Below are 56,099 nucleotides of genomic sequence, written 5' to 3' on the forward strand. Positions count from 1 at the left end.
ATGAAGTCGGTGGGCGAGGTGATGGCGATCGGGCGGACCTTCCAGGAGAGCGTGCAGAAGGCGCTGCGCGGGCTGGAGACCGGCTTGTCCGGCTTCGACGAAGTCGCCCTGCCGGAGGACGTCGACCCGAAGGACGCGCTCATCGAGATGCTGGGCCAACCGACCCCGGACCGGTTCCGTGTGGCGGCGCAGGCCCTGCGCGAAGGGATGAGTGTCGAGGAGATCCACCGGATCACCAAGTTCGACCCCTGGTTCCTGCGCCAGGTCGACGAACTCGTGCAGGCCGAGGCCGGTGTGAAGGCCGACGGGCTGCCGGCCGACCGCGAGGGCTTCCATGCGCTCAAGGCCATGGGCTTCTCCGACAAGCGGCTGGGCAGGCTCGCCGGACTGTCGGAGGACCAGGTTCGCGCCCGGCGGCATGAGCTGCGCGTCCATCCGGTGTTCAAGCGGATCGACACCTGTGCAGCCGAGTTCGAATCGCAGACGCCCTACATGTACTCGACCTACGAGATGCCGGCGTTCGGCGAGGACGAGGCCGAGGACGAGAGCCGGCCGTCCGACCGGACCAAGGTCATCATCCTGGGCGGCGGGCCGAACCGGATCGGCCAGGGCATCGAGTTCGACTATTGCTGCGTCCATGCCGCCTTCGGCCTGAAGGATGCCGGCTACGAGACGGTGATGGTCAACTGCAACCCCGAGACGGTCTCGACCGACCCGGACACCTCCGACCGCCTGTATTTCGAGCCGCTCACGGCCGAGGACGTGCTGGAGATCTGCCGCAAGGAAGCGAGCAACGGCCGGCTTCTCGGCTGCATCGTGCAGCTGGGTGGCCAGACCCCGCTCAAGCTCAGCCACCACCTGGAGAAAGCCGGCATCCCGATCCTGGGTACGCCGGTCGATTCGATCGACCTCGCCGAGGACCGCCAGCGCTTCCAGGGCCTGCTGCAGCGGCTCGGACTGAAGCAGCCGGAGAACGCCACGGCCAATGGTGCCGACGAGGCGGTGCTGAAGGCGAACGAACTCGGCTACCCCGTGATGCTCCGACCTTCCTACGTGCTGGGTGGGCGGGCGATGCGGATCGTCCATGACGAGACCGATGCCAAGGCGTTCGCCAAGGAAGCGGCCGCGGTGTCCGAGCAGGGGGCGGTGCTGATCGACCGCTATCTCTCCGATGCGATCGAGGTCGATGTCGACGTGCTCGCGGACGGCAGTACCAGCGTGGTCGTGGGCGTGATGGAGCATATCGAGGAGGCAGGGGTCCATTCGGGTGACAGTGCCTGCTCGCTGCCGCCCTACTCGCTCCCGCAGGACGTGATCGCCGAGATCGAGCGGCAGTCCAAGGCGCTGGCCAAGGCCCTGAACGTGCGTGGCCTGATGAACGTGCAGTTCGCGGTGAAGGACGGGGTGGTCTACATCCTGGAGGTCAACCCGCGCGCGTCGCGTACCGTCCCGTTCGTCGCCAAGGCTATCGGCAAGCAGCTTGCCAAGATCGCGGCACGGGTCATGGCCGGCGAATCGCTGGCGGATTTCGACCTGAAGCTGGGCAAGCTGGATCACGTCGCCGTGAAGGAGGCGGTATTCCCGTTCGCCCGCTTCCCCGGCGTCGACCTGATCCTCGGGCCCGAGATGAAGTCGACCGGCGAGGTCATGGGCCTGGATCGCGACTTCGGGACAGCCTTCCTGAAGGGTCAGCTCGGCTCTGGTCAGGCCCTGCCGAGGAGCGGTGCCGTGTTCTTGTCGGTGCGCGACCAGGACAAGCCGACCGCCGTCGGGATCGGCCGGCGGCTGATCGAGCTCGGCTACGACGTGCTGGCCACCAGGGGTACGGCGGGCGTGCTGCGCGAGGCGGGCGTCCCGGTCGAGGAGGTCAACAAGGTCCATGAGGGCCGGCCGCACATCGTCGACCGGATCAAGGACCGTGGCGTCGTGCTGGTGATCAACACGACGGATGGCCGCCAGGCGATCAAGGACAGCTACTCCTTGCGCCGCGAGGCTCTCATGAACCGCGTGCCGTACACGACGACCATTTCGGGAGCCAAGGCGGTCGTTCTGGCATTGGGAGCGCTGGCATCCGGCGATCTTGCGGTGGTACCTCTACAAGCCTATTTTGACTTATCCCGAGCCGATGTTGTGGTGTCCCAAGGCGCGCGTGGAGCGTGAATCCTGTTTCCCGAGAGTTGACTGAATGCTGAACAAGATCCCGATGACTCCTGTGGGTCACACGCGCTTGGAGGCGGAACTCAAGCGCCTCAAGACGGTGGAGCGTCCCGCTGTCATCCGTGCGATCGCAGAGGCGCGTGAGCACGGGGACCTCTCCGAGAACGCCGAGTATCATGCGGCGCGGGAGCGGCAGGGCTTTATCGAAGGCCGGGTCATGGAGCTGGAGGACAAGCTCTCCCGCGCCGAGATCATCGACATCGCGACCCAGTCCGGCAGCAAGGTCATGTTCGGGGCCACCGTGAAGCTGGTGGACGAAGAGACCGACGAGGAAACCAAGTACCAGATCGTCGGGCCGGATGAGGCAGAGATCCAGCAGGGGCTCCTGTCGATCGCCTCGCCGCTGGCCCAGGCCCTTCTCGGCAAGGAGAGCGGCGACACCGTCGAGGTCTCGACCCCGCGCGGTACCCGCTATTTCGAGATCCTCGACGTACGGTTCGGCTAGGGAGCAATCCGTGCCGCGTGACCTCCCGGTCGTCTGGGGGCTGCTCGACGACCGGCCGGGTCACGCTACCCAGGTCCAGGGCATCGGCGACGCCTTGCCCTGGCCGATGATCGAGAAGCCGCTGACCTTCGGCTGGCTGTCCCGCTTGGACAATCGGATCCTGGGCGCCAGCGCGCTGGGCCTCTCGCGCGTTGCGCGGGCCGGCCTGGTGCCGCCCTGGCCCGACCTGCTGGTGACCTGCGGCCGGCGCTGCCTGCCAGTGGCGCGCTGGATCAAGCGGCAGGCAGGCGGACGCACCCGCATCGTGCACGTGATGCGGCCCTCGATCTCGACCGACATCGACCTCCTCGTCCTGCCCTACCACGACCGCCAGCTGACCAACGAGGAGGTGGAGGTCATCCGGGTCACCGGCGCGCCGCACCGCGTGAATGCCGCACGGCTGGCCGAAGGTGCGCAGACCTTTCTTCCGCGCTTTGCCCATCTTCCCGAGCCGCGGATCGCCGTGCTGGTGGGCGGGCCGGCCCATCATGTCCGCTACCGGCGCGACTGGGCCCGGGAATTGGGGCTGCGGGCGGTAGCTCTGGCCGAGAGCCTGGGCGGCTCCCTCATGGTCACTACGAGCCGGCGCACCGGCAGCCACGCGGCGGCCGAGCTCGCGATGACGCTCAAGATCCCGCACGTGATCTGGAAGCCGGGCGATCCCGAGCCGAACCCCTATCTCGGCATGCTGGCGCTGGCTGACGCGGTGGTGGTGAGCGTCGATTCGGTATCCATGGTGAGTGAGGCTTGCGCCACGGGAAAACCTGTCCACGTGTATGGCGGCGACCGGCTGGTCGGGCACAAGCTGAAGATGCTGGTGACGAGGTTGTTCAAGGAAGGGCGGATCGTGGCCTTGGGTGATCCGTTCGATCACGCGCCGCCACCGCCGCTGGATGCCGCAGGCGAGGTCGCCGCCGTAATCATGGATCGCGCGGAACAGTGGTTTACGCAGACGACCCGTGTTAATGCCGCGTTGTCGGAGGCAGGATGAACGAGCGTCACACGCAGGTATTGATCATCGGTGGCGGTCCGGCTGGCTATACAGCGGCGATCTATGCGGCGCGCGCCAATCTGAAGCCTGTTCTTCTGCAGGGCCTTCAGCCCGGCGGCCAACTTTCCATCACGACCGACGTCGAGAACTTTCCGGGCTTTGCCGAAGCTGTTCAGGGCCCCTGGCTGATGGAGCAGATGTCGGCGCAGGCCGAGCATTGCGGGGCCGAGTTCGTCTATGATCTCGCCACCGACGTCGACCTGTCGGTCCGGCCGTTCCGGCTGACGCTGGACGGCGGCACCATCTTCACCTGCGACGCCCTGATCGTCGCGACCGGCGCCCAGGCGCGTTGGCTCGGTATCGAGGCCGAACAGCAGTTCATGGGCCATGGCGTGTCCGCCTGCGCGACCTGCGACGGGTTCTTCTTCCGTGGCAAGCGGGTGATCGTGGTAGGCGGCGGCAACACGGCGGTCGAGGAGGCGCTCTATCTGGCGGGCCTCGCCTCCCATGTGACGCTGATCCACCGTCGCGACACGCTGCGCGCCGAGAAGATCCTGCAGGACCGCCTGTTCGCCCGGCCGAACGTCATGGTCGCCTGGAACTCGATGGTGGTCGACCTGAACGGCACGACCGAACCCAAGGGTGTCACCCACGCGGTGCTGGCTTCCACCCTGGACGGGACCCGCCGGGTCATCGAGGCCGACGGGATGTTCGTCGCCATCGGCCATGACCCTGCGACCAGCCTGTTCAAGGGCAAGCTGGCCATGGACGACGAAGGCTACCTGCTCACCGAGCGCGGGCATACCTTTACGTCGGTGGATGGCGTGTTCGCCGCGGGCGACGTGCAGGACAAGATCTATCGCCAGGCGGTCACCGCAGCCGCATCCGGCTGCATGGCCGCCCTGGATGCCGAGCGCTGGCTGACCGCGCGGGGGATGCACTGAGACGATGGTCGCGCGCCCAACGGTGGACAAGGATCTGTTCAAGAGCGAGGGGCCCGACTGGGACCGGATCAGGATCTTCCACTCGGTAGCCGAGGCTGGAAGCTTCACCAAGGCCGCGGACCGGTTGGGCCTGTCGCAATCCGCGATCAGCCGGCAGATCAGCGCTCTGGAAGAGGAGCTGGGTGCCGCGGTCTTCCACCGGCATGCCCGCGGTCTCGTCCTGACCGAGCAGGGCGAGATTCTGCTGGAAACGGCGCGCGAGATTGCGCGCAAGATGGCCATGACCGTGACAGCGCTGCAGGAGCGGCGCGACGAGCCGGCCGGCCATCTGCGGATCACGACGACGGTGGGCATCGGCACGGTCTGGCTGACCCACCACATGCCTGCCTTCCTCGACCTCTACCCGGAGATCACCGTCTCCTTGATGGTGACCGACGACGACCTAGACCTGGGCATGCGCAGGGCGGACGTGGCGCTGCGGCTGAACCGACCGACCCAAGGCGACCTGATCCAGCGCAAGCTGATGACGTCGCACACGCATCTTTATGCCGCCCCGGGCTATCTCACCCGGCACGGCCTGCCCGAGCGTCCGGAAGACCTGGATCGGCATCGGCTGATCGTCTACGGCGACGATGCACCCGTTCCGTCGCTCAACTGGATCCTGGTGGCCGGGCGCGACGACGACCCCAACATCACCCCGCGCAAGCCGACGCTCACGGTCAACCACGTCTATGGCATGCTGCGCACAGCCGAGGCCGGGCTGGGCCTTGCTTCCCTGCCGGATTATCTCGGAGCACCCAGCAAGAACCTCGTGCGCGTCTTGCCGGACCTCGAAGGGCCGGTATTCACCTGCTATTTCGTCTATCCGGAGGAACTCCGCGCCTCCAAGCGTGTCACCGTGTTCCGCGACTTCCTGCTGGAAAAGGTGGCGGAACAGTCGGTCTGGTAGGATCTGCCGACTTTTTGGTCACAGGTCGACGACCGCATGCAAACTATGCAGGCCACCTATCCTGATCGGGGGTAGCCAAGACGGTGAAACGATATTATCTTCCGCACTGCAACAACGTACCGTCTGGGATGCGTTGTTGGGTCGAGGATTGAGCTAGCTCTCCTTCGACCGGGCCCGGTTCTGCCGGGTTCGACGAACCTCGGTTCGTTTCCCAGGCATTTAGCCTCCCTGATCTACTCGGCCGGGTCGAAAGACCCGGCCACTTTTTTTGTTCTGAGCTGCAGGTAACGTCCGAGCTTATCGGCGGCATTTTGCTCCCCGTCAAGCATGGCGTTCCGACTCCGCAGACGGCAGCCCAACTTTTATCAGATCCCGCAGGAAATTGCTGCAGCGCAACTTGGAACAACCAGCCAATGGCGCCATATTTGCTGCACCGCAGCAAAGTACCGACTTGATCTGCGTCAATGTTCCTTCCAGGTACTTTTGTTCATTGCCCGAACGAACTCGCTTTTACATGAACAACTGCTCCCCTTCCATCCCGCTATAAAGACTAGCGACCTGCTCGGCATAGCCATTGAATAAGCGTGTCGGCACGGAACCAAAGTCGCCGAGAGGCCTTTCATAAGCTTGGCTCCATCGCGGATGCGGCACTTCCGGGTTTACGTTCGCCCAGAACCCGTACTCGCTCGGCCCCAACTCTTCCCAGTAGCTCACCGGACGCTGGTCGGTGAGTGTGATCTTCCGGATCGACTTGATCGACTTGAATCCGTACTTCCACGGCGTGACCAGTCGGATCGGCGCCCCGTTCTGCTTGAGCAGCGGCTTGCCGTACATGCCCGTCGCAATGAAGGCCAAGTCGTTGCCGGCCTCGGCGATCGAGAGACCTTCGATATAAGGCCACGGGTACCAGGACTGCTGCTGGGCAGGCGCCTCGTCCGGGTTCAGGAAGGTCTCGAACCGCACGTACTTGGCGCTGCCCTGCGGCCTGGCCAGGTCCAGCAGTACCTTGAGCGGAAAGCCGCTCCAGGGAACGTCCATCGACCATGCCTCGACGCAGCGGTGGCGATACAGCCGCTCCTCGATCGGCAGCCGGCGCACGATGTCCCCGACATCCATTTCCACCGTCTGTTCGACCATCCCGTCGATCGTGAGCGTCCAGGGCTTGATCGTCAGCGCCTGCGCAGCATCGACGATGTCCTTGCTCCCGCCGAACTCGTAGAAATTGTTGTAGGTCGTCGCCAGCTTCTCCTCAGTGAGCGGCCGATCCAGCGTGAAGGCCGGATTGCGCTCGCCTGGATAGAGTTCCGGCGCGATCAGGCTGCCGGCCTCCTGGGCATGCGCCCGTCCGATGAAGGACAGGCCGATGGTGCCCATTCCCATGCCGGCCAGCAGCTTTCGCCGGTTAGTGACGAGCGCCTCGTCGGTCGCCCGGTGGTCGATGACATCCCAGATCTTGCGCGTGCGCGTCAGCATGGCGGTCCCTTCCTGTTGTTGAGAGATTACGCCAGGAACGTCCGCACGGTCACCTGATCACGAACGTGTGAAGTCCAGATCCTTCGGGAAGCCCACCGGCGTCGCCCGTCCGGACTGCGAGCGCTCGCCGATCCAGGTCGTGGTGTCCTCCCGGCGCTGGCGGCTCCCGGTCTGCCAGACGAACCCGGCCTTCGGGTCGATCGTGGCGATATCGACCACGCTGGCCGAGTGCAGCTTCATCAGTTGCACGCCCTTGCCCCTGGAGAGCAGCTTCAGCTGGTCCAGGGGAAACACCAGCAGGCGCCGATGGCTGCCGAGCACAGCCAGATGGTCGCCCTTGACCGGCACGACCTTCACCAGCTGGTCGCCCTCGTCCAGGTCGACCACCTGCCTGCCCACCTTGGTCGAGGCCACGATGGCCGCCTCGTCCACGACAAAGCCCCGTCCGGCGCGGGTCGCTACGACCAGCTTCCCGCCCGGACGGTGCACGGCGGCGTCGATGATCGGCACCCCTTTGGCCATGTCCACGAACAGCGAGAGCGGCTCCCCTGTCCCCCGCCCGCTCGGCAGCCGGTCCACGGTCAGCGTGAACATCTTCCCGTCCGCCGCGAACACCAGGAGACGGTCGGTCGTCTGCGCTTCCAGGGCGAAGCGTGCGGCATCGCCCTCCTTGTAGCGCTGCTCGGCCAGGTCCAGCTGATGGCCGCGCGCCGTCCGGATCCAGTTGTGCTGGGACAAGAGGATCGTGACGGGGAAGCGCTCGACCTGCGCCTCGAACCGCTCGGGCTCGATCACCGGGGCGGTGCCGAAGGTGGTCCGCCTCGGATCGGCGAACGCCTTCCGCGACGCCTTCACCTCGTCGGCCAGCGCCTTGCGCCGCAGCTTCGGCTCGGCCAGGAGCCTGGTCAGCTTCGCCTTCTCCGCCTCCAGCTGGGCATGCTCCTTGCGGAGATCCATCTCCTCCAGCCGCCGCAGGTTGCGCAGCCGCAAGTTCAAGATCGCTTCGGCCTGGATCTCGCTCAGCTCGAACCGCTTCATCAGCGCCGGCTTCGGCTCGTCCTCCTCGCGGATGATCCGGATGACCTCGTCGATGTCCAGGTAGGCCCTGAGATAGCCTTCCAGGATGTGCAGCCGGTCATCGATCTTGCCGAGCCTGAAGCGCGAGCGACGCTCCAGCACGATCATCCGGTGATCCAGCCAGCACTGCAGGACCTCCGCCAGCCCCATCACCCTGGGCGTGCCGGTCGCATCCAGCACGTTCAGGTTCAAGGACAGCCGTACTTCCAGGTCGGTAGCCCGGAACAGCTGCTCCATCAGGAGCTCCGGCTCGACCGTGCGCGCCCGGGGCACCAGCACGATGCGGACCTGGTCGGTCGACTCGTCGCGAAGGTCGGCCAGCAGCGGCAGCTTCTTGGCCAGCAACTGCTCGGCGATGTCCTCGATCAGGCGGCTCTTCTGCACCTGGTAGGGAATCTGGTCGACGATGATCCGGTATTGCCCGAGCGGCAGCTGCTCGACCTGATAGCGCGCCCGCAGCCGGAACCCGCCACGGCCGGTGGCAACCGCCTGGGCGATGGTGGCCGGGGGGTCAATCAGGATCCCGCCGGTCGGCAGGTCCGGTCCCGGGACGAACCGCATGATCTCCGACGCCGTCGGTAGCGGTGCCTCAGCTGGCCGGTCCAGCATGAACAGAAGGGCATCGCAGAGCTCGCCCACATTGTGCGGCAGGATCGAGGTCGCCATGCCCACGGCGATGCCACTGGCGCCGTTGGCCAGCAGGTTCGGCACGGCTGCCGGCAGGATGACCGGCTCCTCCTCGCTGCCGTCATAGGTCGGCCGGAAATCGACGGTGTCGTCGTCGATGTTCTCCAGCAGCGCCATCGCGTACTTGGTGAGCCGGCTTTCCGTGTAGCGCATCGCGGCCGGGTTATCGCCGTCGATATTGCCGAAGTTCCCCTGCCCTTCCACCAGCGGGTAGCGCTGCGCGAAGTCCTGGGCGAGACGGACCAGCGCATCGTAGACCGACTGGTCGCCGTGCGGGTGGAACTTGCCGATGACGTCGCCGACGACGCGGGCGCATTTCTTGTACCCGCCGGCCGGGTCCAGGCGGAGCTGCAGCATGGCGTAGAGCAGCCGCCGCTGGACCGGCTTCAGCCCGTCGCGGACGTCCGGCAGCGAACGGGACGTGATCGTGGACAGCGCATAGGCCAGGTAGCGCTCGGAGAGCGCCTGGGCGAGCGGGACGGATTCGATGCGGTCGTGGTCGGCGGAGGATCGGTTCATGCTCGAAGACTTCAGGAGGAAAGGGCTCCGCTCTCGCGGATGTCGACGACGATGCGGCCGGTGACACGACCGGCCTCAAGCTAGGCCAGCGCCTCGTTCAGCCGGGAAAGGCCGACCACACGGTGGTCGATGGTGAGCGGCTTGCGTGCGTGGAGCTGCAGGAGCTCTCTCATGTCGAGCCGTGTGCCGACGCTGGTGCCGGTGAGGGTCACGCCGGTGACCGTCAGCCATTCCTGGTCGAGCGGCACCGGATCGGAGACCAAAGCTGCCGCGACGATGCGGCCGCGCGGGCGGATGACCTTCGTCATCGTAGCCCAGGTCGCGGTCGTGGGCGCAAAGTTGATGCAGGCATCGGCCCCGCCGGTCAGGTCGAGGATCGCCTCCGCGGCCCGTTCCGCCGGCACGGCATGGTCTGCCCCGGCCCGCCGCGCCGCATCCAGCTTGTCGGCGCCTACATCGACCGCGACCACGATCGCGCCGGTCCGGGCTGCAAGCTGGACGGCATAGAGCCCAAGCCCGCCACAGCCGAAGATCACGCAGACCGAACCCGGCACGAGCGCCGCCTTCTTCACCCCACCCAGTGCCGTCAGGCCGGCGCACATGAGCGGAGCGCCCGCGAATGCGTCCATGTCCTCACCCAGCACCGCCACGAAGCGCGCATCGGCCAGGACATACTCGGCAAAGGCACCATCGACATCAAAGCCGTGCGCCCGTTGCCCGGTGCAGAAGGATTCGAACCCGCTCAGGCATTCCCGGCAGTGGCCGCACGTATCATGGATCCAGGGCACGCCGACCCTCCTACCGAGCAGGGCTTCCGCCCCTGCCCCGGCCTCGACGATCCGTCCGATCCCCTCGTGGCCGGGGATCAGCGGCAGGCCGCGCCGCTGCGGTACCGTGTGGCCGGCGCAGACATGGACGTCGGTATGGCATAGGCCGCAGGCTTCGATCTGGACCAGGACCTGCCCCACCCTGGGCTCCGGCCTCGGCACGCCCTCGATCTGCAGTGGCGCACCGAACCCGCGCAGCACCGCAGCCCGCATCGTCGCGGCCATCAGCGTTGACCTGGCTGCAGTGGAACAGGACGAGCATGCATGTGAACGATCTTTCCGGCGGGCATCGGCTCGAAGGCGGGAGATGGTGGAAGATCCGCAGGTTCGTCAACCGGAAGGCTGCAGCAGGCCGACCAGGCGCTCGCGCGCCGGCGGGACCGGGCGGTCGACCGCCTCGAACAGACGCTGCTCCAGGAAGTGGCCGGCCAGGCGCAGACCATCCAGCACCTGGGCACGGTCGGGATGGCTGCCGTCCAGTAGGAAGCGCGGCAGCTTGAGGAGCCGGGGTGCCCAGTCCGCCGCCGCCTCGTACGAGACTGCGCTGCCGGTTCGCGGGGAGACGTAGTCCAGATCCTCCGTGACACCGGTCACGGCGCAGCGGTCGAGCGACAGGCCGAACCCGGTCTCCGCCAGCAGGACCAGCTCGAACCGGACATAGTGGCCAAGCCAGGCATCGTCATCGCAGAGTGCATCGGCGAGCTGGACGGTTGCGGCATAGAGGCCCGGATGCGGATCGCGCTCGGCCGTGCCCTGGTCGAGCAGCGCCATGGCCGAGGAAAGGCCGGCCAGCGCCAAGGGTGTGTCCAGCACGTCGGCAGCGTGGGTGCGGATCGCCTCGCCCTTCAGGTTGCCGAGCTGCTCGGCCATTCTGGCATGCCAATGGAGATCCAGCCGGTTGCCGGGCTGCCACAGATGGGCATTCGCCCGGGCGCCGCCACCCTGGACGAGACCGGCATGACGCCCGTGCTGGAAGGTGAAGGCGTGCACGACGAGGCCAGCCTCGCCATGGCGCCGCCTCGTCAGCACGAAGCCTTCGTCCTGCCATTCCAAGGGATCATCCCCGGCTGTCGAGCCCCATCTCCCGATAGCGCTCGGGATCGTCAGTCCATTCGCGGACCTTCACGAACAGGAACAGGTGGACACGGGCATCCAGCAGCTTTTCCAGGTCCTGGCGCGCTGCCTGGCCGATCGCCTTGATCCGGGTGCCGCCCTTGCCCAGCACGATCGCCTTCTGGCTGTCGCGCAGCACGTAGACCACCTGGTCGATACGGACTTCCTTGCCGTCCTCGCTTTCCAGGTACTGCTCGGTCTCGACCGTGATGCTGTAGGGCAGTTCGTCCTGCAGTTGCAGGAAGACCTTCTCCCGCGTGATCTCGGCGGCCAAAGCCCGGTCCGACAGGTCGGACAACTGGTCTTCCGGGTAGAGCCACACACCTTCCGGCAAAGCCTTGGCCACGGCCGCCAGCAGGTCGGCGCAACCGTCGCCCTTGAGCGCCGAGACGATGAAGGTCTCCTCGAACGGCACGACCTTGTTGGCTTCCGCGATCAGCGGCAGCGCCTTGTCCCGGCGCACCGCGTCGATCTTGTTGATCACCAGCCAGGCACGTCGCTGCCGGCCGGCCAGGCCCTCGAGCACCGCCCGCGCCTGGGCGTTCAGACCCTTGTCGGCATCCAGCACGAACAGGACGAGATCGGCATCGTCCACCCCGTCCCAGGCCGCCTGCACCATGGCGCGCTCCAGGGCACGCTTGGCCCCGGCGAAGATGCCTGGCGTGTCAACGAACAGGACCTGGGACTCGTCGACGGTCGTGATCCCGATCACCCGCCGCCTGGTCGTCTGCGCCTTCGGCGTGACGATCGAGACCTTGTGGCCGACCAGATGGTTCAGGAGCGTGGACTTGCCGGCGTTCGGTGCACCGGCGAGCGCCACGAAGCCGCAGCGGGTGGCCGATTCGGTGCTTGGATCGGTCATGATTGGGTACCGGCGAGTTGGTCGAGCATGAGCCGTGCCGCGGCCTGTTCGGCCGCCCGCTTGGAATGGCCGGACGCGGCGACGGCCGCCCTGTCCGTGACGCTGACGCTCACCACGAAGGTGGGAGCATGCGGCGGGCCTTCAGTGGAGATCACCGTATAGATCGGCCGATCCGCGGCCCTGGCCTGCGCCCATTCCTGCAGCGCGGTCTTCGGGTCGCGGCTGGGCAGGCCGGCGCTGGCCACGAGTGGCTGCCAGTGCCGCCGGACGAAGGCTTCGGCCGGGGACCAGCCGCCATCCAGGTAGATGGCGCCGATCAGTGCCTCCACCGTGTCGGCCAGGATCGCCGGGTTGTCCCGGCCACCACCGTCCTCCTCGCTCTTGGCGACCACCAGCCAGCGGCCCACGCCCAGCTTCTGCGCAATCGTGGCGAGCGTCTCGCGCCGCACCAGTCCGTCCTGGCGCAGGGCCAGCGTGCCCTCGGAATCGTTGCGGAAATGCTCGATCAGCATGTGCGCCGCGACCAGGCCCAGGACCCGGTCGCCCAGGAACTCCAGCCGCTCGTTCGAGCGGCGCTCGCGCCGACGGCCGGTCGGCCGGCGGACGGCGCTCGCATGGGTGAGGGCCTCGTGCAGGAGCTGGCGGTCGCGGAACCGGTGGCCGAGGATGGCTTCGATGTCGTCCGGCGCCGGCTCCACGACCGGCATCGCGGGCGCAATGTCGTCGGTCAACGGATCGTACTGAACAACCGATCGAACCGGGTCGAGAACGGCCATGCCCAAGGCTCCAGGATGCCGGCGGAACCGTCGGTGGAGAAGAACAGGATCTCGGCCCGGCCGACCAGGTTTTCGACGGGGACGTAGCCGAGGCTGGGATCCCGGCTGTCCTGCGAGTTGTCGCGGTTGTCGCCCATCATGAACACATGGTCCGGCGGGACCTCGAATTCACGGGTGTCGTCCATGGGCCCGTCGGGATAGCGGTCGAGGATCTCGTGCACCCGCCCGCCCGGCAGGGTTTCCCGGAACATCGGCACGCTGCCTTCGTTCAGGTCATTGAACGTCCCGGCCGGATCCTGTGGCACTTCCTCGCCGTTGATGTAGAGCCGGCCGCTGCGCATCTGGATGCGGTCACCCGGCAGCCCGATCACCCGCTTGATGTAGTCGACGTTCTCGCCAGGGCGCTTGAACACGGCCACGTCGCCGCGCTCGGGCAGGCTGCCGAACACCCGGCCCTGGATCGGGACGATGCCCCACGGGAACGACCAGCGGCTGTAGCCGTAGGCGTACTTGCTGACGAACAGATAGTCGCCGACCAGCAGCGTCGGCTTCATCGAGCCCGACGGAATGTTGAACGGCTCGAACAGGAAGGTGCGCACGACCACGGCGATCAGGATCGCGTAGACGAGCGTCTTGACGGTTTCCACCGCCGAGGAGGACTTGCGCTTATCCAGCGCGACGTGATCGGGCATCAGTGGATCGGGCTCGGGCCATGGAAGGAAGTGACAAGGTCGAGGATCCGGCCGTCCCAGCCGACAAACCACACCCTATCGAAACGTTGGTCTGGAAGACCTGACGCGCCTTCATAAAGCAAGGACTTTTGCCATGCCCGACGATCAACTTCCAGCGCTCAGGCGGCAGGCTCGGCGGAAATGAGCGCAATGGCCTGTGCCAGCGGCGGCTCGTCGGTCAGGGTGAGTTCCACATGGGGACGCATGCCGGGCGGCGTCATCTCGGCCAGGCGCTCGGCCGCACGGCCGGTCAGGCGCACCACCGGCTTGCCGCCGGGCAGGTTCTCCACCCCGATCTCCCGCCAGGACACGCCGCGCGCCAGGCCCGTCCCCAGTGCCTTGGCGACCGCCTCCTTGGCGGCATAGCGCTTGGCATAGGTCTCCGCGCGCCGCAGCCGCCGGTCCGCCTTGTTCCGCTCGGTCTCGGTGAAGCAGCGCTGGGTGAACCGGTCGCCGAAGCGGGCCAGCGTCTTCTCGATCCGCCGGATGTCGATCAGGTCGGTACCCATGCCCAGGATCATAGGGTCAGCCCGCGCGCCTCGTCCATCAGCCGGCGCATCTCGCCGATCGAGGCGTGCCAGCCACGGAACAACGCCTCGCCGACCAGGAAGTGGCCGATGTTCAGCTCGACCATCGCCGGCAGCCGCGCGATCGGCGCTACGGTCGCGTAGTCGAGCCCATGGCCGGCATGGCATTCCAGGCCGAGCTCGATCGTCAGCCTGGCCGCCGCCTCGATCCGCTCCAGCTCGCGCTGCCGCTCCGCTCCTTCCGCCTCGCAATAGGTGCCGGTATGCAGCTCGACGATGTCCGCGCCGACCTTGGAGGCAGCGAGGAGCTGCCTGGGATCGGGATCGACGAACAGCGACACGCGAATACCGGCATCCTTCAGCTTCGCGACGAACGGCGTCATCCGCTCTTCCTGCCCGGCTACCGCCAGCCCGTGCTCGGTCGTCCGCTCCTCGCGGCGCTCCGGCACCAGGCAGGCCGCATGCGGCAGGACGCGCAGCGCGATCCCCAGCATCTCCTCGGTGACGCCCATCTCCAGGTTCAGCGGCAGGTCGATCTCGCTCTTGAGCCGGTCGACATCGTGGTCGCGGATATGGCGACGGTCCTCGCGCAGATGGGCCGTGATCCCGTCGCCGCCGGCGTCGCGGATCATCGCGGCGGCGCGCAGCGGGTCCGGATGGGCGCCACCTCGCGCATTCCTGACCGTCGCCACGTGATCGACGTTCACCCCGAGCCGCAACCGCCGCGCCATGATCCGCTCCACCGCTTCATCGCGGCGTCGGTTTAGTCCCTGGCGGCGCCATCGGCGAGCATCTTTGCCGCCGTCAGCCGGGATAGTCCGGATCAGCGTTGAACGGATACGGACCCTCGGCCAGGTCGACATAGACGGTGTGGCTGACCAGACCGCTCCCGTCGATCCAGTGATGCAGCTGGAAGGCGGGCGGCTCCATCACGAAGCCCGCGGCCGATCCCGGCCGAAGATCGAGATCGACCTGATGGACCACCGATGGGGCGATGCTGGCGATGGTGCCGGCAAACCGCATGGTCATCGGACGGTGATGGTGGCCGCAGACCACGCGCTCGACCTGGGGGTGGCGGGCCACCACCGCGGCCAGCCGCTCGGGATGGCGCAGCCCGATCTCGTCCATGTGGCCGATGCCGGACGTGAAGGGCGGGTGATGCATCGCCAGGATCGTGGGCTTGCCCGGCTGCTCGGCCAGGCGCGCCTCCAGCCAGCCGAGGCTGGCAGCGTCCAGCTCGCCATGGCCGTGGCCCGGCACCACCGTGTCGAGCATGACGATCCGCACCGGAAAGTCCTCGACCACATGATGCAGCAGGGAACCGTCCAGCCGGCCCAGATGGCGCGGCAGGATCGCTTGCAGGTTTTCGCGCCGATCATGGTTGCCGGGCACCACGAGCACCGGCGGCGCCAGCCTTTCCAGCATCCCGGCCAGGAGGCGGTACTCCTCCTCGCGGCCGCAATCCGTGAGGTCGCCGGTGACGATGATCACGTCCGGCTGGGGCTGGAGCGAGGCGACGCGGTCAATGGCACGGGCGACCATGGAATTGGTCGCAACCCGCCCGTAGGCCAGCCGGCCGTTCGGGACCACGTGGAGATCGGTGAGCTGGCAGATCAGCAAGTCGAGGCTCCTGGTGCGCTCAGGACAGGTCGAAGCGTCGTCCGCTTAGGACCTGGTGCACGACAGGATGGTGACAGCCGGGCCGGGAGAAGACGAGAGCCTGCTCAGCTCCGCCGTGGTGCCGGCCGGCGGAACGCCAGCGCCTCGGCGATCTGCGCCTTGCGCACGATGTCGCTGCCGTCCAGGTCGGCGATCGTGCGGGCCACCCGTACGACCCGGTGCCAGCTGCGCGCGGTCAGGTGCAGGTGCTTGGCCGCCCGCTCCAGCAGCTGGCGGGCGGTCGGCTCCAATGGCGCGATCTCGTCCAGGATTTCGCCTTGCGCCTCGGCATTGGTCCGAAGCTCCGGCCGCCCGGCCCTTGCGAACCGCTCCGACTGGATCTCGCGTGCCGCCGCCACCCGGGCCGCCACCGTGGCGCTGTCGTCGGTGGGTGCGGGCAGCATCAGGTCGGACGGCTGCACCGCCGGCACCTCCACCACCAGGTCGATCCGGTCGAACAGCGGGCCGGAGATCCGGGACATGTAGTCGTCGGCGCAGCGCGGCGCCTTGGCACACTGCAGCTCGCGCGTGCCCAGATGGCCGCAGCGGCACGGGTTCATCGCCGCGACCAGCTGGAACCTTGCGGGGTAGGTCGCATGCGCCGCTGCCCGCGGTACGGTGATCTGCCCGGTCTCCAGCGGCTGGCGGAGCGCGTCCAGCACGTTGCGCTGGAACTCCGGCCTTAGGTAGCAAATGCACCTATAGCCGAAACGCTGGGAGTTCGGCTGTGGGCGTGTCCTGTTGGGCTACACATCGGAAGATTGCCGAGGCATGCTGCGATCATGCTGCGGCTGATTCTATCACGCGTCGTCCTTTACGGGATTTGGCTCCTCTCCGGCTGCTGGACGGTAGTCAGGATCGTGTTTGACATGATCGGCTACGCGACGGTGCCTGGAGATATCCCAGTTGCCCAAGACATGGCTGGGCAAATTATCCGCTGGTTCCTTACGGTGCCTTGGTGGGTGCCCGCCATTATGTTTGTGGCGATGACGGTTGCGGTCATTTGGATCGCAGTCCGCCAAACCTGGATGCTGACTGGCCGTGAGGCTGCCCAGAAACGGGCCGAGGAAAAGGAGCGTAAGCAAGCTATCGCTGAGTGTGTGTCTGACGAGAATTTTCAGGGCGAACTTGAGGAAGTTAGGCGCAGTGTCTCTGAAAGATTGGGCCTCTTCAGAGAAGAACTGCGTACGATGCGGGCTGATCTCTCGTCCGGCAAGATAGACCGACCTGCTGCTGGTGCAATAATAAATAGACTCACCGACGATGCAAAAGAGTATGGCGAGAACCTAATCGAAGGACCATTCGGTGATGCGTTGTTGTTCTCTCCATATGGAGAGGAGAAAGCGAGGCTACTTAGACATTATGAAGTAGGCGATTATCATGAGGGTTCTACGCACGTTTCATTTTTGGATGCTACGCTCGAAAACACTCTGAACAAGAGGGAAAAGTACGTTAACAAGACACTGGATGAAGCGATAGCCAACTATCAGAGAGAGCGCCAGAAGCTGTTGCAAGCATTCTATCTGTCCAGGCGTGATGGAAAGCTACTTGCTCGGCTCCGCAAGCTGACCGGTGGATCAGCTTAATCCAGATCTATCCGTGCTGCCCCCATCGCCTTGAGGCACTGTACGAAGAACACGGCCGAGAACCCACCACGGCTGATCTTGGTCCTCACGTTCTGCGAGTTCTCCGTTACGCCGATCTCGGCGAGCTTTGCTACTAGTTGGTCGTAGGTCATGTTGCGCCGCTTCATCTCGGCCTTGAGCATGCCCTTGACCAAATCAAGCCATTCTTGGTCGTGCATCGTTTTGCCTCGGTTGCGTTCACAAACGCATCGTATCCGTAACGAACAGCGTTGACAACGTAGGCTAGTGTAGCCATATTCGTAACGGAAGTTACGGATACGATGCAGATGGCCCAACACTTCCTCCTCTCCGCCGCAGCCCGCACCCTCTCGCTGGTGCGCGTGGCGCGGATGACCGACGAGGAAGCCTATGACGTGTTCCGCAAGCTTCGTTGGCAGGACACCAAGGGCGAGGCCGTCTGCCCGCGCTGCGAGTGCGTGGCGTGCTACGAGTTCAAGACGCGCCGCATCTTCAAGTGCAAGGCGTGCCTGCATCAGTTCACCGTCACGTCCTCCACCATCTTCGCCAGCCGCAAGCTGCCGATCCGTACCTACCTGCTCGCCATTGCGATCAGCGTGAACGCGGTGAAGGGCCTGAGCGCCTTGCAGCTCGGCCGTGACCTGGATGTGCAGTACAAGACGGCCTTCGTCATGGCGCACAAGATCCGCGAGAGCATGAGTGCGGACCAGGACCGCTACCGCCCGCAGGGTGAGGTCGAGATCGACGGCTGCTATGTCGGCGGTCACATCCGGCAGGCCAACAGGAAGGCGGATCGCAAGGACCGCCGTCTGGCCCAGCACCAGACCGGCAAGCGCCGCGTCGTGGTTGTCATGCGCGAACGCAACGGCCGGACGCTGCCGTTCGTGGTCCGCAGCGAGGAAGAGGCGGTGTCGACCATCGCCCGTCGCGTGCAGGCTGGCTCGACCGTGCATGCCGACGAAGCGGCGTCATGGGACGCGCTGCATGCTCGCTTTGCCATGAAGCGGATCAACCATCTGGTGGCGTTCTCGGATGAAGGCTCCTGCACCAATCAGGCCGAGAGCTTCTTCAGCCGCCTGCGCCGCGCCGAGTACGGCCAGCACCACCACATCAGCGGGCCGTACCTGCGCTTCTATGCTGGTGAGGCGGCGTGGAAGGAAGACATGCGCCGGGAGAGCAACGGCGTGCAGTTGGAGCGGGCTACGGTCGGTGCGCTGAGCCACGGCAAGAGCCGGAACTGGTGCGGGTACTGGCAGCGATCGGCCTGATCGTGACGTCTCAACTCCCGCGAGAATGTCTTAGTTGTCAATATACAGGTTGCCGAGACTCGCCCCCGCGCTTACGTTCCGATCACCTACGCAATCTCAGCGGGAGGAGGCGGCCATGGTTGATGTAGAAGAACGTGATCTGATCGAACAGCTTGGGGCCAGCCCACGGGAGATTGCTCGACAGATAGAGGAGTACAGGCAAGCGGCTTCTGTACTCTCGTCGAACCACCCGAGGCTGATCAATACGCACCCAATGCAGTGGATTGCCGTCTATCGCGGCAGAGTTGCCGCAAGCGCCACTGACATGAAATCGCTCATGACAAAGCTGAAAGAGGAAGATATACCGGCGTCGGAGGCGATAGTTCGCTTTATCGACACGGAAGAAAGAACATTAATCCTCTAGGTACAATAACGGGTCGGTTTGGCGACACAACAACCGCACCGTATATTGAGGCTTATGTGACGATCCCGGGCTCAGGGTCCGGGGACCAGTTTCTTTTTTAGTTGATACTGGCGCGGATGGCTCTGTGCTAATGCCGGCAGATGCTGCTCGCTTGTCTCTCGACTACAGCAAACTTACTCAAACTGCTATTTCTACTGGCATAGGTGGCCAAAGCAGTGATTTCGTAGCGCCTGCTATGATCGCGTTCAGCGCGCCAGGAACTCCTCTGTTCCTATATCAAGTATATTTGAGAATCATGAGGAAGACAGAGCACAACGAAGATATACCTTCTCTCCTCGGCCGTGATATCATCGGCAGGTGGAGGATTGTTTTTGACAAACCACACAATGTCGTAAGTGCGGATGTCATAAGTGCTGATGCATCCCTGTAGGCCCGTCCTGAAGAACTAGCCGATAACCCCGGTACAGGTTGCCGGTATTTAACGCCTCCACCGTCCCATTGTCTCTCATCTTGCCCAAGCAAGCGCCGATGCGCTTGCGAATCGTGGCGAAGGTAGCGTCATCCGTCCGTAGCTTGCGCGCCTCAAGCCACTGCTCCGTAAGCTCTCGCGTCGTTACCAGATCGCCCGACCTCAGCCGCTCCAGCACGAACCGCGTCACATGCCCTCGCTTCGCCCTGTGCTTGGTCGCATAGCGCTTGATGGCCGCTGGCGTGGTCTCTGGATCGAATAGGCGCACCGTAGCGTCTAGATGGTCGATATCGCACGTCACCTTGCGGAGATCGGCCTCAAGCTGCTTGCGGACGTTCACAAGCTGCTCACGCTTCTGGAGCAGGCCCGCAATCGTGTTCGGTCGTTCGCCCTTGGGCAGTTCGGCAAGGTCGCTCATGGTAGCCTCCACTGGTCAGTGATCCGCCAGCCAACCGCCATCGGCCCGTAGAACGTGCGCTCGACCAGCTCGCGCTTGGCATAGCTTCTCAGGGCTTCCTCAACCCGCACAGCCAGGCGCATCACAGCATCACGATCGAACGGGTTCAGCTTCAGCCGCAGCATCATGGCTCGCGTGACCTCGTGCGTGGTCATCGGCTGGTCGGCACAGCGCACGACCTCAAGCAGGCTACGGGCGAAGACGCGGCGCTTTATGCACACGTCGGGGTGGCGGTTGGCCATGGATGGAAGTGTAGCGGGGAAGCCACACAAACGGCATTCGGCACGAGGTGTGTTTGCTACCTAATACTGTGGAACTCCGGCAACTCGTCCAGGAACAAGACACCCTTGTGCGCCAGGCTGATCTCGCCCGGCCGCGCGTTGCTGCCGCCCCCCACCAGCGCCGCCATCGAGCTGCCGTGATGCGGGCTGCGGAACGGCCGCCGCCGGGTCAGCCTGCCGCCCTCCAGCCGCCCCGCGATCGACGCGATCATGCTGACCTCCAGCACTTCGGCCGGGTCGAGCGGCGGCATGATCCCGGGCAGCCGAGCCGCCAGCATCGACTTGCCCGAGCCGGGCGGCCCGCTCATCAGCAGGTGATGGTGCCCGGCCACCGCGACCTCGATCGCCCGCTTGGCGGTCTCCTGGCCCTTCACGTCCTTCAGGTCGGGATAGCCACCTTCCTCGCTCGCGAGCGCCGGCTCGGGCGGCGGCAGCCGGTGGACGCCGCGCAGGTGGTTGATCAGCGAGGAGAGCGACGGTGCCGCCACTACCTCGATCTCGCTGGCAAGCCATGCCGCCTCGCCGCCGCAGTCGCCCGGGCAGATCATCGCGAGCTTGCGCTCGCTGGCGGCCAGGGCTGCCGGCAGGACCCCTTGCACCGCGCGGATCGCCCCATCCAGCGCCAGTTCCCCCAGCACCAGGTGCCCCTCGATCGCCGCCGGCGGCAGCAGGCCCAGCACGACCATCAGCCCGAGCGCGATCGGCAGGTCGAAATGGCTGCCTTCCTTGGCAAGGTCGGCCGGTGCGAGGTTGATCACGATCCTCTTTGGCGGCAGCGAGATCCCGAGCGTCCCCAGCGCGCCCCTCACCCGCTCGCGGCTTTCCGCCAGCGCCTTGTCCGGCAGCCCCACCAGCGTGAAGGCCGGCATGCCGCTGGCCAGCTGCACCTCCACATCGACGTCCCGCACCTCCAGCCCCGCGAACGCCACGGTCCGCACCCGCGCCATGGTGGTGGTCGCCGCCATCGGGATCTCCTGCTCGGTGAGGAGGACGTAATGGCACAGGACGGGGACATATTTCTACCTTAAGTTGATCTAGCGAACCAGCTTGCGCCTTTCTCATCACTTGGTTTGGTCGGGCCGGACCCGGCCATGACAACAGGGTGGTAAGGCGGGAGGGTGGTGCGCCGGTGTCAGGCGTCCGGCTTGCCAGATGACTTGAGGCTTGCACCTATCCTCCTCTCTCCCGCCGCCTGAGCACCACCCAGGCCACCGCCCCGCCCACCGTCGCCACCACGAACAGCACGCCCAGCGCCGCGATCGCGGGGGAGAGCCCGAAGCGCATCCGCGAGCCGATCTCGGCCGGCAATGTGTAGTCGCCGCCGATGGCGAACACGGTCGTGTTGTAGTTCTCGAAGGACTGCAGGAACGCGATCCCGCCTGCCGCCAGCACGGTCGGCCACAGGAACGGCAGGGTGATCCGGCGGAACACGAAGGCAGGGTTGGCACCGAGGTCGAGGGCTGCCTCGTCCAGGGTCGGGTCGTAGCGGGCGAGACGCGCCAGGAACATCAGCATGCAGTAGGAGGTGATGAAGCTGGCTTGCGCGAGCGTGGCGAGTGTCAGGCCGGCGCCGATGCCGACCGGGCTCCAGAAGATCAGCGTGGACAGGCCCAGGATCAGGCCAGGTGTGAGGATCGGGCTCACCATGACGGCGTAGAGCAGGTTGGTGGCCTTGCCTTCCAGCCGGGACAGGATCGCCGCCCCTGCCAGGCCACAGGGGATCGCGATGGCGATGACGCCGGCTGCCACAAGGAAGGAATGCAGCACGCCCGTGCCGAGCCTGGCATCGGTGAACAGCGCGGCGAACCAGTGAAGCGTGAAGCCCTGCCAGCGGGTCACCGAGGGCTGCGGGTAGGCGTTGAAGGCGGCTGCCATCATCACGAGCAATGGTGCGGCCAGGTAGAGGAAGAACAGGACGAGATAGGCATCCAGCAGCGTGCGGCTGGCGCGTCCGGCGTTCATCGGGCGATCTCCCGCAAGGAGACGCGCATCACCTTCATGACGAGCAACACGAAGGCGAGGCAGGCGATCAACAGCGTGACGGCATAGGCGGCGCCGACATTCCACTGGTTGGCCTCATAGAACTGCCGGTAAACGAGCTGGGTGAACCAGTCGCCGCCGACGCCCCGGCTCATGATCCAGGGCACGGCATAGGAGCCGGCCGCCAGCATGAACACCATGATGCAGCCGATGGCGATGCCCGGCCGGCTGTGCGGGATCACCACGCGGCGGTGGATCTGCGGGATGCTCGCACCCAGGTCGCGCGCTGCCTCGACCTGGGACCGGTCCAGCGTTTCCATGGAGTTCAGCATCGGGAACACCATGAACAGCACGTAGGTGTAGACCATGGTGATGAAGACGCCGGAGCCCGTTTCGACGAAGGGCACGCCCGGCATGCCCAGGGCCTGGAGCAGCGTGTTCACCACCCCTTCCCGGTCGAGCAGGATCAGCCAGGCGAAGATGCGGAGCAGTTCGTTCACGGCATAGGGCACGATCAGGCCCATCAGCAGGATCGGCCCGCGCAGGCCGGGACCTGCCGTCGCCACCGCCCAGGCCACGGGATAGCAGACCACGAAGGCGATCAGCGTCACGGCCAGCGAGGCCGCCAGCGTCCAAAGGAAGATGCGCAGGTGCAGCCCGCTCATGCGCACGTAATTGGTCAGGCCCCAGGCGCGCACGGGTGCGGTGTCCAGTGTTTCCAGGCGCTGGATCTCGGCCTCGACGGCGGCAAGCTCCGTGTCACGCTCGGGCGACGGGTCCTCCAGCGACAATTCGGCCTGGCGGATCCAGGCCTGGTCGAGCTTCTGGACGGCATCCTGCGCGTCGGCCGGCTGCTCTTCCCACCAGAGCGAGCGCTCGATCATGGTGGCCTGGGGCAGGACGATCAGGCCCAGCACCCAGAAGGCGGCAAGAAAACAGGCGATCGTGGCCGGGACGATGCCCAGCTTCTGGAAGAGCTTGCGCATGAGGTATCCGGCGGCCATGCGGACAGGCCCGGACCATGCCGGGCCTGTCCGCCGAAGCGACGTCGATCAGGCGTTGGTGAACTTCTCGACGTACTCGGTGCGCAAGGCCGCGAAGAACGGCGTCTGCGGCGGCCACCACCACAGATTGTCGATCGCCGCCTGGTCCGGATAGGCCATGGCGAACGCCGCCTTGTTCTCCTCGCTCAGGTGCTGGTCGGCACCCACGGCGCAGGAATTGTAGCCGGTATTGTTGGAGAAGATGCCACCGGCCTCGGGGCTCAGCATGAAGTCGATGAAGGCATAGGCCTGCTCGACATTCTCCGCACCGGCCGGGATGCCGATCGTGTCGGTCCAGGCAAGGCCGCCCTCCTTCGGCATGGAGTAGCGCCACTTGGAGCCGTTGTTGCGGTTCAGGAGAATGCCGGTCGTGTCCCAGGTCTGGCCGATCGTGCAGCCGGCATCGGTGAACGCCGAGGTCGCCTCGGTGGCATTGTTCCAGTAGGCGCAGATGATCGGCTTGCGCGCGATCGCCCAGTCGGTGACCTCGCTGAACACGCGCCGGCTGTCCGCCTCGGACTTCACCAGGTCCATGCCCCGGTCCGACTTCACTTCGCCGGTGCTGTCGAGATAGAGGGCAAGGCCCACCAGCACCGACTTCTGGCGCATGGCGACCTGCTTGGTCAGCCCTTCCTTCCACATGTCGCCATAGGAAAGCTCGCCGTACTTCAGGTCCGGGTGCTTCTCCGAGTCCCAGGTGATCGCCTCGGTGCCCCAGTCGAACGGGATCAGGTGGCGCTTGCCGCGATGGGTGGCGCCCAGGCGGACGGAGCTCTTGTAGATCGAGGGGATGACCTGCTCGACCTTGAACTTGGTCTCGTCGATGGGGGCGAGCAGACCGTCCTTGTAATAGTTCGGCCCGGTGTCGACCGAGGGGAACACGATGTCGAAGCCCTTGCCGCCCGACGCCCGCAGCTTGTTCTCCAGCTCGTCGTTCGAGCCGTAGGTGGAGAGCTGGACCTGGATGCCGGTCTGGTCGGTGAACTTCTTGGCGAGGCCACCTTCGTTGAAGGTCTGCACGTAGTCGCCCCAGGCGAACACGTTGACCGTGCCGGAGCTGGCACGTGCCTTGCTCCCAGCGAATGGCGCAGCGACGAGCGCGGCACCGCCCGCGGCGGCGGCGCCGAGCAGCGTGCGGCGGCGGAACATGGCGGCGGCTTGGCCAGTCCTATTGGTCTCAGACATGCATGATCTTTCGGCTATGCCCCGGGTGGAGCCCGCGCTGCCGGTGCCACGGCGCAGCGTCAGCCGTATGGCAGAAGCGAGGCGGAACGGTGACGGCGCCTGGGGAAAACCCTTGACGACCACCATAGTGGATGACATCCATCATCCAGGAGCGCCTCAGTAGACCAGCAAGACGATGATCCAATGTTCACCGTCGTGGCTGGACTATCGGGCCATGCTCGCGCGCTTCCTCGAAGTCATGGCGGAACATGCAGCCTGCGGGCGCAAGTTCCGGCCAAGCATCTTCTGCTTCTGATTCTGGTCGATGGGAGTCGGAAAGGATGCAGCGTTCGCCGCTCGAACCTTCGCTCTGGTACGCGACGGCGCCACCGGCGCCGCCGACCGATCCCATCGACGGCGAAGTGACGGCCGATGTCTGCGTGGTCGGCGGCGGCTATACCGGCCTGTCGACGGCGCTGCATCTCGCCGAGAAGGGCGTGCGGGTCGTCCTCCTGGAAGCCAAGGAGATCGGCTTTGGCGGCTCCGGCCGCAATGCCGGCCACTGCACGCCGACCTTCCACTTCTATTCGATCCCGACCGTGCGCAAGATGCTGGGCCCGGTCTATGGCGAGCGCCTGGTGCAGCGGCAGACAAACGCCACCAATCTCGCCTTCGACATCATCCGCCGCTACGGCATCGACTGCGAGGGCGTGCAGAACGGCTACCTGATGGTCGCCCATGCACCCTCCAAGGTGAAGGTGCTTGAAGAAAAGCAGCGCACCTATGCGTCCGCGGGCAAGACCACGCATCTGCTGGACAAGGCCGAGACGGAGCGGCTGACCGGTTCGCCCCGCTACTACGGTGCCTGGCTGCATCCCGAAGGCGGCCATCTCAACCCCCTGGCCTATGCCCGCGGCCTGGCACGCGCGGTCATCTCGCAGGGCGGTGTCATCCACACCTACTCGCCCGTGAGGGGCATCGAGACTGCAGGCAAGCGCTGGCGCGTCGTGACGCCCACCGGGGCGGTCACGGCCGACAAGGTGGTGTGCGGCACCGGCGCCTATACTGACGGCTACTGGCCCGGCCTCGACAAGACCTTCACCATCCTCTCCGTCGCCATCCTCGCGACGCAGCCGCTCTCGGACAATGTCCGCAAGACAGTGGCGCCTGAGAACCACACGGTCGTCGAGACCCGCGACGACCCGATGATCTACAAGTACAACAAGGACGGCCGCTTGGTCACCTCGGTGTTTGTCGAGGGGCGACGCGGGGACGACCACGACTACACGAAGAAGCTGACGGCCGAGAAGCTGAAGTGGATCCTGCCGCAGCTGAGCGAGGTCGACTTCCAGTACTACTGGACCGGCGACCTCGACATGCAGCCCAAGACCTTCCCTCGCCTGTTCGAGCTGGCGCCTGGCATCGTGGCTTCGCTCGGCTACTCCGGCCGTGGCGTCCCCACGGGCACCATGATGGGCACCGTGCTGTCGGAATGGGCGATGGGGGTGCCCAAGGAGGACCTGGCGCTGCCGCTGGAGCCGCTGGAAGCGGCGCCGCTCTATATGAAGTTCGTCCCGCGCCTGTTCCTGTCCGTCACGCGTGCCCGCGATCAGTGGGTCGCCAGGCGTGAGGGCGTGAACCCTCCGCCCTACTGACCGGCCGGAGGAAGTCCCATGCCCGCCAGCGGCCGGATGGAGCCCAGGACCATCGACTACTCGGACGTCTCGTTCGACGTGCTGGGCGATCTGCTGAGCTTCTATGCACGCAGCATGAGCATCGCGCTCAACCGCGACTACGACCAGGCGATCAGCCAGGTCGAGCTGGCGCACGGCACCGGCAAGGTCTCGGTGCTGCTGATGGTGCATGCCAACCCCGGCATCCGCCCCTCGGTAATCGCCCACTTCATCCAGCGCGACCGCTCCGCGATGGCGCGGCTGCTCGAGCAGATGAAGGGCCATGGGCTGATCGAGCACAAGATCGACGCCGAGGAGCGCCGTGCCCACGAGCTCTATCTCACGCCCAAGGGCGAGAAGCTGGTGGACCAGGTGCGCCGGATCGCGCGCGAGCAGTCCGACCGCTTCTTCGGCGTCCTCGACAAGGGCGATCAGGCCCAGCTCCTGCGCATCCTGAAGCGGCTCTACGAGCACCATGTCTCGCCCCTGCCCAACCGACACGGCAACCCGTCGGAGGCCGCGGCTTGAAGGGAATGTCATGAGCAACGAGCGCGTCGTCCTGATTTCGGGCGGCAATCGCGGCATCGGTGCCGCCACCGCCCGGGAACTGGCGTCGAACGGCTGGAACGTCTCGATCGGCGTCCGCCGGCCGGACAGCGTGCCGGACGACCTGCGCGAGCGCTGCCACGTCCAGGCCTACGATGCTGCGGACAGGCAGAGCGAGGCTGCCTGGGTCGAGGCGGTGGCAGGACGCCATAGCCGGATCGATGCAGTGGTCGCCAATGCCGGGATCATGATCCCCAAGACCGTGATCGAGGCCGACGATTCGGATCTCGACGCCCTGCTCGACATCAACGTCAAGGCGCCGCTCCGCCTCGCCCGGGCTGCCTGGCCCTACCTCGTCGCATCCGGCCGCGGCCGCGTCGCGACGGTCGTGTCCCTTTCGGGCAAGCGGGTGAAGACCGCGCAGTCCGGCCTCTACTCGGTCAGCAAGTTCGCAGCGTTGGCCCTCTCCCATGCCATCCGCCAGGCCGGGTGGGACCACGGGATCCGCTCGGTCGCGATCTGCCCGGGTTTCGTGGCGACCGACATGGCCTTCAGCGTCACCGACAAGGCCGCGAACGAGATGACCGACCCAAAGGACATCGCGCGGATCGTGGCGTTTGCGCTCGACCTGCCGAACACGGCCAGCGTTTCGGAGATTCCCATCAACTCGTCCCTGGACGATTCCTACTGACCCTCAACACGCGGAAGAGCGAGTTCATTTCATGGGACCTGTAGTCGACCCCGTCGAACCCAACGACAAGCTGCCGGAACGGGTGGACGTCGTCGTCATCGGCGGCGGCATCATCGGCACCTCGACCGCCATGTACCTGGCCGAGCGCGGCGTCTCCGTCGCCTTGTGCGAGAAGGGGCACATCGCCGGCGAGCAGTCGAGCCGGAACTGGGGATGGGTACGCAAGCAGGGCCGCGACCCGCGCGAGATCCCGCTCATCATCGAATCCCTGAAACTCTGGTCGACGCTGAACGAGAAGATCGGTGCCGAGACCGGCTTTCGAACGACCGGCATCATGTACGGCGCTCGCAGCGATGCCGAGATGGCCAAGCACGAGGAATGGCTGCAGCATTCACAGCCCTACCAGCTGGACACTAAGGCCATCGGCAAGGCCGAGTTCGAGAAGCTGATGCCGGGTTCGGACGGCAAGTTCGTGGGTGCGCTCTACACGGCCTCGGACGGGCGGGCCGAGCCGCAGAAGGCCGCCCCGGCCATTGCGCGCTACGCCCAGCGCATGGGTGCCTACGTGCTCACCAACTGCGCGGTGCGCACGGTCGAGCAGGCGGGCGGCAAGGTGTCCGGCGTGATGACCGAAAAGGGCCTGATCCCCTGTTCTCACGTGGTGCTGGCCGGTGGCGCCTGGTCGAACCTGTTCGCCGGCAATCTCGGCATCCGCCTGCCGCAGCTCACCGTGATCAACTCGGTGATGCGCACCGCGCCTTTGGAGAACGTCCCGGAGCACGCGCTCTGGGTCGGCGACTACGCCTTCAGGAAGCGGCTGGACGGCGGCTACACGATCGCGGACGGCAGCACCAACGTGCACGAGCTGGTGCCCAACAGCTTCAAGTTCATGAAGGAGTTCACCCCGGCCATCAAGCTGGAGTGGCGCTCCTACCAGATCGCGATGAACGGCCGCTTCATGCAGGAAGCCCGCTGGCCCAAGCGCTGGACCGGCGACCAGACCACACCGTTCGAGCAGATCCGCGTGAACGACCCGGCACCGGTCGAGAAGGTCACGAGGCGCGCGCTCTCCAAGCTCACGGACAGCTTCCCGGCCTTCAAGGACGCCAAGATCGTCCAGCAATGGGCCGGCCGCATCGACGTCACGCCGGACATCGTGCCGGTGATCTCGCATGTCGACAGCATACCCGGCTTCACCATCGCGACCGGCTTCTCCGGCCACGGCTTTGGAATCGGGCCGGGTGCGGGAAAGCTCATCGCCGACATGGTGATGGGCAGGGATCCGGTGGTGGACCCGACGGCATTCCGTCTGTCACGTTTCATGGACGGCAGCCCGATCGTTCCGATGGGCCATGCCTGATCGTTTTCTGGCCGGTGCCGGCAACGACCGGCGTCGGCCTTGCATCCCAAGGGGAAAGCAGAGGGGGATTTTCACATGACGGATCGAATGGTGGACACGAGCAGCCTGACGCGGCCGAGCCGGCGCAAGCTGATGGCGATGGGCCTGGCCGGCGGTGCTGCCGTCTGGATGGGTCCCTCGATCGGCTGGGTCGGCCAGGCCCAGGCCGCCACCCCGCCGGAAAAGCCCACGGGCCAGGCGGTGATCGGCTTTTCCCAGGAGCCCACGGTCTTCAATCCGCTGATGCTGCACATCGAGGTGGACGAGGGCGTCTACTTCAACCTGTTCAGCCCGCTCTGGCGGCCGGGCCCCGACGGCAACCTGATCCCCGACCTGGTCACGGAGATCCCGACCGCAGAGAACGGCGGAATCTCGGCGGACGGCCTGACCTGGCGGCTGAAGCTCAAGGACAACGTCAAGTGGCATGACGGCACGCCGTTCACGGCCGAAGACGTCAAGTACACGATCGAGCTGATCAACAACCCGGACTTTCGCGCCGGGCGCCGTGCCGGCCACGAGCTGGTGCGCGACATCCAGGTGGTGAGCCCGACCGAGCTCACCTGGCGCATGGAGAAGCCCTACGCGCCCTACCCGGCGATCCTCTCCTGGACCTTCATCGTGCCCAAGCACATCCTGGAGAAGGAAGCCGACCCGAACACCGCCGCCTTCAACAACGCTCCGGTCGGCACCGGCGCCTTCAAGTGGGCCGAGCGCGTCCCAGGCGACCACATCACGCTGGAAGCCTTTGAGGACTATCACGGGGACGGTCCGTACCTGGAGCGGATCATCTTCAAGTACATCCCCGACATGACCGTGCTGTTCACCCAGTTCCAGACGGGTGACGTCGATTACACGGGCATCCAGGGCATCTCACCGGACAAGTACGAGACCGCCAAGTCGCTGGAAGGCCGGGTGGTCATGCCGGTGCCGCAGCCCTTCGTTGAAAACATCGCCTGCAATACCGGCTTGCCGGTGTTCAAGGACCCAAAGGTCCGCGAAGCGCTCTACTATGCCATGGACAAGCAGAGCATCATCGAGGCGATCTATTACGGCCTGCCGATTCCGACGGAATCGTTCCTGCCCAAGGAGTCCTGGGCGTTCAACCCGAACCTGCCCAAGCACGAGTACAATCCCGACAAGGCCAGGCAGATCCTGGACGAGGCCGGCTGGGTGCCTGGCAGTGACGGGATCCGCGAGAAGGACGGCGTGCGGCTGGAGTTCACGAACTCCACCACCGCCGGCAACCAGACCCGCGAGCAGGCGCAGCAGTTCCTCCAGCAGAACTGGCTGGAGGTCGGTGCGAAGATGAACATCTCCAACCTGCCGCCCGCCGTGATGTGGGGCGAATACTGGATGATGTCGAAGTTCGAGACCGCCATGGTCGGCATTGGCTTCGGCATCGGCCCCGATCCGGACGCCAACGACTTCTTCCACAGCAAGTCGATCGGCGCCCAGGGCGGCACCGGCCAGAACACCACCCAGTATAACAGCCCGGAGGTGGATGCTCTCTTGGCCGAAGGTGCCTCGACCACCGACCAGGCCAAGCGCAAGGAGGTCTACGCCAAGATGCAGGAGGTCACCCGACGCGACCTGCCCTACCTGCCGATCTTCCAGTACACGATGGTGGAAGGCATCAAGGAGGGCCTGCAGAACTTCAAGCCCAACGTCGCGGTCCAGGAGAACTGCTGGAACGCGAACGAGTGGTACTGGGCCACCTGACCACGACAGGTTGAACAGGGACCGGGGCGGCTCTTCGGGCTGCCCCGGCTCCGCATCGGAGGAGGAGCCGGGATGGGGCGCTATCTTCTCGGCAGGCTCGGGCAGAACGTGGTGCTGCTCTGGCTCGTGTCCATGATCGGGTTCGGCGTGCTCTACCTGGCACCCGGCGGACCCTTGTCGCAGTTCGCGATGGTGCCCGGCATGTCCCAGGAGGACATCGCCCGGATCGCCCAGCAGATGGGCCTGGATCGGCCCCTGCCCGTCCAGTACTGGGAATGGTTCACCCGCCTGCTCATGGGCGACTGGGGCCGCTCCTACCGCGATTCACAGCCCGTGCTCCACGTGATCGGCTCGCACTTGTGGGCGACCCTGGAGTTGATGATCACCGCCACCATCATCGCCATCTTCCTCGGCGTATGGATCGGCGTGATGGGGGCGATCCGCCGCTATTCCTTCTTCGACTCGCTGGCGACCATCGGTGCGATGATCGCGCTCTCCATCCCGACCTTCTGGTTCGGCCTCGTCACCATCTACATCTTCTCGGTCAAGCTCGGCTGGCTGCCGCCCGGCAACCGCTACACGATCGGCGACGCCTCCTTCTGGGACTATCTCCACCACCTGATCGCCCCATCCCTGGTGCTGGCCCTGGTCGAGGTCGCCGTATGGAGCCGCTACATGCGCGCCTCCATACTGGACGTGATCAACCAGGACTTCATCCGCACCGCCCGTGCCAAGGGCCTGCCGGAGCGGCAGATCCTGCTTCGCCACGCCATGCGCAACGCGCTGATCCCGATGATCACGCTGGCGGGCCTGCAGATCCCGACCCTCCTGGGTGGGGCGCTCGTGACCGAGACCGTGTTCACCTGGCCCGGCATGGGACGCCTGTTCCTGGATTCGCTCTCCTACCGCGACTACCCCGTGGTGATGGGCATCCTGGTCTTCTCCGCGATCATGGTGCTGGTCGGCAACCTGCTGGCCGACCTGCTCTGCGCCATCGTCGACCCGCGTATCCGACTGGACTGACAAGCATGGCCCAGGCTGCCATCCCCGCGACCCCGGCCACCCTGCCGGCTCCCGCCAGGAACCGTGCGCTGCGCCGATTCCTGCGCCACCGCCTGGCCGTGTTCGGCATCGTCATGATCGTGCTGCTGGTCCTGCTTTCAGCCTTCGGCCCTTATCTCATCCCCTACGACCAGCTGTTCATCGACATCCGCAACCGCTTCGCCCCGCCGCTCTCCGGCTTCCACATCCTGGGCACCGACCCGCTCGGCCGCGACCATGCCGCGCGCCTGCTCAATGCCGGCCGGATCTCGCTCACCGTGGGCTTCCTCGCCATGATCGTCTCCACCGTGATCGGGACGATCGTGGGTGCCGTGGCCGGCTATTACGGCCGCTGGATCGGCGCCGTCCTCATGCGGATCGTGGACGCAATCTTATGCTTCCCGTCCGTGTTCCTGCTCCTGGCGCTGGCCGCCTTCATCAAGCCCAACGTGATCACCATCACGCTGATCATTGCCGCCACCTCCTGGATGGAAGTGGCCCGCGTCGTCCAGAACCAGATCCGGTCCTTGCGCGAACGCGACTTCACCGTGGCCGCCGAGATGCTGGGCGTCTCGGATGCCGCGATCATGTTCCGCGAGCTCTTGCCCAACGTCGTCGGCCCGATCGTCGTGGCCGCAACGTTGACGGTCGCCCGCGCGATCCTGATGGAATCCTATATCAGCTTTTTGGGCTACGGCATCCAGCCGCCCATGGCGAGCTGGGGCAACATGCTGAACAACGCCCAGCAATACCTGGTCTCCGCCCCCTGGCTCGCAATCTTCCCGGGCGTGATGATCACGCTGGCCGTGGCCAGCTTCAACTTCGTTGGCGACGGCTTGCGCGACGCGCTGGACGACCGGCTGGATACACAGTGAGGCGCTTGCCGAGCATTGGCCCCACGATCCGGGCGATCCGCGGTTGGCCTTGAGCTAGGCTGCAGGCCGTCACCCACGCATGGAGGCGAGGCCATGGCGGGAACAATGGAGCATGGCGGAAGGCGCCGCCGTTGGATGGTACCCTGGTCGGTGGCAGCCCTTCTCCTGCTGCTGCCGTTGGTCGCCATGCTGTTCACCGATGAGATGGCCTGGGACGGGGCCGACTTCGCCATCATGGGGGCCATGCTGTTCGGCGCTTGCGGCGCCTATGAGCTGGGGGCCAGGACGAGCGGGAACATCGCCTACCGTGTGGCGCTCGGCATCCTGATCGTCACAGCGCTCTTCCTCGCCTGGATCAGCTTGGCCGCCGGCATCATCGGGTCAGAAGACCACCCGGCCAACCTGATGTATGGCGGCGTGCTCGCCGTGGCGGTCCTCGGTGCCCTCCTCGTGCGCCTGCGGCCTGAAGGCATGGCTCGCGCGTCAGCCCTGACCGCCCTTGCCCAGATCTCGGCCGGGGCGACCGCCCTGGCCGCCGGATGGGGCTCCACCGGGGCGGACGGGCCGGGGAAACTGGCGGTCCTGACCGGCATCTTCGCCTTGCTATGGCTCCTGTCGGCTTGGCTGTTCCGTCAGGCGGCACGGGTGCAGGCTGCAGGAGCCGCGTAGACACTTGCCGCGACGGCGGCCGTCCGGGCCGGTAGCGACTGGCGAGCCGACGTGGCCCGACATGATGAGCCGGCTGCGTAGCACCGAGGCTAACTAGCCCGGTCCTGCAACGCCTCCTCGACCGGGCAGTCCTGGCAGGTCCGTTCATCGCACAGGCGACACACGGCGTAGGCATGCCCTGCGTCGCGCACGAACCCGCCGAGCAGTTTCGCAACGAGGCTGTCCAGTTGCGCCCGCTCCTCCGACGCCAGGCATGTCAGGGCAGCGGTCAGCCCCGCATGGCGCTCGGCCAGGATCGCATCGCGCTGCCGCAGGCCTTCCTCCGTCAGGACCAGCGCCACGGCTCGGCCATCCTCGATGGAGGGGCGGCGCAGCACGAGCCCATTGGCCACCAGCCGGTCGACCAGCCGCACCGCACCCGGATGCGAGAGCCCCAGCGCGCGCCGCAGCCGGTCGATCGACAGGCCCGGGTCATGCCCGATCAGGGCGACGGCCGCCGGCGCGGGTCCGCCCTCCGATGCCTGTCGTTCGCTGGCGGCCCGGATCTGGTCGGCGATCCCGAGCGCCAGGGCACCCAGGATGTTTGCGGTTCGGTCGTAGTTCATGCGGCTTATTTATATGCATGGAGCATAGACATCAACCACGACATCCACTAATATATGCATCACGCATATATGGAGAGGAGATGTCCGATGCAGCGTTCTGTACCTCCTGCGGCTCCCTTGGAGGCGGCAAGGCGCAGCTCATGCGCAGGTGCCGTGGCTGGCCTTTTTGTGGTGGGTTCGTTCGGCGCCGGCCTTGCCGGCGAGATCAACGAGACCGATGGCCTTGCCATCGAAGGCTACGATCCGGTCGCCTATTTCAGCGAGCACAAGCCGGTACAAGGGCCGGCCGCGTTCACGGCCTCGCAGGACGGCGTCACCTACCGCTTCGCCTCGGCCGCCCATCGCGACCAGTTCCTGGCGAACCCGGCCGCCTACCTGCCCCAGTATGGCGGCTTCTGCGCCTATGCGACCGCCAAGGGCTACAAGGCCGATGCCGATCCGACCGCCTTCTCGGTCGTCTCCGGCAAGCTCTACCTGAACTACAACGCCGACATCCAGGCCGAATGGTCGAAGGACCCGGTGGGCTACATCACGAACGGTGACCGGAGCTGGTCGACCGTTTCCAAGCTGACCGACATCGTCCGATGAACCAGCCTTCCATGGAGCGTGGCATGCAGCCTTCATCTGCACCGGCAGCCCCATCCGTGCTGCCAACCCGCCCGGCCGTCAGCCTCTTTCCGCCACTGGCCGCGGCCACGCTGGTCACGGCCCTGCTGGCCGGCGCCGCTGCCGACGTTGCCTGGGAAGTCTGGGCGCGCTGGGTCACCCCTCATCTCCCGGGCGTAGGAGGACCGCTCGAGCCGGCAGCCCTCGTGCAGAGCGTGTTCGGCCTGGACAGCCGCTGGCTGGCCGAACTGCTCCACCTCGTCGTGGGCGTCGTCTTCTACCCGCTGGGCTACCTGTTCATCGCTCGCCCCCTGCAGCGTGCGATCCTGCCGGGGCTGCCCTGGTGGTTGACTGCGGCGGACTTCGGCCTCGGCCTGTTCGTCTTCGCCCTCTTCGTCATGGCCCATCTGATCGCCGGCCTGCCCGCCTTCCTCGGCTGGATTCCGCTGGCATGGGCCTCGCTTGCCGGCCATGTTCTGTTCGGGCTCGTCACCGGCGCCGTCGTGAAGCTGCGGGAGGAACGTGCCAGCCATCGTTTGGCCTGACCGCCGGTCTGTCCGGAAGCCCACCGGTCCCGGTGGCTTCCGGCTCAAGGGCGGCTACCGGGACCTGCTCACGAAGCGAGAGCGCTCTCGACCTCGCGACCCGCCGCATCAGCTCGGCTCGGCCGGCGGACCGCCCTGACCTTGCCGCTCTTGCCGCCGCCGCAGAAGAACTGGCCGGCGCCGTCCGACTCCAGCCCCGACACCATCATGCCCGTCGGCAAGTCGAGCCGGTCCAGGACCACGCCCGTGTCGGGATCGACCCGTGTCAGGTCGCTTTCGTCGCCTTCCCATCTGCCGTGCCAGAGTTCGCCATCCACCCAGGTGACCCCGGTGACGAAGCGCCTGGATTCGATGGTGCGCAGGATCGCCCCCGTCTCCGGATCGATCTGGAGGATCTTCCGGTTCCGGTACTGCCCCATCCAGAGGGTCCCGTCGGCCCAGGCCAGGCCCGAGCCACCGCCATCGGGTGCGGGAATGGTGGCGAGCACTTGGCCGCTCACCGGGTCGATCTTCTGGATGTGGCTCTCGGCGAGCTGGAACAAATGCCGGCCGTCGAAGGCCGATCCCGCATGTGCGGGAACCTCGATCGAGCGCACGGGCTCGCCGCTTTCAGGGTCGAGGGCATTCAGCTTGTCGCCCGACGCGAACCAGACATGCTGGCCATCGAAGGTGACCCCGTGCACCTGGTCGACCCCTTCAAAAGGTCCATACTCGCGGATGATCTCGGCTGGTCGCTGCATCTGCTTGCCTCCTCGTTGCTGGGCAGTGGAGGCCATCCTAGTCACCGGGCAGGGCAGCGGAGAGTAACAAGGTCGTCGTGATACCCGGCAGGGGCGTGGTCATCCAGCGCTGTGCCCGGCCCCGGCCGAACGATTGCACCTTGCCCCCTTCCGCCAGCCCATCGAGGGCCCGCTGCACACTCCGCTGGCTCATGCCGAGGGCCAGCGCCAGGGCGGAGCTCGACCAGGATTCGCCATCGGCAAGCAAGGCAAGCAGGGCCGCGTGCCGCTCGTCGACGGGCCGTGCCAGCACGATGACCTCGCCGCTTGGGCGCGGCACCAGGGCGAAGCCGCGCTTGGTGGCGCGGATGCCGGCCAGCGGCCGCAGCATCGCGCGCAGCCGCCCGACCTCGACCCGCAGCCGTGCCCGATGCGATTCGTCGGCATGCCTGGCCCCGAACGCCCGCGCCACCAGCACGTCCCTCGGCACGTCGCCAGGCCAGGCCTCGCCCAGGGCCCGGGCCAGCGCGAACAGCACGGGACGGCTGGCCAGCGAGACCGCCTGGCCCGCCTCGCGGACGACATGGCGGCACCCGTCCACGACCAGCACCGGCGAGCCCTGCAGCGCTTCGACCTCGTCGAGCAGGAGGGGCCGGACTTGGCCGCGCGCGATCAGGCGTGCCGCCGGCATGTCCAGCATGACCGAGAGGCTCTCGACCTCCGCCGTGAGCGCGGGAATGCCGGCCTGGCGTGCGGCACGCTCTGCCCTGGACAGCGCATCGCGTGCGGCCTTGGCCTGGAGGCGGCGCATCGCGATCCCCGCCACCACCAGCTCGTGGGCGGTTCTCGACGCCGGCGGAAAAGGTGTCGGATCCAGCTCTGCCAGCGCACGCTCGGCAAGGTCGAGATGGCCGATCAGGAGCAGCCGGCGGACCTCCAGGTAGCGCGCATGCGCGGCGTTCAGCTTGTCGCCATGCTGTTCCAGCGTCGCGCGCGCCTGGTCGAGCGCCTTGCCCGGCCAGTTGAGGTCGCGCGCGGCCAGGGCGATCTCGGCAAGCGCCACGATGCACCTGGCACGGGCGGCAGCCTCGCGCGGGCCGAAGCCGCGTACCGCACTGCGCACCAGGGCCTTGGCCCGGACGAGGTCGCCGAGTTGCGCCATCGCGATGCCACGAAGTGCCAGGGCCGGCGGGTCGCTGCGCAGGGCCACCCGGTTCAACGCACCCAGCGGATCGCCGGCGGCAAGGGCCCGTGCCGCCGCCGTGATCAGCGAGTCCACGCAAATCCCGCCACACTTGTCACTCCCGCCGTCCAGCCATCCGGTACCAGTCTCGCCTTCGACCACCAACCGCCACGTCGCGCCGGTCAGGCAACGATGGGCGAAGGGAGAAGGCGATGACAGAACACGTGACCGCGACGCGCGAGGAGTGGCTGGCAGCCAGGCTCGACCTGCTTCAGGCGGAAAAGGAGCTTACGCGCCGCAGCGACGAGCTCGCGCGGCGGCGCCAGGCCCTTCCCTGGGTCCGGATCGACAAGGCGTACCGGTTCGACACCGAACAGGGCGAAGCTTCGCTGGCGGACCTGTTCGGTGGGCGCTCGCAGCTCCTGGTCTACCATTTCATGTTCGGGCCGGACTACAAGGCGGGCTGCCCGTCCTGCTCGGCGCTTGCGGATGGGTTCGACGGCCTCGTCGTCCACCTGGCGAATCACGACGTCACGCTCATGGCGGTATCACGGGCACCGCTCGACAAGCTGCTGGCCTACCGGCAGCGGATGGGCTGGACGTTTCCCTGGGCGTCCTCGCCCGACGGCGCGTTCGCCTTCGACTTCAACGTCGCGTTCACCGAGGAGCAGCAGCGCACCGGCGACATCGACTACAACTACCGGCGTGCCGGCCATGCGCTGGACATGAACCCGGCGCCCGAGCCGATCGTCCAGCTAGCCGGCATGTGCGGAACCGACGCGCCCACCTTTGCGCGTGACCGGCCGGGCCTCAGCGCGTTCGCGCTGGAGGACGGCGTCGTCTACCACACCTACTCCACCTATACGCGCGGCCTGGATGGCCTGTGGGGCATGTACCAGTGGCTGGACCGTACGCCCAAGGGCCGCAACGAGACGGGCGCCTGGTTCCGCCGCCACGACGAGTACCAGCACGGCTGAGCACGGTCGACATAGGCTCGTACGACAAGGGGACGGCGTGGCAGCGCCGTCCCCTTGCATGCAGGCCCATCAGATCCGGTCGAGCGTCGGTGTCTCGCCGCCTGCCCAGGCACCATCAAATCGCGCCTTCGCCTCGTTGGCAGCAGCATCGTCGCCGACCGCCGCATTCGCGCGGACGAGCGCCTGCAGGGCATAGGCGTTGTTCGGCGCCTCCTTCAGCGCCATCTCCAGCGCGTCGATCGCCTCCTTGGGCCGCCCCGCCTCCAGCAGCGCCGCCCCCAGCGACTGCCGCACCGGGTAGTACCAGTAGGGCGGCTCCATGTAGGCGAGCGTGTCCTGCAGCGTGGCCGCCTTTTGCAGCGCGGTGGCCGCATCGTCCGGCCGCCCTTCCGCCCGTGCGATCCGCGCGTCCAGCACGAGCTGCTTGATCTGCGTCACCGCCTTGGCCGGCACCATCTGCGCCTCGATCGCCGCGAAGTCGTTGGCGGCATCGATGGCGGCGATCGCCTGGACCTCCTTCTTTGCCTGCTCGAGGTCACCCTTGCGCACCGCCGCCGCACCCCGCGCAAAGTGCCAAGCTCCGTCCACCCATGGCATGTCGCCGCTGGGCTTCGCCATCGCCAGCACCGCGTCCGGATCGCCGAACTCGGCCTGCGCGTAGTAGGGCGCCTGCTTGATCGCCTGCACCACGCCGAACTGCCGGGCCATATCGTCGGAAAGCACCGTGCCGAGCTTGTCGGCCGCCGCCAGCGCCGTCTGCCCGTCGCCCGCGCGCGCCGCCGAGACCAGCACGAAGTGGACGTTGTGCGGGTAGTACACGTACCGGTACATGCCCTGCGACGGTGCCTGCGCGAACAGCTGCTCGTCCACCAGCACCGCCGCCTTGTTCGCTTCCAGCGAATCCAGGTAGCGGCCGATCCGGTAGTAGATGTGCGCCGGCATGTGGACGAGGTGCCCGGCCGAGGGGGCCTGTGCTGCCAGGCGGTCGGCATAGGGCTCCGCCCGCTCCGGCGTGGTCGAGGCCTCCACCGTGTGGATGTAAAGGTGGATCGCCGCCGCATGGTTCGGGTTGCGCTGAAGCACCCGCTCCAGGGCCACCACCTGCTCGGCCGTCCGCCCCTTCGGCGTCACCTTGTCGGCTGACCAGTAGTCCCAGGGCTGCAGGTTCATCAGCGCGTCGGCGAACAGGACCTGGACCTCGTCATGGTCCTGGAAGCGCCCCGCCAGCTTCCCCATCGCATCCGCATAAGCCGCATCCATCGCCTTGCGATCGGCGTCGGGATCGGCCGCATAGCGCTTCGCCAGCGCATCGATCAGCCCCTGCTCCACCTCGCTCGCCCCGTCGGCCAGCAGCTTCGCCTGGGCCAGCGCCGCAAACGCCGGTGCGACCGCCTCCGGCATCATCGGCGCATTGATGTTCGGCCCCCAGGCGAAAGCCTCGCCCCAGTAGCAGAGCGCGCAGGAAGGATCGGCCTTCTGCGCCTGCCGGAACGCCGCAATCGCGTCTTCATGGTTGAAGCCCCAGGACAGCCGCAGTCCCTGGTCGAACCAGCGTTGCGCGTCGGCGCTGTCGGTCGAGAGCTTGATCGTGGAGTTGCCATACCCCTCGCCCAGCGGCAGCCCCTTGGGCCCCTCGTCCGCCACTGCGGCGGCGGCCTCCAGGAGCCCATAGCCCGGCTTGAACCCCTCCGTCTTGAACTCGGGCAGCCCCGCCGCCGCGACACTCACCCGATGCCACGGTTTGCCCAGGCACAAGCCTGCCGACAGCCCCGGCAGCGGCTGCCACCCTGCAGGCGCTGCTGCCTCCGCCGCAAAACCCACCGTCATCGCGCAGGCCGATGCCATCAGCATCGACCGCAACAGGTAGCCGCTCATTCGGCATGCACGCTTCATGGCCATCTCCAGTATCCCCAGGCACCAACGCCCCGAATGAATGATGGGACGGCACTAGCTTATCACATGGCGCGGCGAATGTGATGACGATCACAGGTTGTAGGAGGGAGCCGGAGATCCGCCGAGCCTGCCGTTAGCCAGGACGATCGCCCTACCGATGGCGTGGCAGCGAACGACAAGAACTGCAGCCATCGTCCGCAGCATGGCAGCAGTGGGTCAGCCCGACTGTCCCATATCGTTATCCTGGGTCGCTGCCTTCAGGCCTGCCGGGCCTCCTGGCTGCAGCTCAGTCCCGCCGATTCGATCGCATGCAGCAGGTGGGAGGTTTCATAGGGTTTCTGAACGATGACGGGCACGGCTGGCTGGTTGTCCAGCGGCAGGCGGTCGCCATAGCCGGAGGCCAGGATATAGGGCGTTCCGATCTTTCGCAGCTCGGAGGCCAACTCGAACGTCGTTCCCGTCCCGACGCTGACGTCGAGCAGAGCGAAATCGTATCGGCCGCCCGCCAGGAACCTGTTGGCCTGATCGATGCTCGACGCCGTGTCGACCTGTGCCGCACCCAACTCCTTCAGCATGTCTTCGGCTTCCAGGGCGATCAGCATGTTGTCCTCGACCAGCAGGACGCGCAGTCCATCCAGGGGCTGGGCACACGAGCCGGATGAAGCGGGGCTGGCGGTCGGCCGGTCATGAGCCGCATGGAAGCCCGCTCCGGCAGGCAGGCCGGGTGCGTCGACCAGATGCTGCTGCGGAATGAAGAAATCCACTTCCAGCCCTGACAGCACATAGCGGACCTCCGCCGAGCCATTGAGCTCGAACGGAACGGTGCGCTCGATGATGACCGAGCCGAATCCCCTGCGGATCGGCGCCTTGACCGGTGGGCCACCACGCTCCCGCCATTTGATGAAGAGCCCTTGGCCCTTCTTCGATTCCATCGTGACCGTTACTGTTCCCTGTTCGGACAGGGCCCCGTACTTGCAGGAGTTGGTGATCAGTTCATGGACGACCAGCGCCATCGTCGAGATCGCCAGCGGCTGCAGCAGGACGTCGGAACCCTCGACCTGCAGGCGCGTGCGCGCGGACTCCCCGCGCGCCGCGATCTCGTCCACGAACAGCGCCTTCAGCGGCGTTGGCCCCCAGTTCTGCTGCGTGATGCGGTCATGGGCACGCGCGAGCGACTGGATGCGTTCGCTTAACGCATCGACATATTGTGCCGTGTCCAACTGGGCGTAGCTGGTCTGCTTGATCAGGCTGCGGATGAGGCTGAGGAGATTGCGCACGCGGTGGTTCAATTCGGCGATCAGCAGTTCCTGCCGCTGGTCCGCCCGGCGCCGCTCCTCCGTGGCGCTGTCGGAATATCGCAGGATCACCTCGATGAAGGCCAGCCGCATGGATTCTGCGATGCGCAGGTCCGCGTGGGAGAACGGCGTGGAACGGCCCCGGACCAGTTGCGCGAACGCCTCGAAGCTCTTGCGCGGGGAAAGGCGCATGCCATCGTCGCTGCGTTCCACGACCTTTGCCGGGTCCCCGCCCCAGTTGATCTGGTGCATCCGCTCCCGACGGAACAGCATGATATAGTCGCGCGGCACCCGCGATATCGGAATGGCCAGCATGCCGGCAGCCAACGAGGCCGTCTCGGCACTGGCCGGATGAACGTCCTGCAGGGACGATGTCGCGAAGACGCGGCTGGGCGACGTCACGTTGAGATGAGCGGCAAGGCCGACAATGTTGTCCCTGCTCGGCGTGGCGCCGCTGCGGAAGACCTCGCCCGCCCGGTAGACGCCTACGCCGTCGCAGTCGATCATGCCGCGCGACATGTCCTGGATCCATTCCGGTTCGGACAGCAGGCTCTCGTCCCCTGCGATGGCGGTGATCAGGCGATCGGAGATGCTGCGCGCCCGTTGCTCGTCTTCGCCTTGCTGGTCGTGGACCCTTCCTTGCAGGGTCAGGGAATACATGTTCCCGAACAGCTCGGCCGCCGTGCGCATGACGAAGCTGGGAAGACGCGGGGACTGGTGATGGCATGCGATCAGGCCCCATAAGGCGCCATTCACGATGATCGAGATGGAGAGCGAGGCCCGCACCCCCATGTTCCCGAGATACTCGAGATGGATGGGTGACACGGCGCGGGTGACGGACAAGGACAGGTCGAGCAGCTCGACCATCTCACCTGCTGCCGGCAGCAGCGGAACGACCGGCGCATGAATGTCGGCGATGATGCGGAACGGGTTGCGCAGGTACAGCGCGCGGGCCTGCTTGGGGATGTCGGACGCCGGGTAGTGCAGGCCGAGCAGGCTCTCCATGCCTCCTCGCGTCGATTCCGCGATCACCTCGCCCGCACCGTCATGACCGAACCGGTAGATCATCACCCGGTCGAAGCCGGTGATGGCACGCACCTGACGGGCCGCATCCCTGTGAAAGGCTTCAAGGCTCTTCGCGCCATTGAGGCGGGCGATCATCGCGCGCACCATCGTCACCGCCTCCAGGCGATCGGGTGCTTGGGAGAGTTCCCCCTCCAGGACCAGTAGCTCGCCCTGGAAATGCAGGCTCAGGTCGAGTGGTGGCTTGTCGGCGACCAGGCCGACATGGAAGAGGCGCTCGTTGCCGGTCGAATAGAGCGCCGCCATCGTATTGCGGATATCGTGCTGTGCTGCCGCCGTGATCCACCGGTCGAAATACGTTCCGATCATGGCTTGGGGCTCTACGCCCAGGAAGGCTTCGACGTTGGCCGACACCCTGGCGACGATCCAGTCGTTGGACAGGGCGATCAGGAAGCCGAAATGCTGGACATGCTCCAGCCGGGTGATCGGCTCGTTGTCACATTGCGTCAGTTCCAGGTTGTCGTTGAGGCTGCGTGACATGTCGTGCTCCAAGACGCAGCTACGTGATCGAACGTCGATAGGCGGCCGGGGACAACCCCTTCACCTCTCGAAAGGCGCGGCTGAACTGGACCGCTGACCGGAATCCAACAGCGCGTGCGACTGCTTCCAGGGAAAGCCGCGGATCATCCAGGAGCGGAATCGATTGTTCGACCCGGTAGGCGAGAACGAAGCTGTATGGCGATCGCCCGGTCACGTTCTTGAACGCTCGCGAGAAATGGAACCGGGTCAAGCCGGCAACGTCCGCCAGCTCGGTCACGCCGATATTCTTGTGCAGGTTCGCAGCAATAAAGTCAAATACCCTTCGGAACTGCCGTTCGGAAAGACGACCGTTCTCCGAGCCGATGACGACGTTCAATACCTCGATCGCCGCGAGCAGGCACAGGCTCTCGGCCTGAAGATCATCCGGATCAGGCGACTTGATCAAGGTCTGCAATTTCTGCAGCGTAGACTGCAGCGACCAGTTGCGGACATGGACAAAAGGCCTGGGGTTGATCGAGAGGTATCGCTGACCCAGAACTGCGCGCAGGGCATGCGGATCGAAATACAGCAGCGTGACCGAATTGATGCGTGGCTTGGGCTTGGCCCATCCTGATACGGAACAGCCCTGCGGAAGATACGTGATGGTATTGCGAATGTCGCCACAGCGATCCCGCGCCATTCCATCTACCATGATCTCGCCATCTTCGTGCCAGATATCATGAAGTGCCAGGTAATGGCTTTGGCCCGTGAACTTGTACGAATAACCGGTCTTGCCATCGACAACGATGTGCTCGGCGGCAAATCCTCCCCAACCCAGTGACAATCGTAGCGGCACCTCGCCCTGATGGTTCGGCACGTCCATGATCAGGCTTTCGGCCATCGCCACCGCACCCCTCCAATAGCGCAAATGTGCTTTAAATGGCCTCGGATTGCTTGTACATGCTCAATGTGTGGTCACCAGGAAGGTTGTGTCGCAATGTCTGGCATGCACGCCCGACTGAAGACCCGCACGTCGGCTTGGCACGCCCGGGTCGAACGCGCCTTCGACCTGAAGAGGGTCGTGCGGGACCTGGACCATTACATCTGGACGATCCGTTGCCTGCGGCAGGCCCATGAACTGATCCGCTGGGAGGCCGAGCGCCTGGATCGGCAGACGGGTTCAGGCCGGCTGGCGATGCGGCTGGCATGGATGGATATCGATCTCGCTGCCCTTGGCGCGGCGTCGCCTCCCCCGCCGGAAATGGAGTGGAGCCTGGCGTCGTCGGATCATCTGCTTGGGGCTTTATACGTCCTGAACGGATCGGCCCTGGGCGGCCAGATCATACTTGGGCGCGTTTGTATCGGGCTTGGCCTGAGCCCACGGTCAGGCGCGCGATACTTCCGCGGGGACGGGCGAAGGACCCGCACGATCTGGCAGGCTTTTCTCGATGAACTGGCGGACATCGACCCCCTGTCCGCCAGGGGCGATCGGGTCGAGCAAGGCGCCCTCCAGACCTTCTCCTTGTTGCACCAGCTGCTTTCGCGGACCGTCCTGTTGCGGCCGCTTGCGGTCGAGGCAGTGGAGCCGGATATCCCCACCAAGAAGCTCTGCCGCAATCTGGCCAGCATCGCCGGCTAGAAGGGCTCTGCCGACGCGGTGACGCTTTAGCGGTCTCACTCCAGGCTCGTCGTCATGGAGGCATCCTTCAGAGCACACCCTCCTGCGGATGATCCGCCGCCATCGTGGAGCCGTCTTGCGGCACCGCCTGTTTCCTCATCGACTGGCTGCCATCTACGATGAGCGGCCGGCAAAAGAGATCGGGAGGAAGCCACGTGTCGAAGGTCGGGAAGGTTGCACTGTTCACCAACGAGTACCCGCCCAACGTCTATGGCGGTGCCGGCGTGCACGTGGAGTACCTGTCAAGGGCCATGGCCAAGCTCCTCGCCGTCGAGGTGCGCTGCTTCGGCAACCAGAAGAGCGAGGGCGGCAACCCGGTCGTGCGCGGCTATCCGGCCTGGACGGAAGCGAAGCAGGGCACCGATCCGCGCTTTGGCAGCGCCATCGACGCCTATGCCCGCTCGCTCGCAATGGCCAAGGACACGCTGGATGCCGACGTGGCGCACTGCCACACCTGGTACACCGACATGGCCGGCATGATCGCGAGCCGGCTCTGGGACGTGCCCTTCGTCCTGACCGTCCACTCGCTGGAGCCGCTGCGCCCCTGGAAGGTCGAGCAGCTCGGCAACGCCTACCACCTGAGTACCTGGATGGAGCGCACGGCGATGGAGCATGCCGACGCGATCATCGCCGTCTCGAAGGAGACCCGCGAGGACGTGCTCCGCCTGTTCGATGTCCAGCCGGCCCGGGTGCATGTCATCCATAACGGCATCGATCCCGAGGAGTACCGCCGGACCGAGGCGGACGACGCGCTGACGCGCTACGGCGTCGATCCGGCAAGGCCCTATCTGCTCTTCGTCGGCCGGATCACGCGGCAAAAGGGGATCATCCACCTCGTCAACGCGATCCCGGAGATCGATCCTTCCCTGCAGATCGTCCTGTGCGCGGGCGCGCCTGATACGCCCGAGATCGGCCGCGAGATGGAGGCCCGCGTGGCCGAGGTCAGCGCCAAGCGCCCGGGCGTGATCTGGGTGCGCGAGATGCTGCCGCGGGCCGAGGTCATCCAGTTCTACAATCATGCCGCCATCTTCTGCTGCCCCTCGGTCTACGAGCCGTTCGGCATCATCAACCTCGAGGCCATGGCCTGCGAGACGGCCGTCGTCGCCTCGGCCGTGGGCGGCATTCCGGAGGTGGTCGTGCCGGAGGAGACCGGCCTGCTCGTCAACCCGAGGATCCGGGCCGGCAGCTTCGAGCCGGCCAATCCCGTGGAATTCTCGGCCGGCCTTGCCGCCGCGATCAACCGGCTGGCCCGCGACCCGGATCTGCGGGCACGCTTTGGTGCCAATGGCCGCCGCCGCGCGGTCGAGCAGTTCAGCTGGGACGCCATCGCGCAGCGCACGGTCGATCTCTACCATTCGCTACTCTAGGCTCAGGGGTCCTGCGGGCCCTGAAGGCGTCGCCATGGTTCAGGATCATGCGCGGTCCGGTCGGGATTGGATGGAGATCGGCAGGGACCGGCCTCGCCGGAAGCGGCCCGTTGCTCTGGCAACTGGGCTGCCGGGCGAGGATCGTCCGGCAGCCGAACAGCGGGCAATAGGAGATGCCGCCCGGCCGCAGCACCGGACACCAGGATGGCATCGAGAACAATGATAGCCGCTGGCAGGTCATCTCCGTTCGCGGGCACTTGGTTCCTTCGCCCCGCTCCTGCCATCGTCATGCCGCTACAGCGCCGCGGCCGGGGGCCTCACCTGCTGCTTGGCGGATCCCCCTGCGCGGGCGCAGGTCTTCGGCCCCGCCTGGGCAGAGGATTGGTCGCTGCCCACGCCGCTCGCGCGGTGCAGCAGTTCCGCGCAAAGGCGCAGACCTTCGGTTTGGCCTGACCGCCCGACCGTCGGACCGGCCGCGAACGCGCAGGCAGCACCGGTGCCGACAAGGGTTGCGACCAGCAAGGTCGAATGCAGGCTACGGCAGAATGAATGGTAGATATCCATCGACGTTCACCTCTGCTGGAGCCCGTGCCCAGCCCGGACAGCAGAGGACTAGCGGCTTCTCGCTCGGCCGCGGGTGACAGGAATCACACGAAACAACTGTATTTACGATCATTTCGCGCCGATGCGTCGGGGAGGAGCCGCAGGCGTGACCACTGGCCTCACGTGATCTTGTCCGGGAGCCGGCCCGGTTGCCGCCTGCGAGTTTGCCCGCCATGGCATCCCCGCCCGCCCCGTCGAGCGTTGGCCGGCTCGGACATGTCGAAGGCCGTTTCTAGGAATACTGGCAAGGCCCGCTTCAGGCTGCCTGCTGCACACGGTTGCTGAAGCGCGCATTGCCAAGGCCTGTACCGACCGTCAGCGCTCCCCAATGGCGGACATCCCGCATGCGATGCGCCTCGCTCAGGCCCTGCACCACGGCGTCATTGTGGACGACGATGTGGGGCCGGCGACCTGCAATGTCGGGCAGCGCCTCTTGCAGCCGCGCCGGCAGGTTGAACCCAGCTCCTTCCCATCCGCCGCCTGGCAGGTTCTGGCCGCCACGCTCGATCGTTCCATCTGCCGAGATGACGCCCGGGCAGCCGATGCCGACAAACGGAGCCAAGCGCAGCCTCTCCTGGTCTGCCTGCCCAGCAAGGCCACGCAGCATCTCTGCCAGTCGGGCGACGGCATCGTTCCGGTCGGGGTGCTCGTCGGCGTGGCGCCAGCGTTCTGAGGCGAGCACCCGCGCGCCAGACCCATCCTGGGCCGGCCCCAGGCCTATCAGGCCTACACGCATGTTGGTGCCGCCGATGTCGACGGCGAGGATGGCGTTGCGCCCCTCCAGGACAGCTGGCGGGGCCAGATGGACCGCCCCGCACAGTCCTGCCTCGTCTGGATGACGGGACACCGGGGTTATCTGGATCGGCTCCCCTTGTGCCTTGAGCAGGATGCCGACACGGCCGATCGCCATCAGGCCGACCCGCGCCTCCAGAAAGCCGCCACCCACTGCAATCCGTTCGGTACCTTGCCAGGCGGGCAGGCGCAGGAAGCGGCGCACGACGCCAGCCATCTCGTGGGCAAATTCCTCGATGGCCGAATGCACAAGGCCGGCTGCTTCCGGGTCCTCATCCGCTGCTTGCAGCAGATCGTCCAGTTCGCCCCGATCGATCTGGTGGGTCGGTGTGCCCTCGCCCACCGTACCTTCCAACGGATCCACGCCATTGTTGCCGCGGCGAACACGTACCCGCCAATCTTCCAGCATCGCGATGAAGGATCGATTGCTGGCGCGATCGCCAAGGAAGCCCTTGCCGGTCGGATCTTCCAACTCGGCATTGTAGGTGTCGACACGAACCAGGCGCAGGTCCTTGGCGCCATGTTGCGGATCTGCGTTGAACCGCCTTGGCGCAGCATCCTGCGTCATTCCACTCCCTCACTCGATCTGTGCGTGGCGCGTCCTGAACAAATAGGGTCGGCGGAAGTTTCTCAAGGGCGGCCGCCTGGACGACCTGCCGACATGGCAGCGGATGATCGCTCGCTGCCAGGCCTGCCGCGGCCGCCTCATCATGGGGTGCGCTATGCCAGGATCCTGGCTATCCGGCCGGGCCCGGCGCAGGCCGGACCATGCGCTGACATGGCGCGTCTCCAGTCCCGTGGCGATGATTGCCGCCACGGATTGAGACCCGGCGATGCTGCTGCCGCGGCCTGGCCCGGTCAGCACGGCCTGGACGGATGCCCTGCCCTGCCGCCTTCTCGACCATACATGCCTCACATTGTAGAATTGCTCGGTCCACGGCATCCACTCATGATTCCCTGGCCTCACACGTCATCCGGAGCGGGCAGGTCCATGGTCGTCACATCGTCGGCTGAACGCGTCCTGATCGTGGGCGCCGGCCCGGCCGGCCTGTTCGCCGCGTGCGAGCTTGCCCGCCATGGCATCCCCACCCGCCTCGTGGAGCGCCGCGTCGACCCGCACCGAGAGGCGCGTGCCACCGCGATCCAGCCGGCCGTGCTGGAGGTGCTGGGCCGGGCGGGCGTGCTGCAGCCGTTCCTGGATGCCGGCGTGCCCGTCCGGCGCGTGCGGGTCATAGGTCCCAACGGCGAGGAGATCGCCGCCAGCACGTTCGACGGGATCGGCTGCCTGCACGAGCACCAGTGCAGCCTCCCGCAATGGCGCACCGAGCAGATCCTGAACGACCATCTGGAGAAGCTTGGCGGCAGGGTCGAGCGCGGCGTGGAGGTGCTCGCCGTGGAGGACGCCGAGGTTGGCCTGACCGTGACCCTGCTCCATGCCGACGGTCGGACCGAGCAGGTCCCAGCGCAGTATGTCCTGGGTGCCGGCGGGGCGCACAGCATCACGCGGACGTCGATCCATGGCACGCTGGAAGGTGCCACCTATATCGGCGAGTTTGTCGCCGCCGACGTGCGCACGGACCTGCCGATCCCGCCCGAGGAAGCGCGGCTCTTCCTGGGCCCGCAGGGCCTGGTGCTGCTGGCCCCGCTTCCCGACCATCGCTGGATCATGTTCGTCGGGGTGGGCGAGGTCGCCGACACCCCGCCGGACGAAGCGCAGCTCGCTGCCCTGGTGAACCAGCGCCTCGGCCACGAGGCGGGCATCCATGACGCGCGCTGGATCAACTATTTCAGGATGCACAACCGCATCGCTCCTCGGCTTTCGGAGGGCCGCCGCTTCCTCCTGGGTGATGCCGGCCACCTGTCCAGCCCGCTCGCCGGCGAAGGGCTCAACAGCGCGCTCATGGATGCCGCCGACATCGCCTGGAAGCTGGCGCTCGTCCTCCAAGGTTCGGCCCGCCCGATCCTGCTCGACAGCTATGCCATCGAGCGCAGCCTCGCCGACCATCACGTGCTCGACGTCTCGGACCGGACCCACCGGCACGTCATGGATCTCCTGGCGATGCTGGCCCAGGGCCAGGTGCCCGAGCCCGACGCGCCGGACGCTGCCCGTGATCTCGCCGGCCAGCGCACCCGCGCCATGCTCGACGTCTCCTATGCCGGCAGCCCCCTAGTGGGCGACCACCCGCCGGGTGCCCGGTCGGCCGAGCCCGCACCAGGTTCCCGCTTCCCCGACCGGGCCAGGCTCGCGGGCACCCGTCACCATCTCCTGGTGTTCGGCACGGCCGACCTGGAGCCGCTGCGCCGGCGCTGGTCCGGATTGGTGGAGATCCTGGACGGCGCGGCGTCAGGCTTCGACGCCACCCGCGCCGGCGTTTCCGATGGTGGGGCCGTGCTGATCCGCCCGGACGGCATGATCGGCTTTCGCGCAAGCCCGGCCGATGGCCTCGGTCTGGCGGCGCTGGACGCGCATCTCGCCAGCTATCTCGTTCCCAAGGAACGGACAGCGGCCGCCATCGACCAGGATCAGGACCTGTTCATTTGATGCGAGGGGGTGGTTGGTTTGCTATCGGAGGAGGTTCTGATGGCCCGTCTGTTCTTGTCGAGCGGAAGTCGAGTGCTCACCGAAGGCCTGCCGGGCGACCATCGCATCACCCGCCTGACGCCGTCGCACCTGCCGCCGGCCAGGGGCTTTCTGGCCGACAAAGGCGACGTCGCCGACTGGCGCTGATCATGGGTCCTGGTCCTTGGCGGCGGCATGCCCCCTGTGCTCGCGGCTCTGCCGATCTGACAGGATGGCGCTTGCGATGACATCGAAGAGACGATTGGCGCGCGGCGCGAGCGACGGTTGGTCGTTGAGCCATGCAAGTGCTCCGACTAGTGCGAACAGGTCGACGCCATCGATGTCGGTCCGCGCCATGCTCTCGGCCTGCGCACGGGACAGGAGCCGCGTGCCGGCCGCGCGCATCGTGACGCAGGATGCATGGAGGGCGGACTCTGGATCAGCGATGGCAGCCACCATCGAGGCAATGGCACCACTGTAGGCATGTGCGACGGCGACTGCCTCGCGTAGCCACGACACCAGAGCCTGGTCGGGCGAGCCCGACATTTCGAGTTCGCTCGCCCTTGCCGTCAGCTCGTCGAAGCTCGCGCGGAGCAAGGCCTCGAGCAACGCCTCCCGCGTCGGGAAGTGACGGTACAACGTGCCGAGGCCGACGCCGGCTCTGCGGGCGACATCGCGCAGCGATGCGTCGGCGCCTTGTTCGGCCACGACCTCGCGCGCGGCCGCGAGTAGCTGGTCATGGTTCTTTTTCGCGTCGGCTCGCATCGGCCCAACTTGACAAACGGAGCGGTGATCCGAATATCCGGAATAGCGCTCCGCTTATGATAGTGGATTTGCCTTGAAGGAGAAAGCGATGCCGACGAACACGATGAACGCGATCCGGCTCCACGCGTTCGGTGGCCCCGAGGTGCTGCGTTACGAGGAGGTGCCGCTTCCCGAGCTGAGGCCGGGCGAGGTATTGGTCCGCGTTCACGCCGTCGGCATCAATCCTCCCGACTGGTACCTGCGCGACGGGTACAAGGCAGTTCCCGGGTTCAAGCCGCCGGTCACCTTGCCCGTCATCCCGGGATCGGACGTGTCGGGCGTCGTCGAGGCTGTCGCGGAGGATGTGCAGAGCTTCGTCGCCGGCGATGAGGTCTTCGGCATGGTTCGCTTTCCCAGCTTCGGGGACAGCGCTGCCTATGCCGAGTACGTCGCCGCACCTGCGTCGGACCTGGCACGCAAGCCGGCCGGCATCGATCACGTGCACGCCGCAGGCGCGCCGATGTCAGGTCTCACTGCGTGGCAGTTCCTGATCGAGCTTGGGCACAACGAACCGAACCCGTTTCAATCGGAGTCGCATCGTCCGGTGCCGCTCGACGGCAGGACGGTGCTCGTCAACGGTGCCGCGGGCGGCCTCGGGCACGTCGCGGTCCAGCTGGCGAAGTGGAAGGGTGCACACGTCATCGCCGTGGCATCCGGCGCGCAGGAAGCCTTCCTGCGCGAGATCGGCGCCGACGCGTTCATCGACTACACCAGGAGCCCTCCCGAGGACGTGGCGCATGACGTTGATCTCGTCCTCGATACCCTCGGCGGCCCCACCACCGGTCGTTTCCTGCGCACGCTCAAGCGTGGCGGCGCCTTGTTCCCGGTGTTCTTGGGCTTCTCCGATGCTGAGGAGGCGGCGAAGCTGGGCATCACCGTCTCGATGACCCAGGTGCGCTCGAATGGCGCGCAGCTCACGGAACTTGGGCGCTTGCTCGATGCAGGCACGGTCCGCGTCGCCATCGACAGCACCTATCCGCTCGCGGATGCTCGAAGGGCGCACGAGCGGGCTGCCCGCGGGCACATCCAGGGCAAGATCGCACTGACGGTCGCGTGACGACGAACAATCGAACGATCAAGGAAGAAGCCTGCACCTCATCCCGGAATGACAGGCCCAGGGCCTTGCTCGTGCCGCCAAGGCCGCAGAGCGGATGGCGCTGGCAGCCTGCCTGACGATCGGTACCCGCCGTTGACCTCGTGAAGCCGCAAGATATAGTCAACTGCCAATAGCACGGCACCATGGTCTGCCGCACCGCGGCGCGAATGTCTTGCAGAAGTGCCGGTGGCCAAGAACGATCAGACAGGGAGAGCAATGATGAAGATGACCAGGACACTGGCCAGGATGAGTTTGGCCTGTCTGGCCGGCGTCGCCGGCTTCGCGGTCAACGGCATGGTTGCCAGCACGGCGTCCGCCGACATCACGCTCGTCGGTGCCAGCCAGTTCGACGAAAACCACGCCTTCACCAGGACGATGCGCAAGTTCGAGGAGCTGGTGAACGCCTGCTATACCGACGAGCCGATCGTCTGGGAAATGCACCTCAACTCGGAGCTCGGCCTCGAGAAGGACTATGTCGCCTTCATGAACCAGGGGCTGTCGGTGGACTATGCGGTGGCCTCGCCCGCGCACATGTCCACCTTCTCGAAGATGGCGCCGTTGATGGACATGCCCTTCCTGTTCCGCGACGAGGATCATTGGCGCAAGGTGCTGGACGCCGACGCGTTGAAGCCCGTTGCCGACGACATCCTGGAAAAGGCCGACATCCGCCTTCTCGGCTATGCCGGCGGCGGGACGCGCAACATCTTCGCGACCGAACCGCTGACGACCATGGAGGACCTGAAGGGCCTGCCGATCCGCATGCAGGGCGCGCCGATCTGGACCAGCGTGTTCGACGCGCTGGGCGCGGCACCCACGGTGATCGCCTATAACGAGGTGTATAACGGCATCCAGACGGGCGTCATCAAGGCCGGCGAGAACGAGGCGGCCGGGGTCGAGCAGATGAAGTTCTACGAGGTGGGGCCGCATCTTGCCCTCACCAAGCACGCCATCACCATTCGACCGCTGTTCATCTCCAACAAGACCTATCAGCGCCTGCCGGAGAAGCTGCAGCAATGCGTCGACCAGGCAGGCCCCGAGGCCGGCAAGTTCGGCCGTGAGGCAGAGAGCAAGGAGGACGCGGCCAAGGTGCAGGCCATGGTGGAGAAGGGATGGCTCACGACCCACGAGTTCACCGAGCGCGACAAGATGCTGGAACTCGCCACCCCCGTGCTGGAAACCTATGCCGAGGAGCTCGGTGCTACCGACGTGCTGAAGGCGGTGCAGGGCATCAACTGAGCCGGCACCGCTGAGACCGGCGGGGCCGGCCCAGTCCTCGCCCGGTCGCTTCCCCGCCAGATCCCGCCTTTCCTTCAGCCCACGGGAGCAGTCATGACCCGCGTGCTCGACGCCGTCCATTTCGCGCTGAAGCTGGCGCTGGGGCTGCTCATCGCCGGCCTGCTCGTCCCGGTGACAATGCAGGTCCTGGCCCGCTTCATCGACGTCGTACCGCGCTATATCTGGACCGAGGAGATCGCCCGGTTCTGCTTTGTCTGGATGATCATGGTCGGGGCCATGTGTGCCGTGCGCGACGGCACGCATTTCGACCTCGAGGTGCTGCCGGAATCGGCCAACCCCAAGGTCGAGGCGGCCAAGCGGATCTTCGTCCACCTGATGATGTTCATCGTCGCGATGATCTTCATCTGGTACGGCTGGCAGTTCCTTCTGTTCGGCTGGCACCAGACCTCGGAGATCGCCGAGCTGCCGATGAACTGGATCTTCGTCGCCTGGCCGTTGACCGGCGTCGTCACCGTGCTGTTCCTGGTCGAGAAGATCATGAAGGAGTCGGCCATCTTCAAAGGTGCAGCAGAATGACGCCTGGTCTCGTCGCGGCCATCCTGTTCGGCCTTCTGTTCGTGCTCATCGTGCTGCGCGTCCCCGTCGCCTTCGCCCTCATCCTGGCATGCATGCCGATCTTCTTCCTGGAGCCGCGCCTGACGCCCATCCTGGTCCTGCAGGAGATGTTCCGCTCCTACAATTCCTTTGTGCTGCTGGCCGTGCCCTTCTTTCTTCTCGCCGCCAACCTGATGAATGCGGCCGGCATCACCGACCGGCTGATCCGCCTGTCGCGCGCCATGGTCGGCCATCTGCCGGGCGGCCTGGGCCACGTGAACGTCGTGGTGTCGATGTTCTTTGCCGGTATCTCGGGCAGCTCCACGGCCGATGCCGCCGGCATCGGCTCCCTGCTGATCCCGCAGATGAAGAAGGAAGGCTTCTCCTCCTCGTTCTCGGTGGCGGTGACGGCCTGTTCCTCCGTCATGGGCGTCATCATCCCGCCCTCCATTCTCATGGTCGTCTGGGGCGGCCTGATGTCGATCTCCATCGGCGGGCTGTTCATCGCCGGCATCATTCCCGGCATCCTGATCGGGCTGGCGCAGATGGTCGCGGTCTACGTCTATGCACGCCGCCACGGCATGGGGCTGCACGACCGCGCCACGCCGCGCGAGTTCGGGTCGGCTCTGCTCAGCGCCGTCTTGGCGCTGCTGACGCCCGTGATCATCGTGGGCGGGATCGTGGGCGGGTTCTTCACGCCGACGGAGGCCTCGGTGGTGGCGGCGCTCTATGCGCTGGTGCTCGGTCTGGTCGTCTATCGGACAGTGAGGCCCCGAGAGCTGGCGAACGTCTTCTACGACACCGGCCGGTTCGCAGCGATCGCCCTGTTCTGCATCGGCACCGCGAGCGCGTTCGGCTGGACGCTCGCCTATTTCAAGATCCCGGCCGCCCTGGTCGCCTATGTGCAGGTCATGGATCTCGGCGTGACCGAAATGGGCTTGGCCGTGGCCATCGCGTTCCTGATCATCGGCTGCTTCATCGACGCGATTCCGGCCATCATCATCCTCGGCACCGTGCTGTTCCCGGTGACCCAGGAAGTCGGCATGCATCCGATCATTTCGCGATGATCGGCATCATCAGCCTGGCCTTCGGCCTGATGACTCCACCCTACGGGCTCTGCCTTCTCATCTCCTGCTCGATCGGCGGCATCTCGGTGAAGGCGGCCATGCGCGACGTGGCGCTCATCCTCCTGCCGATGTTGGCGATCCTGGCGCTCGTGGTCTTCTTTCCGGTCATCTCGCTGGGCCTGCCTCGCCTGATGATGCCGCAGTTCGTGAACTGACCCGGCGGGGCCGTTCGCTCCGGTCCGATGGCGGCAGTTCCACTGATCGACATGCATCCCCTTGCGATCCGGTTGCACCAGGAGAGCATGACGGCGCTGGCCAAGGGCTATGGCGTCAGCCCAACCCGATACAGGGGTGGTGCCGTGCGGCAGACGACGACGGGCGCGCGCACGGAAGCAAAAAGAAATCCAAGCCACTGTGTTGACGTTGCGGGAAGAGACGATCATCGTCATCTTCCGCCGGCGTAGCCTGCTGCCGCTGAACGACTGCCTCTACACGCGAAGCCCGATGGCATCAGCCGTCTGCAAGGTCGAGGGCGGCAGGCCTGCAAGAAGCGCTTTGCCAGCTATCGACGGTTTATGCCTGGCAGGTTCTGCTGCCGGCCGATTCGCCGATGGATGGTGAAGTTGCTCTACGCGTAGGAACTGTCGGCCCGCCGCCGTCTTTTCTTGTGGCGTAGCGGTCGGCCCCAGGGCCCTGAATGTGCTGGCGGACGGGACGCATCTGCGATGCTTGCCTGTGCTGCGAGATCCTTCTGCGATGGCCAGCACATGCCATCGTGATGCGCGCAGCTTCAAAGCGCGATCAGTACGAGTTTCGGTCCAGTTGGCGTCTTGAGCGATAACGCTCAAGACATGCATTCGGTCGACATGCGCCTCTGACAAGCTGAGTGATCAAATCGGCCGCAGACCTTCTGCCGGCAAAGATCCGCTTGAGCCGGATGCCTCCGGACCAGTTCAGCACAAGTATTTCACGCACAAGGGAGTAAATAGATTTCAAATTGATCTGCGATATCTAGCGGAAGACGAGATAAAGCTGCCATGAGCGACGAGATCATTGAAGCCATCAACGACGCGGCATGCCTGACATGGCTATGCTCAGCGGTGGCAGGCACGAAGCCGAAAGCATTCGACAAGCGATTGGACAGCGGCGATCCTGAGCTGCTGGCTTACATCGGCCGTCTATCCCAGGCATGGCGGCGACGTTGCGGTGGAACCTATCCGCATGGGATCGCCATCTACGCGCGGCAGAACCTCGATGTTGAGACGCTGCAACCGCCGCCGGACAAGCTGCTATGCCAGTATTTCGGGATGTGAGACTGGCTGAAAACGGTGGTCTTGGTCCACAGTCGATAGCTGCATGGTTCCGGGAGGAGGTGGCGCGGGTTGATCTTGGAGATGGATGGATCGGCCTTTCAGGCATCACGGACGGCTGGAACGGTGTTCGCCATCGCAGCGCCTTGAACTGCTTGGCGAAAATGCAGGCGGCAACGAGCGGCGGGATGCGGGCTCCGGACCTGGGCACCATCCGGGACTGCCGAAAGGAGAAAAGTGTGACCGTCATCACCCCAGGCCAGATGGTCGTGGAGGAGAATTCGCCGGAAAGCCCCTGCGGCCCCAGCCGGAGCTTGTGGATCAGCGAGGCCGGCGGCCTCACCCAGTTCGGCGCCTTCATCGAGATCCTGCCGCCCGGCTCCCGCTCCTCGATCAGGCACTGGCACAGCTCGGAGGACGAGATGGTCTATGTCCTGGAGGGCGAGATCACGCTCATCGAGGGTGACACCGAAACACGGCTGCACCCAGGCGACGCCGCGACCTTCCGC

At 66.0% G+C, this 56,099-nt stretch carries 54 protein-coding genes and 3 pseudogenes (1 of these 57 running past the window's edge); 30 read left to right on the forward strand and 27 right to left on the reverse strand.

Going from position 1 to position 56,099, the window contains the following annotated elements; all coding sequences use genetic code 11:
- From carB to VHL31_RS09820, 5 genes are all read left to right on the forward strand, one after another.
- A partial coding sequence (gene carB / locus VHL31_RS09800) for a carbamoyl-phosphate synthase large subunit (RefSeq protein WP_329661022.1) occupies window positions 1-2,160 on the forward strand: 2,160 nt, incomplete at its 5' end.
- Window positions 2,161-2,188: 28 nt separating this feature from the next.
- Window positions 2,189-2,662: a transcription elongation factor GreA gene (gene greA, locus VHL31_RS09805; protein ID WP_329661089.1), complete on the forward strand. Its 474-nt coding sequence runs from the start codon at window positions 2,189-2,191 to the stop codon at window positions 2,660-2,662.
- Between the two features lie 10 nt (window positions 2,663-2,672).
- Window positions 2,673-3,692: a mitochondrial fission ELM1 family protein gene (locus tag VHL31_RS09810; protein ID WP_329661023.1), complete on the forward strand. Its 1,020-nt coding sequence runs from the start codon at window positions 2,673-2,675 to the stop codon at window positions 3,690-3,692.
- Window positions 3,689-4,636, forward strand: a complete 948-nt coding sequence (gene trxB, locus VHL31_RS09815) for a thioredoxin-disulfide reductase (RefSeq protein ID WP_329661024.1) — start codon at window positions 3,689-3,691, stop codon at window positions 4,634-4,636. Before VHL31_RS09810 ends, trxB begins: the two co-directional genes overlap by 4 nt.
- 4 nt (window positions 4,637-4,640) lie before the next feature.
- Complete coding sequence (locus VHL31_RS09820) at window positions 4,641-5,585, forward strand: LysR family transcriptional regulator (RefSeq protein WP_329661025.1); 945 nt, start codon at window positions 4,641-4,643, stop codon at window positions 5,583-5,585.
- Window positions 5,586-6,095: 510 nt separating this feature from the next.
- Here VHL31_RS09820 and msrP read toward each other — a convergent pair.
- The 11 genes from msrP to VHL31_RS09875 all read right to left on the reverse strand — a co-directional run bounded on the left by msrP (window position 6,096) and on the right by VHL31_RS09875 (window position 16,531).
- A complete protein-coding gene (msrP, locus tag VHL31_RS09825; protein WP_329661026.1) occupies window positions 6,096-7,058 on the reverse strand; it encodes a protein-methionine-sulfoxide reductase catalytic subunit MsrP in 963 nt (320 codons plus the stop codon).
- Between the two features lie 57 nt (window positions 7,059-7,115).
- Complete coding sequence (gene parC, locus VHL31_RS09830) at window positions 7,116-9,341, reverse strand: DNA topoisomerase IV subunit A (protein ID WP_329661027.1); 2,226 nt, start codon at window positions 9,339-9,341, stop codon at window positions 7,116-7,118.
- Window positions 9,342-9,421: 80 nt separating this feature from the next.
- Window positions 9,422-10,393, reverse strand: a complete 972-nt coding sequence (locus VHL31_RS09835; RefSeq protein WP_329661028.1) for an alcohol dehydrogenase catalytic domain-containing protein — start codon at window positions 10,391-10,393, stop codon at window positions 9,422-9,424.
- 105 nt (window positions 10,394-10,498) lie between these two features.
- Entirely contained in the window at window positions 10,499-11,221 is a 723-nt protein-coding gene (recO, locus tag VHL31_RS09840; RefSeq protein ID WP_329661029.1) for a DNA repair protein RecO, read from the reverse strand.
- A 4-nt stretch (window positions 11,222-11,225) separates the two neighbouring features.
- Window positions 11,226-12,143, reverse strand: a complete 918-nt coding sequence (gene era / locus VHL31_RS09845; protein ID WP_329661030.1) for a GTPase Era — start codon at window positions 12,141-12,143, stop codon at window positions 11,226-11,228.
- Window positions 12,140-12,919 carry a ribonuclease III gene (gene rnc / locus VHL31_RS09850; protein ID WP_329661031.1) on the reverse strand — a complete coding sequence of 260 codons (780 nt, stop codon included), beginning with the start codon at window positions 12,917-12,919 and terminating at the stop codon, window positions 12,140-12,142. The genes era and rnc overlap by 4 nt, the downstream gene beginning before the upstream one ends.
- Entirely contained in the window at window positions 12,871-13,611 is a 741-nt protein-coding gene (gene lepB, locus VHL31_RS09855) for a signal peptidase I (RefSeq protein WP_329661032.1), read from the reverse strand. The genes rnc and lepB overlap by 49 nt, the downstream gene beginning before the upstream one ends.
- Window positions 13,612-13,769: 158 nt before the next feature.
- Entirely contained in the window at window positions 13,770-14,171 is a 402-nt protein-coding gene (gene acpS / locus VHL31_RS09860; protein ID WP_349262403.1) for a holo-ACP synthase, read from the reverse strand.
- A complete protein-coding gene (locus VHL31_RS09865) occupies window positions 14,168-14,908 on the reverse strand; it encodes a pyridoxine 5'-phosphate synthase (protein ID WP_329661034.1) in 741 nt (246 codons plus the stop codon). The genes acpS and VHL31_RS09865 overlap by 4 nt, the downstream gene beginning before the upstream one ends.
- Window positions 14,909-14,981: 73 nt before the next feature.
- A complete protein-coding gene (locus VHL31_RS09870) occupies window positions 14,982-15,797 on the reverse strand; it encodes a phosphodiesterase (protein ID WP_329661035.1) in 816 nt (271 codons plus the stop codon).
- A 104-nt stretch (window positions 15,798-15,901) separates the two neighbouring features.
- Window positions 15,902-16,531 (reverse strand): ATP-binding protein, encoded by a 630-nt coding sequence (locus VHL31_RS09875; RefSeq protein WP_329661090.1) that lies wholly within the window; start codon window positions 16,529-16,531, stop codon window positions 15,902-15,904.
- A gap of 174 nt (window positions 16,532-16,705) precedes the next feature.
- Here VHL31_RS09875 and VHL31_RS09880 point away from each other — a divergent pair, with 174 nt between their 5' ends.
- On the forward strand, window positions 16,706-17,422 hold the full coding sequence (locus VHL31_RS09880; protein WP_329661036.1) for a hypothetical protein: 717 nt from the start codon (window positions 16,706-16,708) through the stop codon (window positions 17,420-17,422).
- Here VHL31_RS09880 and VHL31_RS09885 read toward each other — a convergent pair.
- A complete protein-coding gene (locus VHL31_RS09885) occupies window positions 17,419-17,640 on the reverse strand; it encodes a DUF6471 domain-containing protein (protein WP_329661037.1) in 222 nt (73 codons plus the stop codon). The two genes, VHL31_RS09880 and VHL31_RS09885, sit on opposite strands and share 4 nt — an antisense overlap.
- A 108-nt stretch (window positions 17,641-17,748) precedes the next feature.
- Here VHL31_RS09885 and VHL31_RS09890 point away from each other — a divergent pair, with 108 nt between their 5' ends.
- The 3 genes and pseudogenes from VHL31_RS09890 to VHL31_RS26930 form a co-directional block, all read left to right on the forward strand.
- On the forward strand, window positions 17,749-18,708 hold the full coding sequence (locus VHL31_RS09890) for an IS1595 family transposase (RefSeq protein ID WP_329661038.1): 960 nt from the start codon (window positions 17,749-17,751) through the stop codon (window positions 18,706-18,708).
- 115 nt (window positions 18,709-18,823) lie between these two features.
- A complete protein-coding gene (locus tag VHL31_RS09895) occupies window positions 18,824-19,111 on the forward strand; it encodes a hypothetical protein (protein ID WP_329661039.1) in 288 nt (95 codons plus the stop codon).
- A gap of 97 nt (window positions 19,112-19,208) precedes the next feature.
- Window positions 19,209-19,541, forward strand: a pseudogene (locus VHL31_RS26930) (aspartyl protease family protein); the annotation flags it as partial.
- Here VHL31_RS26930 and VHL31_RS09900 read toward each other — a convergent pair.
- The 6 genes and pseudogenes from VHL31_RS09900 to VHL31_RS09925 all read right to left on the reverse strand — a co-directional run bounded on the left by VHL31_RS09900 (window position 19,516) and on the right by VHL31_RS09925 (window position 24,526).
- Window positions 19,516-19,998 (reverse strand): hypothetical protein, encoded by a 483-nt coding sequence (locus tag VHL31_RS09900; protein WP_329661040.1) that lies wholly within the window; start codon window positions 19,996-19,998, stop codon window positions 19,516-19,518. The pseudogene VHL31_RS26930 and the gene VHL31_RS09900 sit on opposite strands and share 26 nt — an antisense overlap.
- Complete coding sequence (locus VHL31_RS09905; RefSeq protein ID WP_329661041.1) at window positions 19,995-20,165, reverse strand: hypothetical protein; 171 nt, start codon at window positions 20,163-20,165, stop codon at window positions 19,995-19,997. The genes VHL31_RS09900 and VHL31_RS09905 overlap by 4 nt, the downstream gene beginning before the upstream one ends.
- Window positions 20,166-20,350: 185 nt before the next feature.
- A pseudogene (locus tag VHL31_RS09910) lies at window positions 20,351-21,265 on the reverse strand (YifB family Mg chelatase-like AAA ATPase); the annotation flags it as partial.
- 223 nt (window positions 21,266-21,488) lie between these two features.
- Window positions 21,489-22,280, reverse strand: coding sequence for an ABC transporter permease (locus tag VHL31_RS09915; protein ID WP_329661043.1), 792 nt, complete (start codon window positions 22,278-22,280; stop codon window positions 21,489-21,491).
- Window positions 22,277-23,284, reverse strand: a complete 1,008-nt coding sequence (locus VHL31_RS09920; protein ID WP_329661044.1) for an ABC transporter permease — start codon at window positions 23,282-23,284, stop codon at window positions 22,277-22,279. Before VHL31_RS09920 ends, VHL31_RS09915 begins: the two co-directional genes overlap by 4 nt.
- Window positions 23,285-23,350: 66 nt before the next feature.
- Window positions 23,351-24,526, reverse strand: a complete 1,176-nt coding sequence (locus VHL31_RS09925) for an extracellular solute-binding protein (RefSeq protein WP_329661045.1) — start codon at window positions 24,524-24,526, stop codon at window positions 23,351-23,353.
- Window positions 24,527-24,846: 320 nt separating this feature from the next.
- Between VHL31_RS09925 and VHL31_RS09930 the strand changes: the two genes are divergently transcribed.
- From VHL31_RS09930 to VHL31_RS09965, 8 genes are all read left to right on the forward strand, one after another.
- Entirely contained in the window at window positions 24,847-26,160 is a 1,314-nt protein-coding gene (locus VHL31_RS09930) for an FAD-binding oxidoreductase (protein ID WP_329661046.1), read from the forward strand.
- 18 nt (window positions 26,161-26,178) lie between these two features.
- Complete coding sequence (locus tag VHL31_RS09935) at window positions 26,179-26,706, forward strand: MarR family winged helix-turn-helix transcriptional regulator (protein WP_329661047.1); 528 nt, start codon at window positions 26,179-26,181, stop codon at window positions 26,704-26,706.
- A gap of 10 nt (window positions 26,707-26,716) precedes the next feature.
- A complete protein-coding gene (locus VHL31_RS09940) occupies window positions 26,717-27,415 on the forward strand; it encodes an SDR family NAD(P)-dependent oxidoreductase (protein ID WP_329661048.1) in 699 nt (232 codons plus the stop codon).
- A gap of 31 nt (window positions 27,416-27,446) precedes the next feature.
- A complete protein-coding gene (locus tag VHL31_RS09945; protein ID WP_329661049.1) occupies window positions 27,447-28,775 on the forward strand; it encodes an FAD-binding oxidoreductase in 1,329 nt (442 codons plus the stop codon).
- A gap of 75 nt (window positions 28,776-28,850) precedes the next feature.
- Window positions 28,851-30,533 (forward strand): peptide ABC transporter substrate-binding protein, encoded by a 1,683-nt coding sequence (locus VHL31_RS09950; RefSeq protein ID WP_329661050.1) that lies wholly within the window; start codon window positions 28,851-28,853, stop codon window positions 30,531-30,533.
- Between the two features lie 72 nt (window positions 30,534-30,605).
- Entirely contained in the window at window positions 30,606-31,556 is a 951-nt protein-coding gene (locus tag VHL31_RS09955; protein WP_329661051.1) for an ABC transporter permease, read from the forward strand.
- Between the two features lie 5 nt (window positions 31,557-31,561).
- Entirely contained in the window at window positions 31,562-32,449 is an 888-nt protein-coding gene (locus tag VHL31_RS09960; RefSeq protein WP_329661052.1) for an ABC transporter permease, read from the forward strand.
- Window positions 32,450-32,542: 93 nt separating this feature from the next.
- On the forward strand, window positions 32,543-33,118 hold the full coding sequence (locus VHL31_RS09965) for a hypothetical protein (RefSeq protein ID WP_329661053.1): 576 nt from the start codon (window positions 32,543-32,545) through the stop codon (window positions 33,116-33,118).
- Window positions 33,119-33,207: 89 nt separating this feature from the next.
- On the opposite strand, the gene VHL31_RS09970 is transcribed toward VHL31_RS09965, so the two are convergent.
- Window positions 33,208-33,723: a MarR family winged helix-turn-helix transcriptional regulator gene (locus tag VHL31_RS09970; RefSeq protein ID WP_329661054.1), complete on the reverse strand. Its 516-nt coding sequence runs from the start codon at window positions 33,721-33,723 to the stop codon at window positions 33,208-33,210.
- A 153-nt stretch (window positions 33,724-33,876) separates the two neighbouring features.
- Between VHL31_RS09970 and VHL31_RS09975 the strand changes: the two genes are divergently transcribed.
- Both VHL31_RS09975 and VHL31_RS09980 read left to right on the forward strand, forming a co-directional pair.
- Entirely contained in the window at window positions 33,877-34,311 is a 435-nt protein-coding gene (locus VHL31_RS09975; RefSeq protein ID WP_329661055.1) for a YHS domain-containing (seleno)protein, read from the forward strand.
- Between the two features lie 23 nt (window positions 34,312-34,334).
- On the forward strand, window positions 34,335-34,874 hold the full coding sequence (locus VHL31_RS09980; RefSeq protein ID WP_329661056.1) for a hypothetical protein: 540 nt from the start codon (window positions 34,335-34,337) through the stop codon (window positions 34,872-34,874).
- 68 nt (window positions 34,875-34,942) lie between these two features.
- On the opposite strand, the gene VHL31_RS09985 is transcribed toward VHL31_RS09980, so the two are convergent.
- Together VHL31_RS09985 and VHL31_RS09990 are read right to left on the reverse strand one after the other, a co-directional pair.
- A complete protein-coding gene (locus VHL31_RS09985) occupies window positions 34,943-35,614 on the reverse strand; it encodes a glutamine cyclotransferase (protein ID WP_329661057.1) in 672 nt (223 codons plus the stop codon).
- A gap of 37 nt (window positions 35,615-35,651) precedes the next feature.
- The gene (locus tag VHL31_RS09990; protein WP_329661058.1) at window positions 35,652-36,872 is read right to left on the reverse strand and encodes a helix-turn-helix domain-containing protein; all 1,221 of its coding nucleotides are present in this window, start codon (window positions 36,870-36,872) and stop codon (window positions 35,652-35,654) included.
- Window positions 36,873-36,988: 116 nt separating this feature from the next.
- Here VHL31_RS09990 and VHL31_RS09995 point away from each other — a divergent pair, with 116 nt between their 5' ends.
- Window positions 36,989-37,753 carry a thioredoxin family protein gene (locus VHL31_RS09995; protein ID WP_329661059.1) on the forward strand — a complete coding sequence of 255 codons (765 nt, stop codon included), beginning with the start codon at window positions 36,989-36,991 and terminating at the stop codon, window positions 37,751-37,753.
- Between the two features lie 69 nt (window positions 37,754-37,822).
- On the opposite strand, the gene VHL31_RS10000 is transcribed toward VHL31_RS09995, so the two are convergent.
- The 3 genes from VHL31_RS10000 to VHL31_RS10010 all read right to left on the reverse strand — a co-directional run bounded on the left by VHL31_RS10000 (window position 37,823) and on the right by VHL31_RS10010 (window position 43,384).
- Window positions 37,823-39,646, reverse strand: a complete 1,824-nt coding sequence (locus tag VHL31_RS10000; RefSeq protein ID WP_329661060.1) for a hypothetical protein — start codon at window positions 39,644-39,646, stop codon at window positions 37,823-37,825.
- Between the two features lie 257 nt (window positions 39,647-39,903).
- Window positions 39,904-42,504: an HWE histidine kinase domain-containing protein gene (locus VHL31_RS10005; RefSeq protein WP_329661061.1), complete on the reverse strand. Its 2,601-nt coding sequence runs from the start codon at window positions 42,502-42,504 to the stop codon at window positions 39,904-39,906.
- A 19-nt stretch (window positions 42,505-42,523) separates the two neighbouring features.
- A complete protein-coding gene (locus VHL31_RS10010) occupies window positions 42,524-43,384 on the reverse strand; it encodes an AraC family transcriptional regulator (protein ID WP_329661091.1) in 861 nt (286 codons plus the stop codon).
- Window positions 43,385-43,480: 96 nt separating this feature from the next.
- Between VHL31_RS10010 and VHL31_RS10015 the strand changes: the two genes are divergently transcribed.
- Window positions 43,481-44,122 (forward strand): biliverdin-producing heme oxygenase, encoded by a 642-nt coding sequence (locus VHL31_RS10015; RefSeq protein ID WP_329661062.1) that lies wholly within the window; start codon window positions 43,481-43,483, stop codon window positions 44,120-44,122.
- 194 nt (window positions 44,123-44,316) lie between these two features.
- Window positions 44,317-45,528 carry a glycogen synthase gene (glgA, locus tag VHL31_RS10020; protein WP_329661063.1) on the forward strand — a complete coding sequence of 404 codons (1,212 nt, stop codon included), beginning with the start codon at window positions 44,317-44,319 and terminating at the stop codon, window positions 45,526-45,528.
- Window positions 45,529-45,822: 294 nt separating this feature from the next.
- On the opposite strand, the gene VHL31_RS10025 is transcribed toward glgA, so the two are convergent.
- On the reverse strand, window positions 45,823-46,092 hold the full coding sequence (locus VHL31_RS10025) for a hypothetical protein (RefSeq protein ID WP_329661064.1): 270 nt from the start codon (window positions 46,090-46,092) through the stop codon (window positions 45,823-45,825).
- A 295-nt stretch (window positions 46,093-46,387) separates the two neighbouring features.
- Window positions 46,388-47,491 carry a hypothetical protein gene (locus VHL31_RS10030; RefSeq protein ID WP_329661065.1) on the reverse strand — a complete coding sequence of 368 codons (1,104 nt, stop codon included), beginning with the start codon at window positions 47,489-47,491 and terminating at the stop codon, window positions 46,388-46,390.
- A gap of 423 nt (window positions 47,492-47,914) precedes the next feature.
- Between VHL31_RS10030 and VHL31_RS10035 the strand changes: the two genes are divergently transcribed.
- Together VHL31_RS10035 and VHL31_RS10040 are read left to right on the forward strand one after the other, a co-directional pair.
- Window positions 47,915-49,465 (forward strand): FAD-dependent monooxygenase, encoded by a 1,551-nt coding sequence (locus VHL31_RS10035; protein WP_329661066.1) that lies wholly within the window; start codon window positions 47,915-47,917, stop codon window positions 49,463-49,465.
- 39 nt (window positions 49,466-49,504) lie between these two features.
- Window positions 49,505-49,651 (forward strand): hypothetical protein, encoded by a 147-nt coding sequence (locus tag VHL31_RS10040; RefSeq protein WP_329661067.1) that lies wholly within the window; start codon window positions 49,505-49,507, stop codon window positions 49,649-49,651.
- Here the strand turns inward: VHL31_RS10040 and VHL31_RS10045 are convergent, their stop codons facing one another.
- The gene (locus tag VHL31_RS10045) at window positions 49,652-50,248 is read right to left on the reverse strand and encodes a helix-turn-helix domain-containing protein (protein ID WP_329661068.1); all 597 of its coding nucleotides are present in this window, start codon (window positions 50,246-50,248) and stop codon (window positions 49,652-49,654) included.
- 88 nt (window positions 50,249-50,336) lie between these two features.
- Here VHL31_RS10045 and VHL31_RS10050 point away from each other — a divergent pair, with 88 nt between their 5' ends.
- From VHL31_RS10050 to VHL31_RS10080, 6 genes and pseudogenes are all read left to right on the forward strand, one after another.
- Window positions 50,337-51,344: an NADP-dependent oxidoreductase gene (locus VHL31_RS10050; protein WP_329661069.1), complete on the forward strand. Its 1,008-nt coding sequence runs from the start codon at window positions 50,337-50,339 to the stop codon at window positions 51,342-51,344.
- Window positions 51,345-51,629: 285 nt separating this feature from the next.
- Window positions 51,630-52,619 carry a TRAP transporter substrate-binding protein gene (locus VHL31_RS10055; protein ID WP_329661070.1) on the forward strand — a complete coding sequence of 330 codons (990 nt, stop codon included), beginning with the start codon at window positions 51,630-51,632 and terminating at the stop codon, window positions 52,617-52,619.
- Between the two features lie 93 nt (window positions 52,620-52,712).
- The gene (locus tag VHL31_RS10060) at window positions 52,713-53,195 is read left to right on the forward strand and encodes a TRAP transporter small permease (RefSeq protein ID WP_329661071.1); all 483 of its coding nucleotides are present in this window, start codon (window positions 52,713-52,715) and stop codon (window positions 53,193-53,195) included.
- Window positions 53,192-54,495, forward strand: a pseudogene (locus tag VHL31_RS10065) (TRAP transporter large permease). Before VHL31_RS10060 ends, VHL31_RS10065 begins: the two are co-directional and overlap by 4 nt.
- A gap of 822 nt (window positions 54,496-55,317) precedes the next feature.
- Entirely contained in the window at window positions 55,318-55,593 is a 276-nt protein-coding gene (locus VHL31_RS10075) for a hypothetical protein (RefSeq protein ID WP_329661074.1), read from the forward strand.
- A gap of 236 nt (window positions 55,594-55,829) precedes the next feature.
- Window positions 55,830-56,099: the 5' portion of a cupin domain-containing protein gene (locus VHL31_RS10080; protein WP_329661075.1), read on the forward strand. 195 nt of this gene lie beyond the right edge of the window; 270 of the gene's 465 nt are visible here — the first part of the coding sequence; it begins with the start codon at window positions 55,830-55,832; its stop codon lies off the right edge, out of view.

Source organism: Geminicoccus sp. (assembly GCF_036263595.1).
GTDB lineage: Bacteria > Pseudomonadota > Alphaproteobacteria > Geminicoccales > Geminicoccaceae > Geminicoccus.

Excerpts from the sequence above, each read along its gene's own strand:
- trxB (WP_329661024.1), top strand. The coding sequence starts at position 3,689 with ATGAACGAGCGTCACACGCAGGTATTGATCATCGGTGGCGGTCCGGCT.
- VHL31_RS09820 (WP_329661025.1), top strand. The coding sequence starts at position 4,641 with ATGGTCGCGCGCCCAACGGTGGACAAGGATCTGTTCAAGAGCGAGGGG.
- msrP (WP_329661026.1), bottom strand. The coding sequence starts at position 7,058 with ATGCTGACGCGCACGCGCAAGATCTGGGATGTCATCGACCACCGGGCG.
- parC (WP_329661027.1), bottom strand. The coding sequence starts at position 9,341 with ATGAACCGATCCTCCGCCGACCACGACCGCATCGAATCCGTCCCGCTC.
- VHL31_RS09835 (WP_329661028.1), bottom strand. The coding sequence starts at position 10,393 with ATGGCCGCGACGATGCGGGCTGCGGTGCTGCGCGGGTTCGGTGCGCCA.
- era (WP_329661030.1), bottom strand. The coding sequence starts at position 12,143 with ATGACCGATCCAAGCACCGAATCGGCCACCCGCTGCGGCTTCGTGGCG.
- rnc (WP_329661031.1), bottom strand. The coding sequence starts at position 12,919 with ATGGCCGTTCTCGACCCGGTTCGATCGGTTGTTCAGTACGATCCGTTG.
- lepB (WP_329661032.1), bottom strand. The coding sequence starts at position 13,611 with ATGCCCGATCACGTCGCGCTGGATAAGCGCAAGTCCTCCTCGGCGGTG.
- acpS (WP_349262403.1), bottom strand. The coding sequence starts at position 14,171 with ATGATCCTGGGCATGGGTACCGACCTGATCGACATCCGGCGGATCGAG.
- VHL31_RS09865 (WP_329661034.1), bottom strand. The coding sequence starts at position 14,908 with ATGGCGCGGCGGTTGCGGCTCGGGGTGAACGTCGATCACGTGGCGACG.
- VHL31_RS09880 (WP_329661036.1), top strand. The coding sequence starts at position 16,706 with ATGATCGGCTACGCGACGGTGCCTGGAGATATCCCAGTTGCCCAAGAC.
- VHL31_RS09885 (WP_329661037.1), bottom strand. The coding sequence starts at position 17,640 with ATGCACGACCAAGAATGGCTTGATTTGGTCAAGGGCATGCTCAAGGCC.
- VHL31_RS09890 (WP_329661038.1), top strand. The coding sequence starts at position 17,749 with ATGGCCCAACACTTCCTCCTCTCCGCCGCAGCCCGCACCCTCTCGCTG.
- VHL31_RS09895 (WP_329661039.1), top strand. The coding sequence starts at position 18,824 with ATGGTTGATGTAGAAGAACGTGATCTGATCGAACAGCTTGGGGCCAGC.
- VHL31_RS09900 (WP_329661040.1), bottom strand. The coding sequence starts at position 19,998 with ATGAGCGACCTTGCCGAACTGCCCAAGGGCGAACGACCGAACACGATT.
- VHL31_RS09905 (WP_329661041.1), bottom strand. The coding sequence starts at position 20,165 with ATGATGCTGCGGCTGAAGCTGAACCCGTTCGATCGTGATGCTGTGATG.
- VHL31_RS09915 (WP_329661043.1), bottom strand. The coding sequence starts at position 22,280 with ATGAACGCCGGACGCGCCAGCCGCACGCTGCTGGATGCCTATCTCGTC.
- VHL31_RS09920 (WP_329661044.1), bottom strand. The coding sequence starts at position 23,284 with ATGCGCAAGCTCTTCCAGAAGCTGGGCATCGTCCCGGCCACGATCGCC.
- VHL31_RS09925 (WP_329661045.1), bottom strand. The coding sequence starts at position 24,526 with ATGTCTGAGACCAATAGGACTGGCCAAGCCGCCGCCATGTTCCGCCGC.
- VHL31_RS09930 (WP_329661046.1), top strand. The coding sequence starts at position 24,847 with ATGCAGCGTTCGCCGCTCGAACCTTCGCTCTGGTACGCGACGGCGCCA.
- VHL31_RS09935 (WP_329661047.1), top strand. The coding sequence starts at position 26,179 with ATGCCCGCCAGCGGCCGGATGGAGCCCAGGACCATCGACTACTCGGAC.
- VHL31_RS09940 (WP_329661048.1), top strand. The coding sequence starts at position 26,717 with ATGAGCAACGAGCGCGTCGTCCTGATTTCGGGCGGCAATCGCGGCATC.
- VHL31_RS09945 (WP_329661049.1), top strand. The coding sequence starts at position 27,447 with ATGGGACCTGTAGTCGACCCCGTCGAACCCAACGACAAGCTGCCGGAA.
- VHL31_RS09950 (WP_329661050.1), top strand. The coding sequence starts at position 28,851 with ATGACGGATCGAATGGTGGACACGAGCAGCCTGACGCGGCCGAGCCGG.
- VHL31_RS09955 (WP_329661051.1), top strand. The coding sequence starts at position 30,606 with ATGGGGCGCTATCTTCTCGGCAGGCTCGGGCAGAACGTGGTGCTGCTC.
- VHL31_RS09960 (WP_329661052.1), top strand. The coding sequence starts at position 31,562 with ATGGCCCAGGCTGCCATCCCCGCGACCCCGGCCACCCTGCCGGCTCCC.
- VHL31_RS09965 (WP_329661053.1), top strand. The coding sequence starts at position 32,543 with ATGGCGGGAACAATGGAGCATGGCGGAAGGCGCCGCCGTTGGATGGTA.
- VHL31_RS09970 (WP_329661054.1), bottom strand. The coding sequence starts at position 33,723 with ATGAACTACGACCGAACCGCAAACATCCTGGGTGCCCTGGCGCTCGGG.
- VHL31_RS09980 (WP_329661056.1), top strand. The coding sequence starts at position 34,335 with ATGCAGCCTTCATCTGCACCGGCAGCCCCATCCGTGCTGCCAACCCGC.
- VHL31_RS09985 (WP_329661057.1), bottom strand. The coding sequence starts at position 35,614 with ATGCAGCGACCAGCCGAGATCATCCGCGAGTATGGACCTTTTGAAGGG.
- VHL31_RS09995 (WP_329661059.1), top strand. The coding sequence starts at position 36,989 with ATGACAGAACACGTGACCGCGACGCGCGAGGAGTGGCTGGCAGCCAGG.
- VHL31_RS10000 (WP_329661060.1), bottom strand. The coding sequence starts at position 39,646 with ATGAAGCGTGCATGCCGAATGAGCGGCTACCTGTTGCGGTCGATGCTG.
- VHL31_RS10005 (WP_329661061.1), bottom strand. The coding sequence starts at position 42,504 with ATGTCACGCAGCCTCAACGACAACCTGGAACTGACGCAATGTGACAAC.
- VHL31_RS10010 (WP_329661091.1), bottom strand. The coding sequence starts at position 43,384 with ATGGCCGAAAGCCTGATCATGGACGTGCCGAACCATCAGGGCGAGGTG.
- VHL31_RS10015 (WP_329661062.1), top strand. The coding sequence starts at position 43,481 with ATGTCTGGCATGCACGCCCGACTGAAGACCCGCACGTCGGCTTGGCAC.
- VHL31_RS10025 (WP_329661064.1), bottom strand. The coding sequence starts at position 46,092 with ATGGATATCTACCATTCATTCTGCCGTAGCCTGCATTCGACCTTGCTG.
- VHL31_RS10030 (WP_329661065.1), bottom strand. The coding sequence starts at position 47,491 with ATGACGCAGGATGCTGCGCCAAGGCGGTTCAACGCAGATCCGCAACAT.
- VHL31_RS10035 (WP_329661066.1), top strand. The coding sequence starts at position 47,915 with ATGGTCGTCACATCGTCGGCTGAACGCGTCCTGATCGTGGGCGCCGGC.
- VHL31_RS10040 (WP_329661067.1), top strand. The coding sequence starts at position 49,505 with ATGGCCCGTCTGTTCTTGTCGAGCGGAAGTCGAGTGCTCACCGAAGGC.
- VHL31_RS10045 (WP_329661068.1), bottom strand. The coding sequence starts at position 50,248 with ATGCGAGCCGACGCGAAAAAGAACCATGACCAGCTACTCGCGGCCGCG.
- VHL31_RS10050 (WP_329661069.1), top strand. The coding sequence starts at position 50,337 with ATGCCGACGAACACGATGAACGCGATCCGGCTCCACGCGTTCGGTGGC.
- VHL31_RS10055 (WP_329661070.1), top strand. The coding sequence starts at position 51,630 with ATGAGTTTGGCCTGTCTGGCCGGCGTCGCCGGCTTCGCGGTCAACGGC.
- VHL31_RS10060 (WP_329661071.1), top strand. The coding sequence starts at position 52,713 with ATGACCCGCGTGCTCGACGCCGTCCATTTCGCGCTGAAGCTGGCGCTG.
- VHL31_RS10075 (WP_329661074.1), top strand. The coding sequence starts at position 55,318 with ATGAGCGACGAGATCATTGAAGCCATCAACGACGCGGCATGCCTGACA.